Below are 45,804 nucleotides of genomic sequence, written 5' to 3' on the forward strand. Positions count from 1 at the left end.
CCGCGGGGCGCCCCGCGCCCCCCCCCCCCCCCGCGCGCGCGCGCCCCCCCCCCCCCCCCCGCGCCCCGGGCCCCCCCCCCCCCCCGCGCCCCGGCCCCCGGTTCGTCGGCCCCCGACGGGGACCGGACGGAGCTAGCCGGAGACCTTCTCGTCGAAGCGCTCCTGGTTGAGCCGCGCGCCCTCGGTGATGGCGACGGTGCGGGCCATGTCGGTGAGCTTCTTCTCCAGGGAGCGGAAGCGCAGGTAGGTGTTGAGCGCCAGGAAGGCCAGCGCCAGCACCATCATGTACAGCACCAGGTCGGTGCCGCGGCCGACGCCCAGCCGGTTCGCCACCCAGGTGACGTCGCCCGGACGCAGCACCGCGTAGATGTTCGCCAGCACGAACAGCACGAAGGCGATGCGCTTCCAGGCCCTGGTGTTGGTCCGGTCCCAGCGCCGGATGAAGATGAGCGCCGCCGTGCCGGAACCCAGCACCAGCACCAGTTGGATCCAGAAGTACTTCATCGCCGGCCACGCTCCCGGAGCGAGATGTCGAAGAGGATGTTGACGCCGTTGATCAGGGACTGGCCCTTGGCGCGCGAGTATTCGGTGTAGAGGATGTCCACGGGGACCTCCACGACGCGCAGCGAGGACTTCGCCAGCAGGCCGACGATCTCCGAGGCGTGGGCCATGCCGTTCATCGTGATGCGCAGCTGGGAGGCCGCCTCGCGGTTGATCACGCGCAGGCCGTTGTGCGAGTCGGTGAGCTTCAGCTTGCGGGCGGTCGGGCTGACGGCGGCCGCCGTGCGGAGCACCACGCGCTTGATCATCGGGACCTGCTCGGACTGCTCGATGAAGCGCGAGCCGAGGACGACGTCCGCGGTCCCGCCGCGCAGCACGGCGACCATCTTCTCGACGTCGGCCGTCTGGTGCTGGCCGTCGGCGTCGAAGGTGGCGAAGTACCGGGCGTCGGGCTGCTGCAGCGCGTAGGAGAGCCCGGTCTGCAGGGCGGCGCCCTGGCCGAGGTTGACCGGGTGGCGCACCAGGTGGGCGCCGGTGGTCAGGATGTGCTCGGCCGAGCCGTCGGTGCTCCCGTCGTCGACCACGACGATGTTCGGGAACGTCCTGCGGGCGTTCTCCACCACATCGGCGATCACCTGGCCTTCGTTGTAGGCGGGGATCACCAGCCAGACGTCGTCGTATTGGGACATGGTCGCTTCCTGGGCGCTGGGAGGGGCTTGCTGGAGGGTTCTCACGGGTCAGGCCCGGCGGCCGGCCACATGGCTCAGCATCGCCCCGACGCCCCGCAGGCCCGCCTTGCGGCCGGCCGCGGGGATCATGCTGAGCGCGTGCAGCCGGGACGAGACGAAGCGGCGGGAGATGGTGGCCGCCCGGTGCCAGCCGTGGGCGTCCAGCCGGTCCGCGGTCTCCCGGAAGAAGCGGCGGGCCTCCTCGAAGCGCTTGCCCGTGAAGGCGGTGACCGAGGACTCGCTGACCGCGTGCCGCCGGTAGCTGAAGCACACCTCGGGCACGACCGCCAGCGAGACGTCGGCGAGGAGCAGGTCGACGATGATCGCGAGGTCCTGGATGACGCCGAGGTCCGCCCGGAAACCGGTCGCCTGCATCTCCTTGGTGCGCCAGCACACGGACGGGAAGTACAGCCAGTCGCCGCGCATCAGGCTCATCGCGAGCGGCTCGCCGGACATCAGCAGCGGCCCCGGGTCCTTCGGCGCGTACAGCCGGCGCTTGACCGTGTCGGCGAGGCTGCCGACCGGGTTGCCGTCGGCGCCGATGACCAGCACGCCGGGCTGGACCATGCCGGCGTCCGGGAAGCGCTCCAGCGCGTCCCGGACCACCTTCAGGTAGTTGGGGTGCATCAGGTCGTCGCAGCCCATGAGTACGAGGTGGTCGTACTCGGCGAGCTGGACGCAGCGGTTGAAGTTGCCGCTGACGCCGAGGTTGGTCTCGTTGCGCAGGTACCGCACCCGCGGGTCCGCGAGGGACTCGAACCAGCCGGGGACGTCCGGCTCCTTGCCGTCGTCGACGACCGTGAGGCGCCAGTCGTCACCGTCCTGGGCCAGCACGCTGCGGACGGCGTCCTGCATCAGCCGGACGTCGCCGTAGTACGGCATCAGGATCTCGAAACGGGACATCGGGTACTAGACCTTGCCAATGAGCTCGGGCCGGCGGGCGGCGGCGCGGGTGGCGGGCTCGATGGCCTTCACGTTCGCGGGCATGCGGCGGATGAGGGCGAGCAGCAGCACCAGGCCGGCCCGGGCCAGGTAGATCGTCGCCTTGATCGGGGAGGCGGAGGGCGTGCCGGTGGTCCGCTCGCGCATCGCGACCGGGACCTGGCGGATGACGAAGCCGCAGCGGGCCGCGCCGACCATGCTCTCGATGGTGTCGCCCAGGTACTCGACCGGGTACCAGTGCGAGAAGAACTCGATCATGGGCTTGTTGCAGGCCTTGAAGCCCGAGGTGGTGTCGGTGAGCCGGGTCCTGGCGACCCGCGACAGCACCACCGAGAGCAGCTTCATCGCCCAGGAGCGCGGGCCGCGCACCTTGTACGAGCCCTCGCCGGCGAAGCGGGCGCCGATGACCAGGTCGGCCTCGTCGCGGAGCTTCTCCAGCAGTGCGGGCACGTAGGCCGGGTCGTGCTGGCCGTCGGCGTCGCACTGGATCGCCACGTCGTAGTCGTGCAGGTGCGCGTAGCGGTAGCCGAAGCGCATCGCGCCGCCGACACCGAGGTTGTACGGCAGCTGCGCGACCTTCGAGCCGTACGCGGCGGCGACCGCCGCGGTGCTGTCCGTCGAACCGTCGTCGACCACCAGGGTGTCCACGCCGGGGAGCTTCTGCTGGATCTCGCGGAGGATCTTCGGCAGGCCCTCGGCCTCGTTCCAGGCGGGGAGGATGATCAGAACCCGCTTGCCGTCGATCATGCCTTCACCTCGGGGTCGTTCACGTCGCTGCCGGAGCGGGCAATCGGGAAGTCGTGGTGCTCGGCGAGGTGGGCGCGCATCATCGCGACGTCCTCGGCCAGGGTGCGGGTCTCGGCCTCCAGCCGGCTCGTCTCCCAGCTGAGGTGCACGCAGACCAGCAGGACCAGCACGAAGCCGGCGAACAGGACGAGGCTGACCCCGGAGGCCACGCCGAGGCGGCGCGCGGTCGAGTCCAGCAGCCGGGGGAAGAAGCCCAGCGGGGCGATCACGACGCCGATGGCCAGCCAGAGGGCCGCGTACTTCTCCCGGAGCTGCTGACGACGCAGCAGCTCCAGGATCCACACGAGCACCAGCACGCCGGTGATCGAAGTCAGCACACTCAGCTGCACGATGGATCTCGCCTTTCACGCTTCGGTGAGGCATGGGGGTGAATGGAGCACATGCTAGGGATACCGGTACCGCGGGGCGTCTCCGGGGGGAGCCGTGACGACATCGTGATCAGCTCGCGGAGACCGAGTCGGCGGAGACGGCGACCGGTGACGAGTCCGCACCGGCGCCGCGCACGCTACCGTCGCCGCGCAGCGCCAGCAACATGATCACGAGCACCACCAGCGGACCGGCGGTGTAGGCGGCCTCCACCCGGACGGCGGGCGATCCCGGGAGGCAGGTCACCAGCAGCAGGGTCGCGGTGCCGAGCGCCCATCCGAGCAGCTGGCGACGGTGGTGGCCGCGGGCGATGACCGCCTGGCCGACGACCGTGGCGAGCAGGTAGGCGAGCGTGCCGACCGAGAGCCAGAGGAAGTCCACCGGACCGAGAGCATGCCGGTCCGCGTTGAACGCGATGTGAATCACCCATGGCCCCAGGACCACGGCGGGCACCCCGCCGAGGACACCGAGGGCCGCCACCATGCCGCAGGTCTTGGTCAGGAGCTTGCGGAAGCCCGCCCGGTCGCCGGTCGCCACGGCCGTCGACAGCCCCGACATCAGGGAGGCCTGCAGCGCGCCGAAGACGAACAGCGGGACCCGGCTGAGCACCATCGCGCCGGTGAACGCGCCGACCAGCACGGCCTGCGAGGGCGCCAGCACCTGGATGCTGAGCACCGCGGCGTTCGCGACGAACTGCGCCAGCAGGAACGAGACGGTCAGCATGCCCAGGCCGCTGCACAGCTCCCGCCAGCCGATGGTCGGCCCCGGAAGAGCGATCCGCAGCGTCCGCGGCAGGCTGACCAGCATGGCCAGCAGCGGGGAGACCGCCAGGATCAGGCTGTACGCGAGCGCGGAGTGCACGCCCGCCACCAGCAGACCGACCGAGAAGACGATCCGCAGGACGCCGTCCAGCCCGAGCTGCAGGCCGTACGCACCGAAGTGCCCGAGGCCGGCCAGCACGCCGCGGGTCAGGTAGCAGGCGGCCGGTCCGACGAACGCGGCGGCCAGCGCCACGACCAGGCTCCGGTCGCCGTGGAAGAACACGTCCGCGAGCTGCCGGGAGAACACCCCCAGCCCGACGAGCACCACCAGCAGCAGTCCGCCGGTCAGCACCGCCGCCTTGCGCAGCACCGGGGCCGCGCCCTCGCCGCGGGCGGTCCGGGCCGCGATCACCCGGGTCAGCTCCTGCTCGACCGGGAAGAACAGCCCGAGCGCGAAGGACATCGCCATCGTCCACAGGACGGAGACCTCGGCGAGCGACTCGCGGTCGAGCGCGTGCCCGGCCACCGCGAGGTGCGCGTACGAGGCCACCCCGAGGGTGACCGTCCCGACGCCGACCGCCAGCAGTCCCGGCGGCAGCGCGCGCGTCAGCCGGCCGAGCACGCCGCTCACCGCTCCGCCGCGGTGCGCAGCGCCCGGAAGGCCGGGCGCTCCAGGGCCTCGGCCAGCATGGCCCGCCACTCGGGCAGGGGCGCCAGCCCGGCGGCGGCCCAGCGGTCGTGGCCCAGCACGCTGAACGCGGGACGGACGGCCGGTCGGACGAACGCCTCCGAGGTGGTCGGGCGGATCCGCTCCGGGTCGAGCCCGCTCAGCGCGTAGGCCTCCCGGGCCAGCCCGCACCAGGTGGTCCGGCCGCTCGCGGTGCCGTGGTAGACCCCGGCCGGGGCCCGTCCGGCGAGCGCGGCCCGGCCGAGTTCGGCCAGGCGGCCGGCGAGCGCGTACGACCAGGTCGGCTGGCCGTGCTGGTCGTCGACCACGTCCAGAGTCTCCCGCTGGGCGGCCAGCTTGAGCATGGTGGCCACGAAGTTCGGGCCGTGCTCGCCGTACAGCCAGGCGGTCCGCACGACGTAGCCGTGCTCGGGGAGCAGTTCGGCGACGGCCCGCTCCCCCACCAGCTTGCTCCGGCCGTACGCGTTGACCGGCGCGGTCGGGGCGTCCTCCGGGCAGGGCTCGGTGGCGTCGCCCGGCAGGACGTAGTCGGTGGAGACGTGCAGCAGCCGGGCACCGGTCTTCGCGCACGCCGCGGCGAGGAGGCGCACACCGGTGCCGTTGACGGCGGTGGCGGCGTCCTCCTCGGTCTCCGCGGCGTCGACGTTCGTCCACGCGGCGCAGTTGACCACCACGTCGTGGCCCTCGACGGCGGCCAGCACGGCCGCGGCGTCGGTGATGTCGAGGTCCGCCCGGCGCAGCGCGGTGATCTCGGCGGTCGGGTCGGTGGCCAGCACCGACAGCAGGTCCTGCCCGAGCATCCCGGCCGCGCCGGTGACCAGCCAGCGCACCCGGCCGGCGGCGTTCGCGGTCACTTGGCCAGGGCCGCCTTCTGCTTCAGCGGCTCCCACCAGGCGCGGTTCTCGCGGTACCAGGCGATGGTCGCGGCGAGGCCGTCCGGGAAGGACACCTGCGGCTCGTAGCCGAGCTCCTCGCGGATCTTGCTGATGTCCAGGGAGTAGCGCAGGTCGTGGCCCTTGCGGTCCTCGACGTACTCGACCATGTCCCAGCCGGTGCCCGCGGCCTCCAGCAGCAGGCCGGTCAGCTCCTTGTTGGTGACCTCGGTGCCGCCGCCGATGTTGTAGACCTCGCCGGCGCGGCCGCCGCGCATGACCAGCTCGATACCCCGGCAGTGGTCCGCGACGTGCAGCCAGTCGCGGATGTTGCCACCGTTCCCGTACAGCGGCACCTTCTTGCCGTCGATCAGGTTGGTGGTGAACAGCGGGATGACCTTCTCCGGGAACTGGTAGTGCCCGTAGTTGTTGGAGCAGCGGGTCACCACGACGTCCATGCCGTGGGTGCGGTGGTACGCCAGCGCCAGCAGGTCGGAGCCGGCCTTGGAGGCCGAGTAGGGGGAGTTCGGGGCCAGCGGCCAGGTCTCGGTCCAGGAGCCTTCGCTGATGGAGCCGTAGACCTCGTCGGTGGAGACGTGGACGAAGCGGCCGACGCCGTGCTTGCGGGCGGAGTCGAGCAGGACCTGGGTGCCCAGGACGTTGGTCACGACGAACGGGCCCGCGCCGGCGATCGACCGGTCCACGTGCGACTCGGCGGCGAAGTGCACCACCACGTCGTGGCCCGGCATGACCTGGTCGACGGCGTCCGCGTCGCAGATGTCGCCCTGGACGAAGGCGTAGCCCTGGTGGTCTGCCACCGGGGCCAGGTTCTCCAGGACGCCCGAGTAGGTGAGCTTGTCGAAGACGGTTATCCGGGCGCTCTCATCCGCTCCGAGGAGCTGACGGACGAACTCCGAACCGATGAATCCGGCGCCGCCGGTCACGAGGATGCGCATAATGCGCGTAGTCTACCGTCGCCGATCGGCCCGCTCGAACGGCCCGGGACGGGGTGCCCGCAGCTCTCACTTAAGCTGCTCGCATGCGTGGAATCCTCCTGGCCGGCGGGACCGGCTCGCGCTTGTGGCCACTCACCCGGGCGGTCTCGAAGCAGCTGCTCCCCGTCTTCGACAAGCCGATGATCTACTACCCGCTATCCACCCTGGTGATGGCGGGCATCAGCGAGATCCTGATCATCACCACCCCCGCCGACCGCGAGCAGTTCGAGCGCCTGCTGGGCGACGGCTCGCAGCTCGGCCTCAAGCTGGAGTACGCCGTCCAGGAGAAGCCCGAGGGCATCGCCCAGGCCTTCGTGCTCGGCGCCGACTTCATCGGTGACGAGTCCGTCGCCCTCATCCTCGGCGACAACATCTTCCACGGCAGCGGCCTCGGCACGCGCCTGGCCGAGCACACCGACTCGGCCGGCGGCCGGGTCTTCGCCTACCCGGTGGCCGACCCGACCGCGTACGGCGTGGTCGAGTTCGACGAGAACGGCCAGGCGATCTCCATCGAGGAGAAGCCCGAGAAGCCCAAGTCGCGCTACGCCGTCCCCGGCCTCTACTTCTACGACAACCAGGTCGTGGAGATAGCCCGCGGCCTGAAGCCCAGCGCGCGCGGCGAGCTGGAGATCACCGCCGTCAACGACGCCTACCTGCGCAAGGGCGAGCTGAACGTCACGATCCTGGACCGCGGCACCGCCTGGCTGGACACCGGCACCTTCGTCTCGATGGTGCAGGCCTCGGAGTTCGTCCGGGTCATCGAGGAGCGCCAGGGCTTCAAGATCGGCTGCATCGAGGAGGCCGTCTGGCGGGCCGGCCTGATCGGGTCCGAGCAGCTGCGCGAACTCGCCGAACCGCTGCTGAAGAGCGGCTACGGACAGTACCTGCTGGCCCTGCTGGACGAGGAGGACGCCCGGTGAAGTTCCGCGAACTGAGCATCGAGGGTCTGGTCGAGATCACCCCGCAGCTGCACGGCGACCCGCGCGGGATGTTCACCGAGTGGTACCGCTTCGACCGGCTGGCCGAGGTCGTCGGCCACCCGCTGCGGCTGGCCCAGGCCAACCTGTCGGTGTCCTCCCGCGGCGTGGTCCGCGGCATCCACTTCGCCGACGTCCCGCCCGGCCAGGCCAAGTACGTGACCTGCGTGCGCGGCGCCGTGCTCGACGTCATCGTCGACCTGCGGGTCGGCTCGCCGACCTTCGGCCGTTGGGAGGGCGTCCGGCTGGACGACGAGGAGCGCCGCGCGGTCTACATCCCGGAGGGCCTCGGCCACGGCTTCTGCGCGCTGAGCGACGACGCCACGCTCTCGTACCTCTGCTCCGAGACGTACAACCCGACCGGCGAGCACTCCGTCCACCCGCTCGACCCCGACCTGGGCATCGAGTGGCCGGCCGAGCAGCCGCTGCTGTCGGCCCGGGACGAGGCCGCGCCGTCGCTGGCGGAGGCGATCTCCTCCGGCCTGCTGCCGAACTACGAGGCGTGCAAGGCGTTCACCGAGGGCCTGCGCACCCCATAGGACCGAGCCCGGTGGGACCGAGGTCCCGCCACCGGAACGCACGAAGGCCCGGCCGGAGGAATCCGGCCGGGCCTTCGTCGTGCGGTCAGTTGTCCCGGAACACCCAGTACTTGTAACCGAAGTAGTTGACCACCGAGAGGAGCACCAGCGCGACCGCGCGGGCCAGCAGGTAGAAGAGGCCCAGCTTCACCAGGCCGCCGACCAGCAGCACGGTGCCGACCCAGTTGCCGCCCGCCATCACCAGGTAGCGGACGGTCTGCTTGCCGACCGGCGAGGAGCTGTCGAAGGCCCAGATCCGGTTCAGCACGAAGTTCGTCGTGAAGCCCGCCAGCACCGCGACGAGGGTCGACGGGGCGAGCGGCAGGTCGAGCACCCCGTGCAGGACGTACAGCAGGCCCATGTCCACGGTCGTGCTGGTGACGCCGGCGGCCAGGAACCGCACCGCGCTATGGCCCAGGAGTCCGGCGATCCGGCCCTTCACGGTGGATCCGGACACTTCCGAGGGCGATTCCAGTTGAGTCACGGGGGAATCGTAAGTGCAACGCCCGGCGGCCACACAGCCGCCCGGGCAGGGCCGATTCGGCCACCCGTTATCTTGGTCGCGTGTCCTCATACTCCCCCGCCGTGACCTCTCCTCCCTCGCCCGCCGCGAGCGGATCCGGCCACGATTCCCGTGGTCCGGGCCACCTGCTGTTCCGGCGGACCTGGTGGACCGCGTTCATCGGGTTCTTCCTCGTCTGCGCCGGCTGGGCCCTCGCCTCGCCGTACGACGCGAGCCCGGACGAGCGGGAGCACATCATCCGCGCGGTCGGGGTGGCCCGGGGCGAGTTCGCACCCAAGCCGGAGGCGGCCGGCGGCGGCATCGGCGCCTTCCAGAACGTGCCGGCCTCGATCGTCCGGGACAACTGCTGGTGGTTCGACCCCACCAAGTCGGCGGCCTGCGCCAAGGCGCCCGGTGGTGAGGACCAGCACGTCGAGCGGGTGGGCACCAGGGCCGGCCGCTACAACCCGGTCTACTACGCGCTCGTCGGCTGGCCGATGGCCCTGTGGCCGAACTGGCTGGGCCTCACGCTGGCCCGGCTGGTCAGCGCGGGCCTGGTCGCGGCGCTGCTCGCCTCCGCCGCGCACAGCCTGGTCGCCTGGACCAGGCACCGGATCGCGGCGGCCGGTCTGCTGGTCGCGGTCACCCCGATCACCGCGCACCTGGCGGGCTCGATCAACCCCAACGGCATCGAGATCGCGGCCGGGGTGGCCCTGGTCGCCGCCCTGATCCCGACCCTGCTGGACCCGGAGCAGCCGCTGCGCCGCGCGGCCATGGTGCAGATCGGCATCGCCGGGTCGGTGCTCATGACGGTCCGCGCGCTCGGGCCGCTCTGGTGCGCGGCGATCTTCGGGATCATGCTGGTCCCGGCCAAGCGCGAGCGGCTGAAGCAGCTGCTGCGCTTCCGGCCGGCCTGGTGGACGGTCGGCGCCCTGGGTGCGGCCGGCGCCGCGGGGGCGCTGTGGACCGTGGTCATGAAGGCCTCCGAGCTGATGCCCGTCCAGGTGCCGCCCGGCATAACGGTGCCCAAGGCGCTGCGGCACGAGGTGATCGTGCGCTGGCCGGACTACTTCACCGAGGTGATCGGTGTGCCGTCCTGGCTCGACACGCACCTGCCCGCCACCGCCTACTACCTCTGGTACCTGGCGATCGGCTGCCTGGTGCTGCCGGCGCTCGCCTTCGGCGCGTGGAGCGACCGCTGGCGGGTGCTCGCCTTCTTCCTCGCCCCGTTCGCGGTGATCACGCTCTCGGACGCGATCTCGGCGCACAAGGTCGGCTTCGTCGGCCAGGGCCGGTACCTGCTGCCGGTCGCCGTCGGGGTGCCGCTGGTCGCGGCCTTCGTCCTCGGCCGCCGCGGCGTGCTCGAAGGGGCCCGGTCGGCCTCGCTGGTCCGCACGATCGCGCTGCTGGTGCTGCCGCTGCAGCTGGCGTTCCTGGGGTACACCATGATCCGCTGGCAGGCCGGCGTCGGCACCTCGGTGGACTACACCCCGCTGAACCCGCTGGCCGGCGCCTGGCACCCGCCGGCGGGCTCGGCGACCGCGCTGCTGACCGCGGCGGCCGGCTGCGTGGTGCTCGGGATCTGGGCGTGGACCAGCACCGGCAGCCGTGCCGGGGCCGAACCGGCGGAGCGGGCCACCGGGGTCAGCGCTTCCTGAAGACCCACAGTTTGAGGAGGACGAACCGGGCCACGGTGGCGAGACCGTTCGCCGCCACGAGCCCGGTCACCTCCACCGCACGGGACGCGTGCGGCACCGCCGCGCCGAGCAGCGCCAGGGCACCGCTGCTGAGGCCGAGCCCGATCAGGAACGCCACCAGGCCCTGCAGCTGGTGGCGCACCGCGCCGTCCGAGCCGGTGATGCCGAAGGTGAAGCGGCGGTTGGCCGCGGTGTTGGCCACCGCGCTGACGGCCAGCGCGACCAGGTTGGCCACCTGCGAGGAGGCGACCAGGCGCAGGGCGACGAACAGCGCCAGGTAGAAGAGGGTGCTCAGCACCCCGATGACCAGGAAGGACGGCAGCTGCCGCCGGACCGTTCGCGGGCCGGCGGCTTCTTCGTCCCGGCCGTCGTGCCCGTGCTGCCCGTGGTGCGCGCCGTGATCGTCGTGCTCGTCCCGGTCCGCGGAGAGGATCTCGTTCACTCGCCCGTACCGTACCGGTCCGGCTCCTCGGCCGAGTCGTAGCCGACGAAGTAGGCGGGCCGGGCCTGGACCGCCGAGTAGATCCGGCCGACGTACTCGCCGAGCAGTCCCACGCAGACCAGCTGGACGGCGCCGATGAACAGCATCCCTATGAACAGCGAGGACCAGCCCGGCACGGTGGAGCCGAGCGCGTACGCGATCGTGGTGTAGAGCGCCAGCGCGATGCAGACCAGGAAGCTGAACAGCCCGAGCCAGGTCGCCAGCCGCAGCGGGGCCGCGGAGAAGTTGGTGACGCTGTCCAGCGCCAGCCGGACCATCTTGGACAGCGGGTAGTGGGTGCTGCCCGCGACCCGCTCCTCGCGCACGTAGACCACTTCGCCGCTGGGGAAGCCCAGCCACGGCACCAGCAGCCGGTAGACCGGCTGGTGCTCGGGCATCGCCTTCAGCGCGTTCACGGCGGCCCGGCTGAGCAGCCGGAAGTCGCCGGCCTGGTTGGGCATCCGCTTGCCGACCAGCTTGCGCATCAGCCAGTAGTAGGCGCCGGCGGTGTGCCGCTTGAAGAAGGTGTCGGTGCCGCGGTCCCCGCGGACGCCGTAGACGATGTCGAGGCCCTGCTCGCGGGCGAGCTCCAGCATCTCGGGGATCTTCTCCGGCGGGTCCTGCAGGTCCGCGTCGATGGAGACGACGTAGTCGCCGAAGGCACGGTGGATGCCGGCGGTGAGGGCGGCCTGGTGGCCGGAGTTGCGGGCGAAGCGGACGATGCGGAACTCCGGCCAGTCCTGGCGGATCTTCTGCATCAGCACCGGGGTCGCGTCGGTGCTCCCGTCGTCGACGCCGACCACCTCGTAGGTGACGCCGAGCCCGTCGAGGATCGGCCGCAGCCGTTCCACGGTCAGCGGGAGCGCCTCCTGCTCGTTGTAGATCGGCATCACGACCGACAACAGCGGTGCCGTTGACATGCGTTGGTCCCACTTTCCGCGACGGCGGGGCTGGTTGGTGGCCCGACCATAACAGTCTGCGATGAGCGGCCCCTGAAAGGAGGCGCGCTCCGGTGAGTGCCCCGTGAGACGCCGAAGGGCCCCGCGCACCGTGCGGTGCGCGGGGCCCTTCGGACTCAGCCTGTACGGGGCAGGCAGGTCAGATCGTCAATTACTTGATGATCTTGGTGACCTGGCCGGCGCCGACGGTGCGGCCACCCTCACGGATGGCGAACTTCAGGCCCTCCTCCATGGCGATCGGCTGGATCAGCGCGACCGTCATGGCGGTGTTGTCGCCCGGCATGACCATCTCGGTGCCCTCGGGGAGGGTCACGACGCCGGTCACGTCCGTGGTACGGAAGTAGAACTGCGGGCGGTAGTTGTTGAAGAACGGGGTGTGGCGGCCACCCTCGTCCTTCGACAGGATGTAGGACTGGGCCTCGAAGTCGGTGTGCGGCGTGACCGAACCCGGCTTGATGATGACCTGGCCGCGCTCGACGTCCTCGCGCTTGATGCCACGGAGGAGCAGACCGACGTTCTCACCGGCCTGGCCCTCGTCGAGCAGCTTGCGGAACATCTCGATGCCGGTGACCGTGGTGGTGGTCTTGGTCTCCTTGATGCCGATGATGTCGACAGTCTCGTTGACCTTGAGGATGCCACGCTCGATACGACCGGTGACGACGGTGCCACGACCGGTGATCGTGAAGACGTCCTCGATCGGCATCAGGAACGGCTGGTCCACGGCGCGGGCCGGGGTCGGGATGCTCTCGTCGACCGCGTGCATGAGGCCGAGGAGCTTCTCGCCCCACTCCTTGTCGCCCTCCAGCGCCTTCAGCGCGGAGACGCGGACGACCGGCAGGTCGTCGCCCGGGAACTCGTACTCGGAGAGGAGCTCACGGACCTCGAGCTCGACGAGCTCCAGGATCTCCTCGTCGTCCACCATGTCGGCCTTGTTCAGGGCGACGACGATGTAGGGGACGCCGACCTGGCGGGCCAGGAGGACGTGCTCCTTGGTCTGCGGCATCGGGCCGTCGGTGGCGGCGACGACGAGGATCGCACCGTCCATCTGGGCCGCACCGGTGATCATGTTCTTGATGTAGTCCGCGTGACCCGGGCAGTCGACGTGGGCGTAGTGACGCGCCTCGGTCTGGTACTCGACGTGCGCGATCGAGATGGTGATACCGCGCTGCCGCTCCTCCGGCGCCTTGTCGATCTGGTCGAACGGCGTGAAGGGGTTGATCTCCGGGTACGCGTCGTGCAGCACCTTGGTGATGGCCGCGGTAAGGGTCGTCTTACCGTGGTCGATGTGACCGATGGTGCCGATGTTGACGTGGGGCTTCGTCCGCTCGAACTTCGCCTTCGCCACTGCAGTCCTCCTGAGGACAGATCCTGTACGCCGTGCTGACGTCAGTTGGTCTTGTATCGGGCTTGGTCCGTGATGCCGGAAGCACCTCGTACCGTCCCGCGGGTGGGGGCCGGAGGCCCCGGGAGGATCCGTCCGGATCCTCCCGGGTCGCCTCCTCATAGCCTAAGGGGTCGAAATCATCCCGAATGTCGGACTGATTCCGAGGCCGACAGAGCCGGACCTACTCGCCCTTGGACTTGGCGATGATCTCCTCAGCCACGGCCTTGGGGACCTCGGCGTACGAGTCGAACTGCATCGAGTAGCTGGCGCGACCAGAGGTCTTGCTGCGCAGGTCACCGACGTAGCCGAACATCTCGGAGAGGGGCACCAGCGCCGTGACGACGCGGGCACCGTGACGCTCGTCCATGGACCGGATCTGGCCACGGCGAGAGTTGATGTCGCCGATCACGTCGCCCATGTAGTCCTCGGGCGTGGTGACCTCGACGGCCATCATCGGCTCGAGAAGGACCGGCTTGGCCTTCTTCGCGCCTTCCTTGAAGGCCATCGAACCGGCGATCTTGAACGCGAGCTCGGAGGAGTCGACGTCGTGCGCCTGGCCGTCCAGCAGGCTCACGCGGACACCCTGCAGCGGGTAGCCGGCGAGGATGCCGAACTCCATGGCCTCCTGGCAACCGGCGTCGACCGACGGGATGTACTCCCGCGGAACGCGGCCACCGGTGACCTTGTTGACGAACTCGTAGCCCTCGGCCTGCTCGAGCGGCTCGATCGCGATCTGCACCTTGGCGAACTGACCGGAACCACCGGTCTGCTTCTTGTGGGTGTAGTCGATGCGCTCGACGGCCTGACGGATCGTCTCGCGGTACGCGACCTGCGGCTTGCCGACGTTGGCCTCGACCTTGAACTCACGCTTCATACGGTCGACCAGCACCTCGAGGTGCAGCTCGCCCATACCCGCGATGATGGTCTGGCCGGTCTCGTCGTCCGTGTTGACCTGGAAGGACGGGTCCTCCTCGGCGAGACGCTGGATGGCGACACCCAGCTTCTCCTGGTCACCCTTGGACTTGGGCTCGATCGCGACGCGGATGACCGGGGCCGGGAAGTCCATGGACTCCAGGATGACCGGCTGCTTCTCGTCGGAGAGCGTCTCACCGGTGGTGGTCTGCTTCAGGCCCATGACGGCGACGATGTCGCCGGCGCCCACCGACTCGATCTCCTCACGCTTGTTCGCGTGCATGCGGTAGATCTTGCCGATGCGCTCCTTCTTGCCCTTGACGGCGTTCAGCACCGAGGTGCCGGACTCCAGGCGACCGGAGTAGATCCGGACGAAGGTGAGCTTGCCCAGGTGCGGGTCGGACATGATCTTGAACGCCAGCGCGGACAGCGGCTCGTCGTCCGACGCCTTGCGGGAGATCTTGACCTCGGCGTCGTTGGGCTTGGTGCCCTCGACCGAGCCGATGTCCAGCGGCGACGGCAGGTACTTGACGACCGCGTCGAGCAGGGGCTGAACGCCCTTGTTCTTGAAGGCGGTACCGCAGAAGATCGGGGTGAAGTCCGAGTTCAGGGTGCCCTTGCGGATGACGTCCTGCAGCAGCTCGACCGGGATCTCGGCCTCTTCGAGGGCGAGCTCCATGATCTCGTCGCTGATGTTCGAGACGGTGTCGATCAGCTGGGTGCGGTACTCGTCCGCCTGCTCCTGCAGCTCGGCCGGGATGTCGACGATGTCGTACATCTCGCCCTTGGCGGCCTCGGCCGACCAGACCAGCGCCTTCATGCGGACCAGGTCGACGACGCCCTGGAAGTCCGCCTCGGCACCGATCGGGAGCTGCATGACCAGCGGGGTGGCGCCGAGGCGGTCCACGATGGTCTGCACGCAGAAGAAGAAGTTCGCGCCCGTGCGGTCCAGCTTGTTGATGAAGCAGATGCGCGGGACGCCGTAGCGGTCAGCCTGCCGCCACACGGTCTCGGACTGGGGCTCGACACCGGCGACACCGTCGAACACCGTCACCGCACCGTCGAGGACGCGCAGCGAACGCTCCACCTCGACGGTGAAGTCGACGTGACCCGGGGTGTCGATGATGTTGATGGTGTTGTCGACGTCGTCGACCGTCCAGTGACAGGTCGTCGCGGCCGACGTGATCGTGATGCCGCGCTCCTGCTCCTGCTCCATCCAGTCCATGGTGGCAGCGCCATCGTGGACCTCACCGATCTTGTACGAGACACCGGTGTAGAACAGGATCCGCTCGGTGGTGGTGGTCTTGCCCGCGTCGATGTGCGCCATGATCCCGATGTTGCGGACCCTGGCGAGGTCAAGGGAGGTTGCAGCCATGGTGGCTCGTTCTCTCTCTGTCTAGTGACGGGGTAGGGACTACCAGCGGTAGTGCGCGAAGGCCTTGTTGGACTCGGCCATCTTGTGGGTGTCCTCGCGACGCTTCACGGAAGCGCCCAGGCCGTTGCTGGCGTCGAGGATCTCGTTCATCAGGCGCTCGGTCATGGTCTTCTCGCGACGGGCGCGGGAGTAACCGACCATCCAGCGCAGCGCCAGGGTGCTGGCGCGGCCCGGACGGACCTCGACCGGAACCTGGTAGGTCGCGCCACCGACACGGCGGGACTTGACCTCGAGGGCCGGCTTGACGTTCTCCAGCGCACGCTTCAGCGCGACGACCGGGTCCGCGCCGGTCTTCTCACGAACGCCCTCGAGGGCGCCGTAGACGATCCGCTCGGCGGTGGAGCGCTTGCCGTGCAGCAGGATCTTGTTGACCAGCTGGGTGACGACCGGGGAGCCGTAAACCGGGTCGATGATGACCGGGCGCTTCGGGGCGGGGCCCTTACGAGGCATTCTTACTTCTCCTTCTTGGCGCCGTAGCGGCTGCGGGCCTGCTTGCGGTTCTTGACACCCTGGGTGTCGAGCGAACCGCGGATGATCTTGTAGCGGACACCAGGAAGGTCCTTCACACGACCACCGCGCACCAGCACGATGGAGTGCTCCTGCAGGTTGTGGCCCTCGCCCGGGATGTAAGCGGTGACCTCGATCCCGCTGGTGAGGCGCACACGGGCGACCTTACGAAGCGCCGAGTTCGGCTTCTTCGGGGTGGTCGTGTACACACGCGTGCAGACCCCACGGCGCTGCGGGGAGCCCTTCAGCGCGGGAGTCTTGTTCTTCTCGACCTTGTCCTGCCGGCCCTTTCGGACCAGCTGCTGGATCGTAGGCACCGTTTCTCCGTTTTCTGTGTGCCAAGGCTTGGTGGAACTAACCTGCGGTGTCTCCCTCGCACACGGCCCCGTGGTCGACCCACGCGGTCGGGTGTGTTGGGCTTTTTCCGGCACGGAATCCCATGGCTGATGTACAGCGACGGCGCTCTACGCGCGGGGCGCTGGAAAGCGCTCCGGCTCGGCGCGGCGACCGGTGTGCATGCACGCACAAGGACCCGGGGACACCCCAGGCACAAGGTCAGAGCGTACCTAGCGCATGGGGCGCGGTCAAAACAAATGCAACGCCGCAGGTCGCCGCCTTCGGCCGGGCGTCACGCGGGTGTCCCGCACGTGACCGCCCGGTGTCGGGCCGTCTCCACCCGCTCTACCACAGTCGCCGACCGGTCGCCACCGGAGCACCGGGCCGGGCCGACCGGCTCAGGCGATGCCCGCCAGGATCAGCAGGGTCCAGAACGCCGAGCCCATGTACCCGATGACCAGCCCGACGACCGCCGCCCAGTCGCCGTCCATGTTGCGCTGCCGGATCTGCGAGCGGGCGATGTGGCCGGTGACCACCGCCGGAAGGGACAGGCCGATCAGGCTGGAGAGCAGGGAGACCACCGCCAGCACGCTGGTGGGGCGGGCCGGCGGGGGCGCGGCGGGCAGGAAGGTGGCCGGAACCGGCGGGCCGGCCGGGGCGGGCGTCACCATCGGGCCGACGGGCAGGTCCGCCACCAGCGCGGCCAGCTGGCCGTAGGTCTGCGCGCCGGCCGCGGCCTCGTGCCGCTGCTCGTACTCCTGGACGGACAGCCGGCCCTCGGCGAACGCGGCCTTCAGCACGTCGACCGTGCGGTCGCGGTCCGCGTGGCCCGCCCGCATCGCGTCCTGCGGGGACGGGGCCGGGACCGCGGCCGGCTGCCAGCCGACGAGCGGCCGACGATCCGGGCCGTGGCCGTGGCCGTGGCCGTGCCGACCGGGCTCCCGGCCGTGGCCGTACTCGTGGCCGGGACCGGGTTCGCCCCACGGTTGAACGGACATCCGCCACCTCCCGGTACCGCGGCACCCCCGCGCACCCTCACTCGTCCTCATAGTGCAGGACGAACAGGCGAACTGAGTAGTTGCCAATTCGGCCCAGTAGCTGTCGGAACGGGAAATCCGAGCGGCGCGCCTCACCCGTTCGGCGGACAGGCTCAGGGGATCCTCAACTCGGGCGACAGCCCGTCCGGGCAGTGACACGCTGAAACCCGGGAGTCACGTCCACCACGAACCGAGAAGGCCGCATGCAGGCGTCAGCAGCACCGTCCTCCGACCACCCCGAACCAGGCGCCCCGTCCGCCGTCAGCATCCGCGGACTGTGGAAGCACTTCGGCACCCAGGCCGCCGTGGCCGGGCTGAACCTGGAGCTGCCGGCGGGCTCGTTCATCGGCCTGGTCGGCCCGAACGGCGCCGGGAAGACCACCACGCTCTCCATGGCCACCGGACTGCTCCGGCCCGACCAGGGCACCGTCCTGGTCCACGGGACCGACGTCTGGGCCGACCCGGTCGAGGTCAAGGCACGGATCGGCATCCTGCCCGAGGGCCTGCGCATGTTCGAGCGGCTCAGCGGGCGCGAACTGCTGCAGTACACCGGCCGGCTGCGCGGCCTGCCCGGCGCCGAGGTGGACCGCCGGGCCGAGGAACTGCTGGCCGTCCTGGACCTCGGCCGGGACGCCGACAAGCTGGTCGCCGACTACTCCACCGGTATGCGCAAGAAGATCGGGCTGGCCGCCGCGCTGCTGCACAACCCCGACGTGCTGTTCCTCGACGAGCCCTTCGAGGGCGTCGACCCGGTCTCCGCCCAGACCATCCGCGGCGTGCTCAAGCGGTACGCGGCGGCCGGCTCCACGGTCGTCTTCTCCAGCCACGTGATGGAACTGGTCGAGCAGCTCTGCGACTGGGTCGCGGTGGTCAACGCGGGCCGGGTGATCGCCCAGGGCCCGCTGGACTCGGTACGGGACGGGCGCAGCCTGCACGAGGCCTTCCTCGACCTGATCGGCGTCCGCGAGGACGACGGGCAGGCGCTCGGCTGGCTCGGCGGCGGCCGGGGCGGGGACGGTCCTGCCACGGGCGGCCCGGTCGCGGACGGCCCGGTCGCGGACGGCCCGGTCGCGGGCGGCCCGGTCGCGGGCGGCCCCGTCGCAGGCGGCCCGGTCGCGGGCGGCCCGGTCGGCGGCGGGCAGTTCGGGGGCGGGCAGTGAGTGCGGCCGCACCCCACGCGGTGCCGGACGGGCGGACGGTGGTCCGCGCCCTGGTGGCACTCAAGCTGCGGCTGCTGCGCAACGGGCTGCGGCGCAGCCCCGGCCGGACCGCCGTCTACGTGATCGGCGGCCTCCTCGGCCTGGCCTTCGCGAGCGGCATCGCCGTCGCCATGGCCGCGCTGAACGGGCGCTTCGCCGGTTCCGGGGACGCCGGAGTGATGCTGCTCGGCGTGCTGACCCTGGGCTGGGCCGCCCTGCCGCTGTTCCTGTTCTCCAGCGACGAGAGCGCCGACCCGACCCGGCTCACCATGCTGCCGCTGCGGCCCGGCCCGCTGCTGCGCGGCACGCTGCTGGCCGCGCTGATCGGGCCAGGACCGCTGACCAACCTGGTTCTGGTGACCGGCGCGGTGCTGGCCGGCGCGGGCGGCGGCGCCTCGGCCGCGGTCGCCGTGGTCGGCGTGCCGCTGGCGGTGCTCTGCCTGGTCACGCTCTCCCGGGCGGTCGCGGCCGGCAACGCCCGGATGCTGTCCAGCCGGCGCGGCAAGGACTTCGCGATCTTCGGCGGGCTGGCCTTCGCGCTGCTGATCCAGGCCGCCAACGTCGGTTCGCAGAGTGTCTTCGGCCGTCCCGGCCAGAACATCGACCTCAGCCCGCTGAAGCCGATCGCCTCCGTGCTGCGCTGGATCCCGCCGATCAGCGCGGCGGACGCCCCGCGCACCGCCGCCGAGGGCCGGTACGGGCTCGCGCTGCTGCAGCTCGCCGCGGCCCTCGTGCTGCTGGCACTGCTGCTGCGCTGGTGGCGCGGCAGCCTGCAGGAGCTGATGGTCACCGCCGACTCCTCCACCCTGGAGGTGGCCCGCGGGGTCCAGCGCTCGCGCGGCTGGTCCTTCCTGCCCGAGGGCAGGACCGGTGCGGTGATGCAGCGCCACCTGCGGTACGCCTGGCGCGAGCCGCGGGCCAAGGCCGCGCTGTTCACCAGCATCGGCATGACGGCGGTGGTCTGCCTGCTGTCGATGGTCCAGGGCTGGGCGAGCGTCTACCTGCTGGCGATGACCGGGATGTTCCTCGGGCTGCAGATGCTCAACCTGTTCGGCATGGACGGCTCGGCGTTCTGGATGGTCGCCGCCACCCTGCGCACCCCGGCCGACGCCCGGGACGAACTGCGCGGCCGGGCGTACGCGGTGCTGTCGTACGCGATCCCGGTCACGCTGGTGCTCGGGATCGCGCTGGCCGCCGTCACCGGCGGATGGGCCGAGCTGCCGTCCGCCCTCGGCCTCGCGTGCGCGCTGCTCGGCTGCGGAGTGGCGCTCGGCGCCATGTTCAGCGTGCTGGTGCCGTACACCATGCCGGCCGACAGCAACCCGATGCGCAACGCCGCCCCCGGCCAGGGCGGGCTGATCATGCTCAACTCGTTCGGCTCGATGTTCGGCGTCGCACTGCTCGCCCTGCCGGTGGGCGGCTACCTCGGCTGGGCGCTGCTCTCGGACGGACCGACCTGGCCGGTCCTGCTGATCGGCCCGCTCTACGGCGCCCTGGTCGCCGTCCTCGGCGTCCGGCTGGCGGCCACCCGGCTGCTGGAGCGCACCCCGGAGATCCTGGCCAAGGCCGTCGAGCGCTGAGCCGAACCGTGCCGCCCGGCGCCCGGTCCCGCCCCGGGGCCGGGCGCCGATGTCCGTGCCCTGCTCCTCCGCTCCCCCGCCGTCCGCCCCGGCCGTTCCCGGGCGCACCGGCCGTTCCCGGCCGCTCCGGTCCTCCCCGGGCGCTCCGGCATCATGGGCAGGAGGAACCGGGCCGTCGAGGAGAGCAGGGACACACCGTGGGCAAGCGCGCGCAGCAGGGCGGGGACGCCGGGCCGCTGCTGGAGCAGGCGGTGCGGTCGGTGCTGACGGCACCGGAGGAGGGGCTGGACCTGGCGCTGGACACCGGGGCGTCGCTGCTGGCCGCCTCGGCCGCGCAGTGGTCGGCGGTCAGCCGGGCGGTGCTGGGGTACGCGGACACCGCCGTCGGCCGCTGCTGGTCGGCCGGGTGGCGCCCGGCGGACCTGGTGCGGGTGGTGCGGCGCGAGCTGAAGCCCGTCCACCTGGCGCTCGCGGTGGACCTGATCGCCGCCGAGGACCGCCGCCACCCCGCGGCGGCGCTCGACCGGCGCTGGCGGGAGCAGCTGCGCGAGCTGGAGGCCGAGGTCTGGTGGCCCGCCGACGAGCAGTACCTCGGCGCCTTCGCCCACCGGCACCGGCTGGACCGCTTCGCGCTCGCCACCGCCGCCCTGGAGCTGCTGCGCACCTGGGGCCGGCTGCCGCCGATCGCCCCGGTCGGACCCGCTCCCGGGCAGGCGGGCAGGTCGCCGCACTCGGGAACGCCGCGCACCGGACCGCAGCACGCCGGAGCGGCGACCGGCGAGCCGCGGATGCTGGCCCGGATCCGGGCGCTGCTGGCGAAGGCCGAGTCCACCGAGTACCCGGAGGAGGCCGAGGCGCTGACCGCCAAGGCCCAGCAGCTGATGGCCCAGCACAGCATCGACGACGCGTTGCTGGCCGCGACCGGTGCCGACCGGGACACCCCGGCGGCCCTGCGGATCGGGGTGGACAACCCGTACGAGGGCCCCAAGACGATGCTGCTGGACGCCGTCGCGGTGGCCAACCGGTGCCGGGTGGTGTGGGCGAAGGAGTTCGGCTTCTGCACGGTGGTCGGGTTCGACGGCGACCTGGACGGCGTCGAACTGCTCTACACCTCGCTGCTGGTGCAGGCCACCCACGCGCTCAACAAGGCGGGCTCCCGCCGGGACTCGCGCAGCAAGGCGTTCCGGCAGTCCTTCCTGGTCGCCTACGCGGCGCGGATCCGCGAGCGGCTGACCGCCGCCACCGAGCGGACCACCAGTGCCGCCGCGGCCGGCCGGCACCTGCGCGAGGACGGCACCGAGGAGCAGCTGCTGCCGGACGAGCGGCTACTGCCCGCGCTCGCCGCCCGCTCGGAGGCGGTGGACGACGAGGTCGGCCGGCTGTTCCCGAAGCTGGTCTCCCAGCGGGTCCGGGTCAGCGACGGCGAGGGCTGGGCGGCCGGACGCGCCGCCGCCGACCGGGCCGCGCTGCACGGGCGCGCCGGGCAGATCCGCCGGTAGTGCCACCCGGAGACCTGATAGAAACTAATCCGCCACGAACCAAGGGGGATTCGACGTGACGGAGCCGGCTGCCGAGTCGGGGTACCGGGACCGGGTGCGCGGAGCGCTGCTCGGCGGAGCGATCGGCGATGCGCTGGGCTGGCCGGTGGAGTTCCAGCAGCTCCACCAGATCCAGGACCGGTACGGGCCGGCGGGTGTGACCGCGCTGCCGGCCGGACCGGGTCCGGTCGAGGTCACCGACGACACCCAGATGACGCTGTTCACCGCCGAGGGCCTGATCCGCGGCTTCGTCCGCGGCTGGACGGGCGGTGGCGGTTCGGTACCGGAGGCCGTCCACGGCGCCTACCGGCGCTGGCTGATGACGCAGTACCAGCCCGCGCCCGACACCGAGCCGCAGCCCCGCCCGTACGACGGCTGGCTGTTGCGCCAGCCGTTCCTGTACGCGCGGCGGGCGCCGGGCAACGCCTGTCTGAGCGGGGTGTCCGAGCACCCGGTGTTCGAGGCGCCGTCCGCGATCGGGCGGCCGGGGCCGGTCAACCCCGGGTCCAAGGGCTGCGGCACGGTGATGCGCTCGGCGCCGTTCGGGCTGGCCCGGCTGGGCGTCGAGCAGTCCTTCGGGCTGGCCGTGCAGTGCGCCCAGCTCACCCACGGGCACCCGACCGGCTACCTCGCGGCGGGCGCCTTCGCGGCGCTGGTCGAGCGGCTCGTGAACGGGACGGAGCCGTGGGCGGCGGTCGGCGAGACCGTGGAGCAGATCCGCGAGCTGCCCTCGTCCAAGGAGACCGTCCAGGCCCTGGCCCGGGCGGTGCGGATCGCCCAGGAGTCCGAGCCCGGGGCGGAGGCGGTGGAGCGGGTCGGGCTCGGCTGGACCGCCGAGGAGTGCCTGGCCATCGCGGTGCACTCGCTGCTGGCGGCCACCCTCGACCCCGACCCGGTGCGCACCGCGCTGCTGCTGTCGGTCAACCACTCCGGCGACAGCGACTCGACCGGCGCGGTCTGCGGCAACCTGGTCGGGGCCGCGTACGGTGCCTCGGCGCTGCCCCCCGAGTGGGCCGGGGCGGTCGAGGGGCGGGCCGAGCTGCGGCAGGTCGCGGGCGACCTGCTGGTGCTGTTCGGCAGCCGCGACCCGCTCCACCCGGGGCTCGGCGGGCGCTACCCGGCCTGGTGAGCCGCCCGGGTGCCGCCTCGGCGCCCGGCCGACCCGGGGGCCCTCCGCGCGGCACCCGGCCGGCCCGGTGACTACCGCGCCGCGGGGTCGGCGACCTGACCCAGGAACAGCGGCCGCCCGCCGTGGGTGTCCCTGATCAGGAACAGGAACGGCCGGTCGATGTGCAGCTGGGCGGTCTGGTCCTGGGCCGGCGCGGCCGCCGCGGCGACCCCGACGCCGCTGCCCGCGGCCGCGACCGTGCCGTCCTCGTCGACCTCGACGGTGGCCTTCTGCACCACGGTGCTGACGGCGAGCGGTTCCTTGGCGATGCCGCTGAGGTCGGCCCGGTCGAAGACCGCGTTCACGCCGAGCGAGCGCAGCGCCGGGGTGAGCTCGTTGGACGTGTCGAAGTGGAAGCGCGGAAGCTGCAGGTCGACGCGCCGCTCGGCGAGGGCACCGAGGATCCGGTCGAGCTGGGGCTGGTCCAGGCCCTTGTCGAAGGCCGCGAAGCCGCCCTGCGCGGGGACGATCAGATCCATCACCAACCCGCCGTCCGCGTAAGGGAGTTCGACGGCCTGCCAGGGTTCGCCGACGATCCCGCCGGAGCCCTCGGCGTACTTGAACTCGCCGGTCTGGCTCATCGAGGGGACGGCCGGGGCGGAGCCGTCCAGCCTGTGGAACGGGCGGTCGGCGGTCTGTGCGGGCTTGAACGCGGAGGCCCACTTGGCCTTGAGGTAGAGCGCGTCGGTGAGCACCAGCCGGGTGGCCGGGGTGATGGTGTTCGGGGCAAAGAGGTCCTTGATGCGGCCCTCGGTGGCCTTCTCCACGGCCGCGTTGACGCTCTTGCGCGAGCCGTCCGGGTCCTTGGCGAAGTCGACGGGGTGCACGCCGGTGTCGAAGGCGGCGGCCAGGGTGGCCAGGTAGTCCGGCTGCACCGGGAAGCCCTGCTGGGTCCAGAGGTCGTCGCTCTGGCGCAGGGTGAGTCCGCCGGCGGAGGGGGTCCCGCGGTTCAGCGCGCCGGTGGCGAGGGCGTACTGCTGCGGGGTGAGTTCGGTGTGCAGGGCCTTGGCGAGCTCGTCGGCGGTGGCGCCGCGGGCACCGGGCAGCAGCATGGCGAGCACGGTGGCCAGGCCGGACGGCGAGACGACGAGGTTGCGGCCGGCGGCGTCGGGCCGCGCGCTGAGGGTGTGCAGGAGGTCGAGGCCGAAGGCGTCGGTGGCGGTCGCGGTCGCGGCCACCTGGGCCGGGTCGGCCGCCGGGCGGCTCGCGGGCGCCGAGGCCCGGAGCTCCGCGGGCGCGGCGGCTCCCTTGCTGCCGCACCCGGCGAGCAGTGGTGCAGCGAGCGCGGCGGCGAGGAGCAGCGCCGCCGGACGACGGGGTGGACGACGGGTTCCGGTGCTGCGGTTCGTCATGGCCCTTCGACGCGCGACCCCGCGGACCGGTTCCCCGGCGCCCGGCGGACCGGTTCCCCGGCGCCCGCCGGCCGGCTGTCCCGCCCGTCCCCGCCCGCTTCCGCTCAGTCCCAGAGCGCTCCGAGCTCCAGCAGCTCGTCCCGGTGCTCGATCCGCTCCACCCACTCGGCGGGCCAGACCGTCTCGCCGTGGTGGGCGCCCGCGAAGGCGCCGGTCAGGCAGGCGAGGGAGTCGGAGTCGCCACTGGAGTAGGCGGCCCGGCGGACGGCGGCCACCGGGTCGTCCGGCAGCAGCAGGAAGCAGAGCAGGCCGGTGCCGAAGGCCTCCTCGGCGACCCAGCCCTCGCCGGTGGCCAGGCAGGGGTCGGCCTCCGGATCCGGGGCGGCGAGCGCGGCGTCCAGCTGGTCGAGCACCGCCAGGCAGTCGTCCCAGCCGCGGGCGATGACGGCCTGCGGCGAGGGGCCGTACCAGTGGGCGGCGAGGTCCCCGAGCCAGAACTCGTCGTACCGCTCCCGGCTCGCCAGCGCGTACGCCCGCAGCACCGCGGGCAGGTCGGCCGGCGGCAGGCCCTCGGCGAGCTTGCGGACGGCGTACGCGGTCAGGTCGCTGGCGGCGAGCGCGGTGGGGTGGCCGTGGGTGAGCGCGGACTGCAGCTGGGCGGCACCGGCGAGCTGTCGGGCGTCCAGTTCGCGGACCAGCCCGATCGGGGCGACCCGCATGTTGGCGCCGCAGCCCTTGGAGCCGACGTCGCTCGCCTGCTGCCAGCGGACCCCGTCGTGGCTCAGCCGTTCGCAGGAACGCAGGCAGGTCATGCCGGGGGCGCGGTTGTTCTCCGGGGAGCGCCACCAGTCGACGAACTCCTCGCGGACGGGCCGCTCCAGGCGCAGCGGGGTCAGCGGCCCGCGTGCCAGGGCGGTGCGCAGGCCTCGGCCGAGGGCCAGCGTCATCTGGGTGTCGTCGGTGACCAACGCCCTGGCGGGCAGCGGGAGCCGCCGCCAGTCCGGATGGTCGGCGGCGATCGCCTCGACGGTCCTGAACTCCGTCACCCGGCCGATCGCGTCCCCGATCGCCAGCCCCAGCAGTGCTCCTGTCGCCTTGCCCACGGCACTTCCCCCTGTTCCGTCGCCCCGTCAGACCTCGACCGGCAGTTCCTTGAGCCCTCGGATCACGTAGCCCGGGCTCCACTCGGGCTCGCGGACGAGCCGCAGGCCCGGGGCCCGGCGCAGCAGGGTGCCGTAGGACTCGGTGAGTTCCAGTCTGGCAAGCGGGGCGCCCAGACAGAAGTGGATTCCGGCGCCGAAGGTGACGTGCGGGTTGTCGGTGCGGCCGAGGTCGAGGCGGTCGGGGTCGGCGAAGCGCTCGGGGTCGCGGTTGGCGGAGCCGAAGAGCAGGGCGATCTCGGAGCCGCGCGGGATGGTGACGCCGCGGACCTCGATGTCGTCCAGGACCCAGCGTTCGAACATCTGCAGCGGGGTGTCCCAGCGCATCAGTTCCTCGATCGCGGTGGGTAGCAGCTCGTCCACCGAGCCGCGCAGCCGGGCGAGTTCACCGGGGTTGCGGAACAGCGCCCACCAGCCGTTGCCGGTGGTGTTGACGGTCGCCTCGTGGCCGGCGTTGAGCAGCAGCACGCAGGTGGAGACCATTTCCTGCTCGCTGAGCGCGTCGGAGCCCTCCTGGGCCCGGATGAGCGCGCTGATCAGGTCCTCGCCCGGTTCCGACCGGCGCTCGCGGATCAGGGCGCGCAGGTAGTCGGAGAACTCGGTGCTCGCGGCGACGGCCCGGCGGGCGGTCTCCTCGGTCGGGTTGAGTTCGAACATCCCGGTGATGTCGGCGGACCACGGCCGCAGCAGGTGCCGGTCGCCCTCCGGGACGCCGAGCATCTCGGCGATCACGGCGACCGGCAGCGGCTCGGCGACGGTGGCGATCAGGTCGCCGCCGCCGGCCGCGAGCAGGTCGTCGACCAGCTCGCCGGCCAGGCGCCGGACGGTCGGGCGCAGGCCCTCGACCATGCGCGGGGTGAAGGCCTTGGAGACCAGCCGGCGGATCCGGGTGTGGTCGGGCGCCTCCAGGTCGAGCAGGCCGTGGTCGTTCAGGGTGTGGAAGGGCTCGTGCGCCGGGTCGGGCTCGGGGCGGCCGAACTCCGCGTGGCTGAAGCGGTGGGTGTAGGTGCGGCCGAGCCGTCGGTCGCGCAGCAGCGCGCTGACGTCCTCGTGGCGTGAGACGAGCCACTGGTTCGTCGGCTCGAAGTACGTCACCGGCGCGTGGGCGCGCAGCTCGGCGTACGCGTCGTACGGGTGGGCCACGAACGCCGCCGACCAGGGGTCGAACTTCGCCGTCGTCGTCATCGGTCGATCACTCCAGGCCGTGAGGGGAAGCCGGAAGGATCATCGTACGCAGGCGGTCCGTCCGTGGATAAGACCCTTCCGGCCCTTGCCCGTTCCCCCGACCCCGGCCCCCGGCCCCGCCTCCTCGGCCCCCGGTCGCTCGGCCCGCTCGGCCCGCTCAGGCGCGCTCCGTCACCAGCCGCCGCACCAGCTCGGGCAGCGCCTCCGAGATCGGCTCCCGGATCACCTCGTCCGCCGCCTCGTCGTACGGCGTCGGCTCGGCGTTCAGGATGATCAGCCGCGCCCCGGTCTTCACCGCGTTGTACGGCAGCGCCGCCACCGGGAACACCTGCAGGCTGGTGCCGACCGCGACGAAGACGTCGCAGGCCCGCGCGATCGAGTCGGCCTGCCCGAGCACCTCCGGGTCCAGGTTCTCGCCGAACATCACCGTCCGCGGCTTGAGGATCCCCCCGCACTCCCGGCACGCCGGGTCCGGCTCGCCCGCCTCGACCCGCGCCAGCGCATCCGCCATCGAGCCGACCACCCGGCAGCGCAGGCACTGCACCTCCCGTGCGGTGCCGTGCAGTTCGAGCACCTTGCGGCCGCTCAGCCCGGCCGCCTGGTGCAGCCCGTCCACGTTCTGGGTGAGCACCCGCAGCGGCAGCCCGGAGCGCTCCAGGTCGACCAGCGCGCGGTGCCCGGCGTTCGGCTCTGCGGCCAGCGCGCCCGTCTCCAGCCGCATCCGCCAGGCCCGCCGCCGGATCTCCGGATCCTCCCGGTACGGCCCGATGGTGACCAGCTCCTGCGCCGACGGGTCCTTCTGCCACAACCCCTGCGGGCCGCGGTAGTCGGGGATGCCGGAATCGGTCGAGATGCCCGCGCCGGTGAGCACGGCGATCAGGGGTCGCTTCGCGTTCATGCCCGGACGCTACGGCCACGGGCCCTCCCCCGGCCACCGAAAATCCGGGTACGGCCGCGGGCACGACCGCCTCGTCCGGCGCGGGCCGGGGCCGCTGTTCACCCCGCTCGGGCCGGGCTGCCGTTCACCGCGCGCGGGCCGGGGTCGCCGTTCACCCCGCTCGGGCCGGGCCGCCGTTCACCCCGCTCGGGCCGGGCCGCCGTTCACCCCGCTCGGGCCGGGCTGCCGTTCACCGCGCGCGGGCCGGGGTCGCCGTTCATCCGGCGCGGGCCGGTGTTCCGGACGGGCCGAGCGGCGTCGCGCCGCGGTCAGACGAGCACCGGCCGCGGTGCGGACACCGGGCGGGCGAGCGGGGCCAGCGCGACCAGGTAGCAGGCGGCGGCGAGCGGGATGAGGGCCAGGTCGACCCCCGAGGCGAGGGTGCCGAGCAGCACCAGCACCGGGCTCCACCAGCGCAGCGTCCGGGAGCGGCCGACCGCGACGGCGGTCAGCAGCGCCAGCAGGCCGACGTAGAAGAGCAGCGGGCCGACCTGGTAGACGGCCGGCAGGACCCCGGGGACGCCCTGCACCCGGTCGAACAGCCGCGCCTGCTCGGCCTTGTCCGCCGCCGCGAGGCCGACGACCAGGTCGATCCCGATCTGCGCCAGCGAGCAGAGCAGCCCCACGAAGGCGGTCGCCGTCGCCGCCCCGGCCGCGATCCGCCCGGCCGTGCCGTGCGGGGCGAGCTTGCGGCGCAGGACGAGGAAGACGGGGGCGAAGAGGAGCAGTCCGGCGAACATCGCGGTGTGACCGGCCGTCCAGCCGAGGCCCGGCTCGCGGGAGCCCGGCACCAGGCGGATGCCGCCGTAGAGGGCCATCAGGGCGGGGGCTCCCACGACGGCGAGCGGGGTGACGCGGGTGAGGTCCGCGGTGCGGGCGGGCCGGGCGGCGCGACCGGTGCGGGTGGTTCGGGTGGCCTGGGCGGCGCGAGTGGCGTTCATCTGACGATCTCCAGTGGTGTGGGCCTGTCCGACACCCCAGAGCCTCCCGGTCCGGGCTCTCCTCGCGGATCGCCCGCACCGGCGAACTCCCGGCCTCCCCCGCACGAGGGAGCCCGCCGCCACGCGGGAGCCCGCACACCCCGAACCCCACGCCCCGAACCCCACGCCCCGAACCCGGGCCTCAGGACCCCCGCCCACAGGACCCCCGGCGCTCAGGACCCCCGCCCACAGGACCCCCGGCGCTCAGGACCCCCGCCCACAGGACCCCCGGCGCTCAGGACCCCCGGCCCTCAGGACTCCCCCACCACCACCGCGCCCGCCTCGTACGCGAACACCACCGCGTGCACCCGGTCCCGCAGCCCGAGCTTGCCCAGCACATTGCTGACGTGCGTCTTCACCGTGTGCTCGCTGACCACCAGCTCGGCCGCGATCTCGGCGTTGGACAGCCCGCGCGCGATCAGCCGCAGCGTCTCCTGCTCGCGCAGGGTCAGCTGCTCCAGCAGCTTGGACGGCGGACGCACCGCCCGCTCCGGCGCCCCCGGCCGCCGGGCGGCGAACTCGCCGATCAGCCGCCTGGTCACCGAGGGAGCGAGCAGCGCCTCCCCCGAGGCGACCATGCGCACCCCGTGCGCCAGGTCGTCCCGCCGGACGTCCTTCAGCAGGAAGCCACTGGCCCCCGCGTACAGCGCGTCGAAGACGTAGTCGTCGATGTCGAAGGTGGTCAGCATGATCACCTTGGTGGACGGGAACTCCGCGCACACCCGGCGGGCGGCCTCCAGCCCGTCCATCACCGGCATCCGGACGTCCAGCAGCAGCACGTCGGGGCCGTGCGCGCGGACCGCTTCCACCGCCTCGGCGCCGTCGGCCGCCTCGGCCACCACCTCGATGTCCGGCTGCGCGTCCAGGATCATCCCGAACCCGGCCCGCACCAGCTCCTGGTCGTCCGCGACGACCACCCGAATCGGCGTCATCCGCCCACCCCTTCCGCTCTTCCGCCCGCCTGCAGCGGCAGCCGGGCGCTCACCACGAAACCCCTTCCCTCCGGTCCCGGGCCGGCCTCGGCCCGCCCGCCGCAGGCCGCCGCCCGCTCGCGGATGCCGACCAGCCCGCGCCCGCCGGACCAGCCGACCACCGCACGGCCGGCCGTCGGCGGCACCCCGTGGCCGTTGTCGGAGACCACGACCTCCAGCACCTCCCCGGTCCGCCGGACCCGGACCGCCGCCCGGTCGGCCCCGGCGTGCTTGACCGTGTTGGTCAGCGCCTCCTGCACGATCCGGTACGCCGCAGCTTCCACATCGGCGGGCAACCCGCCCTTCCCGTCGGGGAGTTCGATCTCGACCCGCAGGCCGGCTCCGCGCACCCGCTCGGCCACGTCGGCGAGTTCGGCCAGCCGGGGCTGCGGCGCCAGCTGCCGGCCCGCCTCCGGATCCTTCAACACGCCGAGCACTCTCCGCAGTTGGACCATCGCGTCCCGGCCGGCGTCACCGATGGCGTCGAACGCGCGGATCGCCCGGTCCGGATCGCTGCGCACCACCACCGGCCCGGCCTCGGCCTGGATCACCATCAACGAGACGGCGTGCGCCAGGATGTCGTGCATCTCCCGGGCGATCCTGGCCCGCTCCTCCGCGACCGCCCGCGCCGCGTCGCTCGCCGCCCGCTCACCGGCTTCCCGGGCCCGCTCCGCCTGCACCCGGGCCAACTGCCGCTGGGCACGCACCAGCGAGCCGAAGACGAAGGTGCCGACGGAGGTGACGAGGCTGAACAGCGCGCCGTTCGGCGAGTGGGTGCCGAGGACGTTGCCGGCCACCACCACGGCCAGCACGCTCCACCGCATCCGGTCCGAGGAGCGCTCCGCCACCGTGTACAGGGCGATCACCCCGGACAGTGGCACCTGGGGGTTCGCCGAGTGCGCCACGACCGAGATCACCAGCGCCGGCGCCGTCGCCAGCAGCAGCACCGTCAGCGGTCCCCGGCGCCGCCAGGGCAGCGGCAGGGCGGTCGTCACCGCGAGCAGGTAGATCCACCACGGCCGGGCCGTCTCGTCCTGGGACACCGCCCACACCGCGACCCCGGCCGCGGCCACCGCCAGCAGCGGGTCCAGCACGTACGGCCCCAGCCCGGCCGGCCGGTTCGACCGGCCCGACGCACGCTCCACCCCGCTACCTCCCCCGTAGCCGGGGACACCGCCCCCGCGGAGAAGATCATGCCCTACCGGCAGGGCCTCCGGTACGGCCCGGTCAGGCACCGCTGACCGTCACGCCGCCGGTCTCCGCCCGAGCGGTGATGCTGCGCGCCGCCCCCTGCTGCGAGGGGATGCCCACGTCCACCCCGCCGACCGAGGCGTGCGCGTCCACCGCGTACGCCTCCCCGGTCGGCACCGTGACCCGCACGCCGCCGTTCGAGGTCGTCGCCTCCACCTTCGACGGCGCGGCCGCGAAATCGGCCCGCACCCCGCCGTTCACCGCGGTCAGCTTCGCCCGCGGGGAGGTCAGCCCGCTCGCCTCGACCCCGCCGTTCTTGACGTCCACGTCCACCTCGGCGGCCAGCCCGGTCAGCTTGATCCCGCCGTTGGTCTCCTTCACCCGCACCTTGGTCCCGGCCGGCACCTGCACGGTGTACCCGATCCCGCAGTGGTCGCAGTCGTACGTCAGCCGGAGCACGCCGTCCTTGACCTCGTGCGTGCTCTTCGGCGCGTCCCCCCGGTAGTTCTGGTTCTCGACGACGTGCACGGCGTCACCGCCGCCGTTCACCACCACACCGCCGTTCTCCCCCTCGACCACCAGCTCCCTGACCGGCTCCGCCACCCCGTAGCCGACCGTCCGGTGCTCCTGGTCGTCCCCGATCGGCAGACAGCCCGACATCCCGGCCAGCACCCCCGCCGTGATCGCCATCGCGCCCAGTACCCGCTTCATCCCCGGCCCCCTTCGCAAGCCCGTCATCCCGACACCGAGAACCCTCCCCCGCCCGCGCCCTCCCCCACCTCCCTCCCCGGAGCGGTTCCTGCCCCTCCCCCGCACGGGTGAGCCGCCGGCCCGCCGCCCGCGGCTCGGAACCCGCGGCCCCGCGGCCCCGCAGCCCGGAAACGCCGCAGGGCGGCCACCCCGTGAGGGGTGACCGCCCTGCGATCAGTGACCTGGGCCACTCCTGCCCGATGACGGGCGAGGAGGGGGACTCAGCCGGTGTACGGGCCGTAGTCGTAGTCGTCCAGCGGAACGGCCTGGCCGGAGCCGGCGCCGAAGGGCGACAGGTCGTAGTCGTCGTAGCCGACGGCCGAGTACATCGCGGCCTTGGCCTCTTCGGTCGGCTCGACCCGGATGTTGCGGTAGCGGGGCAGACCCGTACCGGCCGGGATGAGCTTACCGAGGATGACGTTCTCCTTGAGGCCCAGCAGCGGGTCCGACTTGGCGTGGATCGCCGCGTCGGTGAGGACCCGGGTCGTCTCCTGGAAGGAGGCGGCCGACAGCCAGGACTCGGTGGCCAGCGAGGCCTTGGTGATACCCATCAGCTGCGGACGGCCGGAGGCGGGGTGACCGCCCTCGGCGACCACACGACGGTTCTCGGTCTCGAAGCGGCCGCGCTCGACGAGCTCGCCCGGGAGCAGCTCGGCGTCGCCCGACTCGATGATCGTCACGCGGCGGAGCATCTGCCGGATGATGATCTCGATGTGCTTGTCGTGGATCGACACGCCCTGCGAGTTGTAGACCTTCTGGACCTCGGCGACCAGGTGGACCTGGACGGCACGCTGGCCCATGATGCGCAGGACGTCGTGCGGGTTGGTGGCACCCATGGTCAGCTTCTGGCCGACCTCGACCGCCTCGCCCTCGCTGACCAGCAGCTTCACACGCTTGGAGACCGGGTAGGCGATCTCGTCGCTGCCGTCGTCCGGGGTGATGACGATCTTGCGGGTCTTCTCGGTGTCCTCGATCCGCGCCCGGCCGGTGGCCTCCGAGATCGGGGCCACACCCTTGGGGGTACGGGCCTCGAAGAGCTCGACGACACGCGGCAGACCCTGGGTGATGTCGTCACCGGCCACACCACCGGTGTGGAAGGTACGCATCGTCAGCTGGGTACCGGGCTCACCGATGGACTGGGCGGCGATGATGCCGACCGCCTCACCGATGTCGACCAGCTTGCCGGTGGCCAGCGAACGCCCGTAGCACATGGCGCAGGTGCCGACGGCCGACTCACAGGTCAGGATCGAGCGGGTCTTGACCTCGCCGATGCCGTGGCGGATCAGCTCGTCGATCAGCACGTCACCGAGGTCGGTGTTCGCGGTGGCCAGCAGCTTGCCGTCGATGGTGATGTCTTCGGCGAGCATGCGGGCGTACACGCTGGTCTCGACGTCGTCGGCCTTGCGCAGCACGCCGTCCGCACCCACGGAGCCGATCGCCAGCTTCAGGCCGCGCTCGGTGCCGCAGTCCTCCTCGCGAATGATGACGTCCTGGGAGACGTCGACCAGACGACGGGTGAGGTAGCCGGAGTCGGCGGTACGGAGGGCGGTGTCGGCCAGACCCTTACGGGCACCGTGGGTGGAGATGAAGTACTCCAGCACGGTGAGACCCTCACGGAACGACGCCTTGATGGGTCGCGGGATGGTCTCGTTCTTGGCGTTCGACACCAGACCACGCATACCGGCGATCTGGCGCATCTGCATCATGTTTCCGCGAGCACCCGAGTCGACCATCATGAAGATGGGGTTCGTCTTCGGGAAGTTCACGTTCATGGCCTCGGCGACCTCGTTGGTCGCCTGGGTCCAGATGCCGATGAGCTCCTGCTTGCGCTCGTCGTTGGTGATCAGGCCGCGCTCGTACTGACGCTGGACCTTCTCCGCCTTCGCCTCGTAGCCCTCGAGGATCTGGGGCTTGTTCGGCGGGACGACGACGTCCGAGATCGAGACGGTGACGCCCGAGCGGGTCGACCAGTGGAAGCCGGCCGCCTTCAGGTTGTCCAGGGTCGCCGCGACGACGACCTTGGGGTAGCGCTCCGCCAGGTCGTTGACGATCGCGGAGAGCTGCTTCTTGCCCACCTCGTAGTCGACGAACGGGTAGTCCTCGGGCAGCAGCTCGTTGAAGAGCGCGCGGCCCAGGGTGGTGGTCAGGCGGAAGGGCTCGCCCTCGTACCAGGTCGGCTGGCCGTCCTCGTCCACCGGAGCGGCCCAGCCGCGCGGCGGGACGGTGCCGGCCGGCAGGCGCAGCTCGATCGGGGCCTGGACGTCCAGGTCGCGGGCGTCGAAGGCCATGATCGCCTCGGCGGTCGACGAGAAGGTGCGGCCGGCGCCCTTCACGTTGTCGCGGTCCGAGGTGAGGAAGAACAGGCCCAGCACCATGTCCTGGGTCGGCATGGTGACGGGGCGACCGTCGGCCGGCTTCAGGATGTTGTTCGAGGACAGCATCAGGATGCGGGCCTCGGCCTGCGCCTCCGCGGAGAGCGGCAGGTGGACGGCCATCTGGTCACCGTCGAAGTCCGCGTTGAACGCGGTGCAGACGAGCGGGTGGATCTGGATGGCCTTGCCCTCGACCAGCTGCGGCTCGAAGGCCTGGATGCCGAGGCGGTGCAGGGTGGGCGCACGGTTCAGCAGGACCGGGTGCTCGGCGATGACCTCTTCGAGGACGTCCCACACGACCGGACGGGCGCGCTCGACCATGCGCTTGGCCGACTTGATGTTCTGCGCGTGGTTCAGGTCGACCAGGCGCTTCATCACGAACGGCTTGAAGAGCTCCAGCGCCATGGCCTTCGGCAGACCGCACTGGTGCAGCTTGAGCTGCGGGCCGACGACGATGACCGAACGGGCCGAGTAGTCGACTCGCTTGCCGAGCAGGTTCTGACGGAAACGACCCTGCTTGCCCTTCAGCATGTCGCTGAGGGACTTCAGCGGGCGGTTGCCCGGGCCGGTGACCGGACGGCCGCGGCGGCCGTTGTCGAACAGCGCGTCGACGGCCTCCTGGAGCATGCGCTTCTCGTTGTTCACGATGATCTCGGGGGCACCGAGGTCGAGGAGGCGCTTCAGGCGGTTGTTGCGGTTGATCACGCGGCGGTACAGGTCGTTCAGGTCGGAGGTCGCGAAGCGGCCACCGTCCAGCTGCACCATCGGACGCAGGTCCGGCGGGATGACCGGGACGCAGTCCAACACCATGCCGTTGGGCTTGTTGGTGGTCTGCAGGAACGCGGAGACGACCTTGAGGCGCTTCAGCGCACGGGTCTTCTTCTGGCCCTTGCCGGTGCGGATGATCTCGCGCAGGCGCTCGGACTCCTCCGCCAGGTCGAAGTTCTCGAGGCGGTCCTTGAGGGCCGCCGCGCCCATCGAGCCGGAGAAGTAGGTGCCGAAGCGGTCGCGCAGCTCGCGGTAGAGCAGCTCGTCGCCCTCGAGGTCCTGGACCTTGAGGTTCTTGAAGCGGGCCCACACCTCGTCGAGGCGGTCGAGCTCGCGCTGCGCGCGGTCGCGCAGCTGCTTCATCTCGCGCTCGGCGCCCTCGCGCACCTTGCGGCGCACGTCGGCCTTGGCGCCCTCGGCCTCCAGCTCGGCCAGGTCGGTCTCGGCCTTCTTGGCACGGCCTTCGAGGTCGGAGTCGCGGCGGTTCTCGATCTGCTGGCGCTCGACCGAGACGTGCGCCTCCAGGGACGGCAGGTCGCGCTGGCGGCGCTCGTCGTCGACCCAGGTGATCATGTAGGCGGCGAAGTAGATGACCTTCTCGAGGTCCTTCGGCGCCAGGTCCAGCAGGTAGCCCAGACGGGACGGGACACCCTTGAAGTACCAGATGTGGGTGACCGGGGCGGCCAGCTCGATGTGGCCCATCCGCTCGCGGCGCACCTTGGCGCGGGTCACCTCGACGCCGCAGCGCTCACAGATGATGCCCTTGAAGCGGACGCGCTTGTACTTGCCGCAGTAGCACTCCCAGTCCCGGGTGGGGCCGAAGATCTTCTCGCAGAAGAGCCCGTCCTTTTCCGGCTTCAGGGTGCGGTAGTTGATGGTCTCCGGCTTCTTGACCTCGCCGTGCGACCACTGGCGGATGTCGTCGGCGGTGGCCAGGCCGATGCGGAGCTCGTCGAAGAAGTTGACGTCAAGCACTGGTCGTCAAGCCCTCTTTCGTAAGTCGAGAGTCGTTCATGTGGTCTGAGGGGGGCCTGGGGGCGGGCCGGCCGCGGTCGTGCGGCCGGCCCGGCCTCCGTCAGACCTCTTCGACGCTGCTCGGCTCGCGCCGGGACAGGTCGATGCCGAGCTCCTCGGCGGCGCGGAACACGTCCTCGTCGGAGTCCCGCATCTCGATGGACTGGCCGTCCGAGGACAGCACCTCCACGTTGAGGCAGAGCGACTGCATTTCCTTGATGAGGACCTTGAAGGACTCGGGAATGCCGGGCTCGGGGATGTTCTCGCCCTTGACGATGGCCTCGTAGACCTTCACGCGGCCGAGCACGTCGTCGGACTTGATGGTGAGCAGCTCCTGCAGCGCGTAGGCCGCGCCGTACGCCTCAAGGGCCCACACCTCCATCTCACCGAAGCGCTGACCACCGAACTGCGCCTTACCACCGAGCGGCTGCTGGGTGATCATCGAGTACGGACCGGTCGAACGGGCGTGCAGCTTGTCGTCGACCAGGTGGTGCAGCTTGAGGATGTACATGTAGCCGACCGAGACCGGCATCGGGAACGGCTCGCCGGAGCGGCCGTCGAACAGCCGGGCCTTGCCGGTGGAGTTCACCAGGCGCTCACCGTCACGGGTGAGGGTGGTGTTGTCCAGCAGGCCGGTGATCTCGTCCTCGCGGGCGCCGTCGAAGACCGGGGTGGCGAGGTTGGTGCCACCGTCGACCTGGTCGGCGCCGATCGCCTGCAGGCGCTGGGCCCACTCGTCGGCGAGGCCGGAGACGTCCCAGCCCTGCTTGGCGAGCCACCCGAGGTGGATCTCCAGGACCTGTCCCGGGTTCATTCGGGACGGGACGCCCAGCGGGTTGAGGATGATGTCGACCGGGGTGCCGTCCTCCAGGAACGGCATGTCCTCGACCGGCAGGATCTTGGAGATGACGCCCTTGTTGCCGTGACGGCCGGCGAGCTTGTCACCGTTGGTGATCTTGCGCTTCTGGGCCACGTAGACGCGGACCAGCTGGTTGACGCCCGGGGGCAGCTCGTCGCCCTCTTCGCGGTCGAAGACGCGGACGCCGATGACCTTGCCGGACTCACCGTGCGGCACCTTCAGCGAGGTGTCGCGGACCTCACGGGCCTTCTCACCGAAGATCGCGCGGAGCAGGCGCTCCTCGGGGGTCAGCTCGGTCTCGCCCTTCGGGGTGACCTTGCCGACCAGGATGTCGCCGGTGACGACGTCGGCGCCGATGCGGATGATGCCGCGCTCGTCGAGGTCGGCGAGGACCTCCTCGGAGACGTTCGGGATGTCCCGGGTGATCTCCTCGGGGCCGAGCTTGGTGTCACGGGCGTCGACCTCGTGCTCCTCGATGTGGATCGAGGAGAGGACGTCGTCCTGCACGAGGCGCTGCGACAGGATGATCGCGTCCTCGTAGTTGTGACCCTCCCACGACATGAACGCCACGAGCAGGTTCTTGCCGAGGGCCATCTCGCCCTCGTCGGTGCAGGGGCCGTCGGCCAGCACCTGGTTGACCTCGACCCGGGCGCCCTCGTCCACGAGCACCTTCTGGTTGAAGGCGGTGCCCTGGTTGGAGCGGGTGAACTTGGCGGCGCGGTACGTGGTGTACGTGCCGTCGTCGTTGGCCACGGTGACGTAGTCGGCCGAGACCTCCTGGACGACACCGGCCTTCTCGGCGGTGATGACGTCGGCGGCGTCGACGGCGCAGCGGTACTCCATGCCGGTGCCGACCAGCGGGGCCTCGCTCTTCAGCAGCGGCACCGCCTGACGCATCATGTTCGAGCCCATGAGCGCGCGGTTGGCGTCGTCGTGCTCGAGGAACGGGATCATGGCGGTCGCGACCGACACCATCTGGCGCGGCGAGACGTCCATGTAGTCGATCTCGGAGCCCGGGATGTAGTCGATCTCGCCGCCACGGCGGCGGACGAGGACACGCGGCTCGGCGAAGGTCAGCTCCGCCGTCAGCGGGGCGTTCGCCTGCGCGATGACGTAGCGGTCCTCCTCGTCGGCGGTCAGGTAGTCCACCTGCTCGGTGACCACACCGTCGACGACCTTGCGGTACGGGGTCTCGATGAAGCCGAAGGCGTTGACCCGGCCGTACGAGGCCAGCGACCCGATCAGACCGATGTTCGGGCCTTCGGGGGTCTCGATCGGACACATGCGGCCGTAGTGCGAGGGGTGCACGTCACGGACCTCGAAGCCGGCGCGCTCACGGGAGAGACCGCCGGGGCCGAGGGCGGACAGACGACGCTTGTGGGTCAGGCCCGACAGCGGGTTCGTCTGGTCCATGAACTGCGACAGCTGGCTGGTGCCGAAGAACTCCTTGATGGAGGCGACGACCGGCCGGATGTTGATCAGGGTCTGCGGCGTGATCGCCTCGACGTCCTGGGTGGTCATGCGCTCGCGCACGACGCGCTCCATACGGGCGAGACCCGTACGGACCTGGTTCTGGATGAGCTCGCCGACGTTGCGCAGGCGACGGTTGCCGAAGTGGTCGATGTCGTCGACCTCGACCACGATGTCGCGGCCCTCGCCGTCACGCCACTCGGTCTCGCCCGCGTGCAGCTTCACCAGGTACTTGATCGCACCGATGATGTCGGGCTCGGTGAGCACGCCGGAGTCCAGCGACTCGGCGTTGCCCAGCTTGCGGTTGACCTTGTAGCGGCCGACCTTCGCGAGGTCGTAGCGCTTCGGGTTGAAGTAGAGGTTCTCGAGCAGGGTCTGCGCGGCCTCACGCGTCGGCGGCTCGCCCGGACGCAGCTTGCGGTAGATGTCCAGCAGCGCGTCGTCCTGGCCCTGGGTGTGGTCCTTCTCCAGGGTGGCGCGCATCGACTCGTACTCGCCGAACTCCTCGAGAATCATCTCGTTGGTCCAGCCGAGCGCCTTGAGCAGCACGGTGACGGACTGCTTGCGCTTGCGGTCGATGCGGACGCCGACCATGTCGCGCTTGTCGATCTCCATCTCCAGCCAGGCACCACGCGAGGGGATGACCTTGCAGGAGTAGATGTCCTTGTCGGACACCTTGTCCAGGGTGGAGTCGAAGTACACACCCGGGGAGCGGACCAGCTGCGAGACGACGACACGCTCGGTGCCGTTGATCACGAACGTGCCCTTGTGGGTCATGAGCGGGAAGTCGCCCATGAAGACCGTCTGAGACTTGATCTCACCGGTCTCGTTGTTGGTGAACTCAGCCGTGACGAAGAGCGGGGCCGCGAACGTGAAGTCGCGGTCCTTGCACTCGTCAATGGAGTTCTTCGGCGGCTCGAAACGGTGGTCGCGGAAGGTCAGGGACATCGACCCGCTGAAGTCCTCGATCGGCGAGATCTCCTCGAAGATCTCCTCCAGACCGGACTTGGTGGGGACGTCCTGACCACTCTCCAGGGCCGCCTCGACCCGGGACTTCCAGGCCGCGTTGCCGAGCAGCCAGTCAAAGCTCTCGGTCTGCAGGGCCAGGAGGTTCGGGACCTCGAGGGGCTCCTTGATCTTCGCGAACGAGACGCGGAGCGGGGCGGTGGATGCGGCGGAATTGTTCGAGGCGTTGCGCGGCGCGGCCAAGAGGGGGGTCCTTCCGAGGGCTCGGAGCTCACTACGCGCGTACCAGCCGGGCCTGCTTGGGCTTGGTCCCGCCTCCATCGCCACCGGCCTCCGCCGGGGTCGAAACCCCAGGTCAGAGCCGCTTTGCGGAGGCGATGCCAGACCCCTTCAGGGCAACGCAAACTCCGGGCGACGAGTCACGGAGCAGCTAACAGGCAGCGCAAAGGGACAGTGTAGCCAAAGGCCACACTGCTGTCCAGCTCTGATTCGGAGACCGAATCGGAGACTCCTCCCGGTAGCCGGGGAGCGCGGACGCCCACCGGGTACTGCTCTAACTCACGTGGAGTCATTTCCCGCCGGAGCCACTGGTTATGCATCCAGCAGCGGACCAACCGGGCGGACTCGCGCCTTGAGAATCGCGCGCCGCGCCTGGTTCGTCAAGGGCCCGCCGACGGCGCGGGCCTCACCCCGTTCATCGGCCCGGACCCCTCCCGCGTTACAGAACCCGTGGTGGGGGCCACCCGACGACGGTGATCACCATACCTCTCGCCACCGACGGTGCCGAGTGCGCGATCGGCCACACCGGTGGAACGCGTCGACCCGGACGGCGGAACGCGGCCGGCGGCCGGCCCCGCCCCCGGGAACGCGAAAAGGCCGGGCCGACCACCCGCAAGGGTGATCGGCCCGGCCGCACGCCCCCTCAGAGGGGGCGCAAGATCACTTGACGGTGACCTTGGCGCCGGCACCCTCAAGGGCAGCCTTGGCCTTCTCGGCAACGTCCTTGGCAACCTTCTCCAGGACCTTGGCACCAGCGGTGTCAACGAGGTCCTTGGCCTCCTTCAGGCCGAGGGAGGTCAGGGTGCGCACCTCCTTGATGACCTGGATCTTCTTGTCGCCGGCACCGTCGAGGATGACGTCGAACTCGTCCTGCTCCTCAACGGCCTCGGCGGCCGGGCCGGCAGCACCGGCGGCGGCAACGGCGACCGGGGCGGCAGCGGTGACGTCGAACTTCTCCTCGAAGGCCTTCACGAAGGCAGCGAGCTCGATGAGGGTGAGCTCCTCGAACTGCGCGAGCAGCTCGTCCTGGGTCAGCTTCGCCATGATGGCGTCCTTCCACTAAATCGGCAGGTGGTGCCGGATGTACGGGTTGGGCGGGCACGGGCCCGCAGCGAGGCGTGAGCCTGCCGAATTACTCGGCGGCAGCGTCCTCGGCGGCGGGAGCCGGCGTACCGGCACCGCCCTGCTCGACCTTGTCGCGCAGCGCGTCCACAGTGCGGACGAGCTTCGACGGCAGGGCCTGGAAGAGCGCGGCAGCCTGGGACTGCTTGGCCTTCAGGGCACCCGCCAGCTTGGCGAGCAGCACCTCGCGGGACTCGAGGTCCGCGAGCTTCTTGATCTCATCGGCGGACAGCGCCTTACCGTCAAGGACACCGCCCTTGATGATGAGAGCGGGGTTCTCCTTGGCGAAGTCACGCAGAGCCTTCGCCGACTCCACCGGGTCACCGGTGACGAAGGCGACAGCCGTCGGACCGTTGAACAGGTCGTCGAGCTCCGTGATCCCGACCTCATTGGCCGCGATCTTGGTCAGCGTGTTCTTCACCACGGCGTACTCGGCGTTGTCGCCGAGCGAGCGACGCAGGGTCTTGACCTGCTTCACCGAGAGACCGCGGTACTCGGTCAGCAGCGCCGCAGAGGAGCCACGGAACTTGTCCGTGATCTCGGCGACGGCGGCAGCCTTGTCGGGCCTGGCCATAGGCTTACGCCTCCTTCCGTGATGTCGAATTCGGGCCGACCGCGAAAGTCGACCAATGTCGCCGCGGACCGACCGGACGGAAGGAAGCTCTTGCAGAAATGCAACGAGCCCCGGTGCGCAGGGGCACGGGGCTCGGAACGACCTCGACGGACACCCACGCGAACGCGGGACCCGGAAGTCGAAGCTCCAGACGCACCTGCGCGGGCTGCCTGCGACGAATCGCAGATCCTTCGGCCACCGACTCCCTTGCGGGGGCGCGGCGACAACCAGCGGTCTTTGGCTTCGGCCAGATTAGCCGGAGGCGTTCCCCAGGTGCAAATCACCCTCGGACGGACCGGCCCGGAACGGCCTCCCGGGCGGTTCCGGAGTGGTTCCGGAGCAGTTCCGGAGCGGTTCCGGAGCGGTTCCGGGGACGCCCTGCCGGGCCCGGCGGGGCTCGGCGGGCTCAGCGAGCCGGCGGCGGGACCGTCCGGACGCCGGTGTCGGCGGTGTCCGCCTCGGCCGGCGCCTGCGCCGAGAGCAGCGCCCCGGCGAGGTCGGTGTAGAGCACCGAGTCGTCCGCCCGGCCGCTGTCCCCGCTGCCGGTGCGCTGGAGCCGGACCAGCTGGTCCTTGTCGTTGAGCCAGAGGTCCACGGTGAGCGAGAGCGAGCCGCCGGGCGCGAGCGCGGCCCGCAGGCCGTCCCGTCGGGTCTGGCTCAGCTGGGTCTGGGCGGCCGCGTACTTCTCGGCGGTGGTGGTGACCCGGTAGTGCTCGACGGTCGAGTCCTCGTACTTCTCCTCGCCGACGAAGGCGGGGTCCACCCCGTCGGCGGTGGCCGCGGCCAGCGCCTCGACCGGGTTCAGCAGGTCGACCAGGCCGGCGTACGGGATCTCCTTGTGGCCGTCCGGGTCCGGCGGGACGGTGAAGCGCTCCCAGTGCTTACCGCCCTGGCGGGCCGCGGTGGCGGCGTCGCCGCCCTGGTAGGCGACGGTGTCCACGACGATCAGCTGTTCGGCGTCGGCCGGGGTGGAGCGCTTGATCTGCAGCGCCGTCTTGGGCGCCCAGAACAGCGGACCCGACCCGGCGTCCGCGCCGAGCCGGTAGCTGACCTTGGCGCGGCGGGCGGTCTGCATGGCCAGCTGGGCGGAGAGCAGCACCCCGTGCGGGGAGCGGTCGGTCGGCTTGGCCGGGCCGGTCGGAAGGGATCCGGTCGGCGAGACGCTGGTCGGGGTCGGACTGCCGGACGGCGTGGCGGTCGCGTCGTCCCCGCCGCCGCATCCGCTCAGCCCGCTCGCCAGCAGGGCGACGACGGCCACTGCCGCCAACCGCTGCCGTCCCGCCACGTCCGTTCCCTTCGTCGCCGGCCCCGTCCGGCGGCCGTCCTCGTCCGGCCACCATGCCACCCGTCCCCGGCCCGGCGGGTGGCGGCCCCCTGGTCGGATCGCGCGGACCCGGCCGGATCCACCGGTCGGCCGAGCGGGCCCGGTCACGGGCCCGGGCCGATCAGCCCGCGAGCAGCTTCAGCAGGTCGGCCTCGCTGCCGAGGTCGGTGGCGGCGGGCGCGGTGATCGCGGCGGCCTTGCCGAGGCCGGAGTACTTGACGGTGACGGCCTGCTTCGGGCCGTTCGCGTCGCCGTACTCCTGGTACTGGACGAGTTCCTGCTTGCCGTTCAGCCAGAAGTCGAAGGTGAGGGTCTTGCCGTCCTGCTCCAGCGTCTTCTGGACGACCTTGCGCTGCTCCTCGGGGAGCGCCGCCATCCCGGCCACCAGGGTGGCGGTGTCCTCGACCGCCTTCAGGTGGGTGGTCTGGGCGCCGTCCAGGGTCTCCTCGCCGACCTTGGACAGCTTGCCGCTCTGGGCCGCGACGGTGAGCAGGACGACCGGGTTCAGCATCTGGCCGGCCGCCCGGAAGCCGTCGCCGGCCTCGTTGCCGGCGGGCAGCTTGACCCAGTGCTTGCCGCCCAGGGCCGCGGCCGCGTCGTCCGTGCCGAGGTAGGCGTCCGGCCCGATCACCCGGATCTTGAGCTTCTTGCCGCCCATGTCGCCGACCAGGTCGACGGAGGCCTTGCCCGGCTCCTTCCAGTCGGCGTCGCCGGTGCCGCCGCCCTTGCTGTCGTCCGGGCTGACCATGCTGACCTTGCCGTTGCCGGCCTTCTGCATCACCAGCGCGGAGGCGGTCAGCGCCGCCTTCGGGTCCCCGGTCAGCGCCGCCGCGATGGGGTCGCCCCCCTTGGCGTCACCGCCCTTGGCGTCGTTGCCGCCCTTGCTGCCACCGCAGGCGGTGACCGCACCGAGCAGGACGGCCGTCGTCGCGACGACCGAAGCGAGGCGCACAGCGCGCATGGAGGTACCCCCGTGAGATCCGTAACAGCTTCACGGAAGAGCCGATTGTCAGCTCTTCCCAGGCATTGCCCAGCCGGACTCTAACGGATCGTCGGAGCCGCCACGCAGCGGATTCCGGGCCTCCGGTCAGCCTCCTGCGGCGGGTGTCGCGTCGTCCGTGCCGGAGGAGGGGACGTCGGTCGTGGTCACGGTGGTTCCGTCGCTCCCCCGGACCGTCTCGCGCAGCCGGAGCAACCGCTCGCCGGGTCCCACCCAGACGTCGAAGGCGATCGCCGTCACCCCGTGCTGCCGGTACCAGTCCACCGTCGCGGCACGCCGCTGCGGGCTCGACTCCGGGTCCGCAGCGAAGAACTCCTCCACCGGTGCGGAGCCCTGGTAGTGCGCCACGGTCGTGCCGGCCAGTTCCTCGGCGCCGAGCGAACCGAGTTTGACGCTCTGCGCGATCGCGTACGCGCGGCTGCCCGGGGCGGTGACCAGCGCGGTCGTCCAGCCGCCCGCGTAACCGTCCGGGGCCGGGCCGGCCGTCGGGTCCAGCGCCTCGGCGGTGGCCCGCTCGGCGTGCTTGGCCGCACCGCCCCCGTAGGACAGGTCGATGGCACCGTCCTTCATCACCAGCTGCCCGGTGCCCGCCTCGTCGGTGACGGTCAGCTCGGCCTCGTCCCGGGGGCCCCAGACCAGCGTGCCGCTCGCGGTGCGCCGACCGGCCGGGCCCTCCCGCACCACCTCGATCCGGGCACCGCCCGCGTCGTCCAGGGCCTGCGCGGCCGAGAGCACCACCTGCTTGGGCGGTACGGCCGCCGGGGAGCCGGGGGTACGGGTGGCCGGTGCGGCCAGCAGGCTGCAGCCGGAGCCGGCGCCGAGCAGCAGCAGGGCCGCCACCAGGGCGGCGGAGCGGGGGGCGGGCGGCACGGCACACTCCGTCGGTCACGGGTTCTCCACATGCTGACCGACAGAGCGTACGACGCTTCGGGCACTTGTTCCCATCCGTGCAGGTCCCGGTCCCCGCGACCGGCCCGGACCGCGGGCCCCGCGGCGGGAACGACGGCGGGCCCGCACCCCCGGTGAAGGGGGTACGGGCCCGCCGTACGGACTGCTCTAGAGCACTGGGGCTCAGACCGCGGCCGGGTCCTCCTCGGTGAGGAGGTTGCGGGTGCGGTTCGGGTCCACCAGGATGCCGGGGCCCATGGTGGTCGAGAACGCGGTCTTCTTGATGTAGCGGCCCTTGGCGGCGGACGGCTTGGCGCGGAGCACCTCGTCCAGCGCGGCGGCGTAGTTCTCGACCAGCTGCTCGTCGGTGAAGGAGGCCTTACCGATGATGAAGTGCAGGTTCGAGTGCTTGTCGACGCGGAACTCGATCTTGCCGCCCTTGATGTCGTTGACAGCCTTGGCGACGTCCGGGGTCACGGTGCCGGTCTTCGGGTTCGGCATCAGACCACGGGGACCGAGCACGCGGCCGAGGCGGCCGACCTTGCCCATGAGGTCCGGGGTGGCGACGACGGCGTCGAAGTCCAGCTTGCCCTTCGCGACCTCGTCGATCAGCTCGTCGGCACCGACGATGTCGGCACCCGCAGCACGCGCGGCCTCGGCACGCTCGCCGGTCGCGAAGACCAGGACCCGAGCGGTCTTACCGGTGCCGTGCGGGAGGATCACGGTGCTGCGGACCATCTGGTCGGCCTTGCGCGGGTCGACGCCCAGACGCATGGCGACCTCGACGGTGCCGTCGAACTTGGTGGTGCTGGTCGCCTTGGCGAGGCGGACGGCCTCGAGGGGGGCGTAAAGGCGCTCGCGGTCGACCTTGGCGTCCGCGGCCTTCAGAGCCTTGCTGCGCTTCACTGCTGCTCCTGAATGGTGATTGGAGTTGTGGTATTCACGGGCCTGCGCAGGCCCTACCACAGGGGACGAGAAGGTGATCAGCCCTCGACGGTGATGCCCATCGACCGGGCGGTGCCGGCGATGATCTTCTCCGCCGCGTCCAGGTCGTTGGCGTTCAGGTCGGGCATCTTCGTGGTGGCGATCTCGCGGACCTGGGCGCTGGTGAGCTTCGCGACCTTGGTCTTGTGCGGCTCGCTGGAGCCCTTCTCGATACCGGCGGCCTTCAGGATGAGGCGCGCGGCCGGCGGCGTCTTCGTGACGAAGGTGAAGGAACGGTCGTCGTAGACCGTGATCTCCACCGGCACGATCATGCCGCGCTGCGACTCGGTCGCAGCGTTGTAGGCCTTGCAGAACTCCATGATGTTGACGCCGTGCTGGCCCAGCGCGGGGCCGACCGGCGGCGCCGGGTTGGCCGCACCGGCGTTGATCTGGAGCTTGATAAGCCCCGTGACCTTCTTCTTCTTGGGAGGCATGTCTCTCCGGGTCCTTCCGAGAGGTGATTGCTGGTGCGTGCGGAACCGGGGCGACACCCGGCCGCCAGCACACACATCGAACCAGGCTAACGCGTCAGCGCCGCTGGACCAAAACGGATCCGGGGGGGGGGGCCCGGGCCCGGCCCCGGGCCGGAGAACCGAGCCAACATTGTTTTTGTTGTGGTGGTCTGGTTGTGAGGCCCGGGGGGGCCGCGCCGCTAACAAGAGCCCCGCC

General features: G+C 71.4%; 40 protein-coding genes. 7 read left to right on the forward strand and 33 right to left on the reverse strand.

What is annotated here, in order from left to right; genetic code table 11:
• Positions 1–132: 132 nt before the first annotated feature.
• The 8 genes from ACFV0O_RS15285 to rfbB form a co-directional block, all read right to left on the reverse strand.
• Positions 133–504, reverse strand: coding sequence for a DUF2304 domain-containing protein (locus tag ACFV0O_RS15285; protein WP_360254653.1), 372 nt, complete (start codon positions 502–504; stop codon positions 133–135).
• Positions 501–1,190 (reverse strand): glycosyltransferase family 2 protein, encoded by a 690-nt coding sequence (locus tag ACFV0O_RS15290; RefSeq protein WP_380341326.1) that lies wholly within the window; start codon positions 1,188–1,190, stop codon positions 501–503. The genes ACFV0O_RS15285 and ACFV0O_RS15290 overlap by 4 nt, the downstream gene beginning before the upstream one ends.
• Before the next feature lie 48 nt (positions 1,191–1,238).
• The gene (locus tag ACFV0O_RS15295; RefSeq protein ID WP_360254649.1) at positions 1,239–2,132 is read right to left on the reverse strand and encodes a glycosyltransferase family 2 protein; all 894 of its coding nucleotides are present in this window, start codon (positions 2,130–2,132) and stop codon (positions 1,239–1,241) included.
• A gap of 6 nt (positions 2,133–2,138) precedes the next feature.
• Complete coding sequence (locus ACFV0O_RS15300; protein WP_360254647.1) at positions 2,139–2,918, reverse strand: glycosyltransferase family 2 protein; 780 nt, start codon at positions 2,916–2,918, stop codon at positions 2,139–2,141.
• Positions 2,915–3,295, reverse strand: coding sequence for a DUF2304 domain-containing protein (locus ACFV0O_RS15305; protein ID WP_350519905.1), 381 nt, complete (start codon positions 3,293–3,295; stop codon positions 2,915–2,917). The genes ACFV0O_RS15300 and ACFV0O_RS15305 overlap by 4 nt, the downstream gene beginning before the upstream one ends.
• A 121-nt stretch (positions 3,296–3,416) precedes the next feature.
• Complete coding sequence (locus ACFV0O_RS15310; protein ID WP_360254643.1) at positions 3,417–4,736, reverse strand: hypothetical protein; 1,320 nt, start codon at positions 4,734–4,736, stop codon at positions 3,417–3,419.
• Positions 4,733–5,647 (reverse strand): dTDP-4-dehydrorhamnose reductase, encoded by a 915-nt coding sequence (gene rfbD, locus ACFV0O_RS15315; RefSeq protein ID WP_380341331.1) that lies wholly within the window; start codon positions 5,645–5,647, stop codon positions 4,733–4,735. Before rfbD ends, ACFV0O_RS15310 begins: the two co-directional genes overlap by 4 nt.
• Positions 5,644–6,621: a dTDP-glucose 4,6-dehydratase gene (rfbB, locus tag ACFV0O_RS15320; RefSeq protein ID WP_360254639.1), complete on the reverse strand. Its 978-nt coding sequence runs from the start codon at positions 6,619–6,621 to the stop codon at positions 5,644–5,646. Before rfbB ends, rfbD begins: the two co-directional genes overlap by 4 nt.
• Before the next feature lie 83 nt (positions 6,622–6,704).
• On the opposite strand from rfbB, the gene rfbA reads away from it, so the two are divergent.
• Positions 6,705–7,580, forward strand: a complete 876-nt coding sequence (gene rfbA, locus ACFV0O_RS15325; protein WP_360254637.1) for a glucose-1-phosphate thymidylyltransferase RfbA — start codon at positions 6,705–6,707, stop codon at positions 7,578–7,580.
• The gene (gene rfbC / locus ACFV0O_RS15330) at positions 7,577–8,176 is read left to right on the forward strand and encodes a dTDP-4-dehydrorhamnose 3,5-epimerase (protein ID WP_360254635.1); all 600 of its coding nucleotides are present in this window, start codon (positions 7,577–7,579) and stop codon (positions 8,174–8,176) included. The genes rfbA and rfbC overlap by 4 nt, the downstream gene beginning before the upstream one ends.
• Before the next feature lie 85 nt (positions 8,177–8,261).
• Here rfbC and ACFV0O_RS15335 read toward each other — a convergent pair whose 3' ends face one another.
• Positions 8,262–8,699, reverse strand: coding sequence for a GtrA family protein (locus ACFV0O_RS15335; RefSeq protein ID WP_360254633.1), 438 nt, complete (start codon positions 8,697–8,699; stop codon positions 8,262–8,264).
• Between the two features lie 101 nt (positions 8,700–8,800).
• Between ACFV0O_RS15335 and ACFV0O_RS15340 the strand changes: the two genes are divergently transcribed.
• A complete protein-coding gene (locus tag ACFV0O_RS15340) occupies positions 8,801–10,375 on the forward strand; it encodes a DUF2142 domain-containing protein (protein ID WP_380341335.1) in 1,575 nt (524 codons plus the stop codon).
• Here the strand turns inward: ACFV0O_RS15340 and ACFV0O_RS15345 are convergent.
• The 7 genes from ACFV0O_RS15345 to ACFV0O_RS15375 form a co-directional block, all read right to left on the reverse strand.
• Positions 10,362–10,856, reverse strand: a complete 495-nt coding sequence (locus ACFV0O_RS15345; RefSeq protein WP_360254629.1) for a GtrA family protein — start codon at positions 10,854–10,856, stop codon at positions 10,362–10,364. The two genes, ACFV0O_RS15340 and ACFV0O_RS15345, sit on opposite strands and share 14 nt — an antisense overlap.
• Positions 10,853–11,815 (reverse strand): glycosyltransferase family 2 protein, encoded by a 963-nt coding sequence (locus tag ACFV0O_RS15350; protein ID WP_380341337.1) that lies wholly within the window; start codon positions 11,813–11,815, stop codon positions 10,853–10,855. Before ACFV0O_RS15350 ends, ACFV0O_RS15345 begins: the two co-directional genes overlap by 4 nt.
• Before the next feature lie 190 nt (positions 11,816–12,005).
• Positions 12,006–13,199, reverse strand: coding sequence for an elongation factor Tu (tuf, locus tag ACFV0O_RS15355; RefSeq protein WP_031063092.1), 1,194 nt, complete (start codon positions 13,197–13,199; stop codon positions 12,006–12,008).
• A 220-nt stretch (positions 13,200–13,419) separates the two neighbouring features.
• Complete coding sequence (fusA, locus tag ACFV0O_RS15360) at positions 13,420–15,525, reverse strand: elongation factor G (RefSeq protein WP_360254625.1); 2,106 nt, start codon at positions 15,523–15,525, stop codon at positions 13,420–13,422.
• A 39-nt stretch (positions 15,526–15,564) separates the two neighbouring features.
• Positions 15,565–16,035: a 30S ribosomal protein S7 gene (gene rpsG / locus ACFV0O_RS15365; RefSeq protein ID WP_188306747.1), complete on the reverse strand. Its 471-nt coding sequence runs from the start codon at positions 16,033–16,035 to the stop codon at positions 15,565–15,567.
• Positions 16,036–16,037: 2 nt separating this feature from the next.
• Positions 16,038–16,409, reverse strand: a complete 372-nt coding sequence (gene rpsL, locus ACFV0O_RS15370) for a 30S ribosomal protein S12 (RefSeq protein ID WP_014144289.1) — start codon at positions 16,407–16,409, stop codon at positions 16,038–16,040.
• Between the two features lie 417 nt (positions 16,410–16,826).
• A complete protein-coding gene (locus tag ACFV0O_RS15375) occupies positions 16,827–17,426 on the reverse strand; it encodes a DUF1707 and DUF4190 domain-containing protein (RefSeq protein ID WP_380341340.1) in 600 nt (199 codons plus the stop codon).
• Between the two features lie 242 nt (positions 17,427–17,668).
• On the opposite strand from ACFV0O_RS15375, the gene ACFV0O_RS15380 reads away from it, so the two are divergent.
• The 4 genes from ACFV0O_RS15380 (at position 17,669) to ACFV0O_RS15395 (ending at position 22,911) form a co-directional block, all read left to right on the forward strand.
• On the forward strand, positions 17,669–18,625 hold the full coding sequence (locus ACFV0O_RS15380; RefSeq protein ID WP_380341342.1) for an ABC transporter ATP-binding protein: 957 nt from the start codon (positions 17,669–17,671) through the stop codon (positions 18,623–18,625).
• Positions 18,622–20,244, forward strand: a complete 1,623-nt coding sequence (locus ACFV0O_RS15385) for a transporter (RefSeq protein WP_380341345.1) — start codon at positions 18,622–18,624, stop codon at positions 20,242–20,244. Before ACFV0O_RS15380 ends, ACFV0O_RS15385 begins: the two co-directional genes overlap by 4 nt.
• Before the next feature lie 197 nt (positions 20,245–20,441).
• Positions 20,442–21,743 carry a DUF2786 domain-containing protein gene (locus ACFV0O_RS15390; RefSeq protein ID WP_380341348.1) on the forward strand — a complete coding sequence of 434 codons (1,302 nt, stop codon included), beginning with the start codon at positions 20,442–20,444 and terminating at the stop codon, positions 21,741–21,743.
• Positions 21,744–21,798: 55 nt separating this feature from the next.
• Positions 21,799–22,911 carry an ADP-ribosylglycohydrolase family protein gene (locus ACFV0O_RS15395; RefSeq protein WP_380341351.1) on the forward strand — a complete coding sequence of 371 codons (1,113 nt, stop codon included), beginning with the start codon at positions 21,799–21,801 and terminating at the stop codon, positions 22,909–22,911.
• A 71-nt stretch (positions 22,912–22,982) separates the two neighbouring features.
• On the opposite strand, the gene ACFV0O_RS15400 is transcribed toward ACFV0O_RS15395, so the two are convergent.
• The 17 genes from ACFV0O_RS15400 to rplK form a co-directional block, all read right to left on the reverse strand.
• Entirely contained in the window at positions 22,983–24,302 is a 1,320-nt protein-coding gene (locus tag ACFV0O_RS15400) for a serpin family protein (RefSeq protein ID WP_380341354.1), read from the reverse strand.
• Positions 24,303–24,406: 104 nt separating this feature from the next.
• Complete coding sequence (locus tag ACFV0O_RS15405; protein WP_380341356.1) at positions 24,407–25,405, reverse strand: ADP-ribosylglycohydrolase family protein; 999 nt, start codon at positions 25,403–25,405, stop codon at positions 24,407–24,409.
• Between the two features lie 27 nt (positions 25,406–25,432).
• Complete coding sequence (locus tag ACFV0O_RS15410) at positions 25,433–26,647, reverse strand: cytochrome P450 (protein ID WP_380341358.1); 1,215 nt, start codon at positions 26,645–26,647, stop codon at positions 25,433–25,435.
• A 157-nt stretch (positions 26,648–26,804) separates the two neighbouring features.
• Complete coding sequence (locus ACFV0O_RS15415; protein ID WP_380341361.1) at positions 26,805–27,545, reverse strand: NAD-dependent deacetylase; 741 nt, start codon at positions 27,543–27,545, stop codon at positions 26,805–26,807.
• Positions 27,546–27,853: 308 nt separating this feature from the next.
• Positions 27,854–28,525, reverse strand: coding sequence for a hypothetical protein (locus ACFV0O_RS15420; RefSeq protein ID WP_380341363.1), 672 nt, complete (start codon positions 28,523–28,525; stop codon positions 27,854–27,856).
• Between the two features lie 290 nt (positions 28,526–28,815).
• Positions 28,816–29,496, reverse strand: coding sequence for a response regulator transcription factor (locus ACFV0O_RS15425; protein ID WP_360254603.1), 681 nt, complete (start codon positions 29,494–29,496; stop codon positions 28,816–28,818).
• On the reverse strand, positions 29,493–30,680 hold the full coding sequence (locus tag ACFV0O_RS15430) for a sensor histidine kinase (RefSeq protein ID WP_380341366.1): 1,188 nt from the start codon (positions 30,678–30,680) through the stop codon (positions 29,493–29,495). The genes ACFV0O_RS15425 and ACFV0O_RS15430 overlap by 4 nt, the downstream gene beginning before the upstream one ends.
• Positions 30,681–30,762: 82 nt before the next feature.
• Positions 30,763–31,437 (reverse strand): DUF4097 family beta strand repeat-containing protein, encoded by a 675-nt coding sequence (locus ACFV0O_RS15435; protein ID WP_380341368.1) that lies wholly within the window; start codon positions 31,435–31,437, stop codon positions 30,763–30,765.
• 260 nt (positions 31,438–31,697) lie between these two features.
• Entirely contained in the window at positions 31,698–35,591 is a 3,894-nt protein-coding gene (locus tag ACFV0O_RS15440) for a DNA-directed RNA polymerase subunit beta' (RefSeq protein WP_360254597.1), read from the reverse strand.
• Between the two features lie 100 nt (positions 35,592–35,691).
• On the reverse strand, positions 35,692–39,168 hold the full coding sequence (gene rpoB / locus ACFV0O_RS15445) for a DNA-directed RNA polymerase subunit beta (protein ID WP_360254595.1): 3,477 nt from the start codon (positions 39,166–39,168) through the stop codon (positions 35,692–35,694).
• 696 nt (positions 39,169–39,864) lie between these two features.
• Positions 39,865–40,248 (reverse strand): 50S ribosomal protein L7/L12, encoded by a 384-nt coding sequence (rplL, locus tag ACFV0O_RS15450; RefSeq protein WP_189916036.1) that lies wholly within the window; start codon positions 40,246–40,248, stop codon positions 39,865–39,867.
• A gap of 88 nt (positions 40,249–40,336) precedes the next feature.
• Positions 40,337–40,900 carry a 50S ribosomal protein L10 gene (rplJ, locus tag ACFV0O_RS15455; RefSeq protein ID WP_045693068.1) on the reverse strand — a complete coding sequence of 188 codons (564 nt, stop codon included), beginning with the start codon at positions 40,898–40,900 and terminating at the stop codon, positions 40,337–40,339.
• Positions 40,901–41,345: 445 nt separating this feature from the next.
• On the reverse strand, positions 41,346–42,224 hold the full coding sequence (locus ACFV0O_RS15460; protein ID WP_380341373.1) for a hypothetical protein: 879 nt from the start codon (positions 42,222–42,224) through the stop codon (positions 41,346–41,348).
• 160 nt (positions 42,225–42,384) lie between these two features.
• A complete protein-coding gene (locus ACFV0O_RS15465; RefSeq protein ID WP_380341375.1) occupies positions 42,385–43,224 on the reverse strand; it encodes a hypothetical protein in 840 nt (279 codons plus the stop codon).
• 126 nt (positions 43,225–43,350) lie between these two features.
• On the reverse strand, positions 43,351–44,133 hold the full coding sequence (locus ACFV0O_RS15470; RefSeq protein ID WP_380341378.1) for a hypothetical protein: 783 nt from the start codon (positions 44,131–44,133) through the stop codon (positions 43,351–43,353).
• Positions 44,134–44,334: 201 nt separating this feature from the next.
• A complete protein-coding gene (gene rplA / locus ACFV0O_RS15475; protein ID WP_360254585.1) occupies positions 44,335–45,057 on the reverse strand; it encodes a 50S ribosomal protein L1 in 723 nt (240 codons plus the stop codon).
• 77 nt (positions 45,058–45,134) lie between these two features.
• Complete coding sequence (gene rplK, locus ACFV0O_RS15480) at positions 45,135–45,569, reverse strand: 50S ribosomal protein L11 (protein ID WP_360254583.1); 435 nt, start codon at positions 45,567–45,569, stop codon at positions 45,135–45,137.
• Positions 45,570–45,804 lie beyond the last annotated feature (235 nt).

Origin of the sequence: Kitasatospora sp. NPDC059577, from assembly GCF_042735475.1 — a bacterium.
Lineage (GTDB): Bacteria > Actinomycetota > Actinomycetes > Streptomycetales > Streptomycetaceae > Kitasatospora.

Coding starts and splice junctions, on each gene's coding strand:
- ACFV0O_RS15285 (WP_360254653.1), bottom strand. CDS start 504: ATGAAGTACTTCTGGATCCAACTGGTGCTGGTGCTGGGTTCCGGCACG.
- ACFV0O_RS15290 (WP_380341326.1), bottom strand. CDS start 1,190: ATGTCCCAATACGACGACGTCTGGCTGGTGATCCCCGCCTACAACGAA.
- ACFV0O_RS15295 (WP_360254649.1), bottom strand. CDS start 2,132: ATGTCCCGTTTCGAGATCCTGATGCCGTACTACGGCGACGTCCGGCTG.
- ACFV0O_RS15300 (WP_360254647.1), bottom strand. CDS start 2,918: ATGATCGACGGCAAGCGGGTTCTGATCATCCTCCCCGCCTGGAACGAG.
- rfbB (WP_360254639.1), bottom strand. CDS start 6,621: ATGCGCATCCTCGTGACCGGCGGCGCCGGATTCATCGGTTCGGAGTTC.
- rfbA (WP_360254637.1), top strand. CDS start 6,705: ATGCGTGGAATCCTCCTGGCCGGCGGGACCGGCTCGCGCTTGTGGCCA.
- ACFV0O_RS15350 (WP_380341337.1), bottom strand. CDS start 11,815: ATGTCAACGGCACCGCTGTTGTCGGTCGTGATGCCGATCTACAACGAG.
- fusA (WP_360254625.1), bottom strand. CDS start 15,525: ATGGCTGCAACCTCCCTTGACCTCGCCAGGGTCCGCAACATCGGGATC.
- rpsG (WP_188306747.1), bottom strand. CDS start 16,035: ATGCCTCGTAAGGGCCCCGCCCCGAAGCGCCCGGTCATCATCGACCCG.
- ACFV0O_RS15375 (WP_380341340.1), bottom strand. CDS start 17,426: ATGTCCGTTCAACCGTGGGGCGAACCCGGTCCCGGCCACGAGTACGGC.
- ACFV0O_RS15380 (WP_380341342.1), top strand. CDS start 17,669: ATGCAGGCGTCAGCAGCACCGTCCTCCGACCACCCCGAACCAGGCGCC.
- ACFV0O_RS15400 (WP_380341354.1), bottom strand. CDS start 24,302: ATGACGAACCGCAGCACCGGAACCCGTCGTCCACCCCGTCGTCCGGCG.
- ACFV0O_RS15410 (WP_380341358.1), bottom strand. CDS start 26,647: ATGACGACGACGGCGAAGTTCGACCCCTGGTCGGCGGCGTTCGTGGCC.
- ACFV0O_RS15415 (WP_380341361.1), bottom strand. CDS start 27,545: ATGAACGCGAAGCGACCCCTGATCGCCGTGCTCACCGGCGCGGGCATC.
- ACFV0O_RS15420 (WP_380341363.1), bottom strand. CDS start 28,525: ATGAACGCCACTCGCGCCGCCCAGGCCACCCGAACCACCCGCACCGGT.
- ACFV0O_RS15425 (WP_360254603.1), bottom strand. CDS start 29,496: ATGACGCCGATTCGGGTGGTCGTCGCGGACGACCAGGAGCTGGTGCGG.
- ACFV0O_RS15435 (WP_380341368.1), bottom strand. CDS start 31,437: ATGAAGCGGGTACTGGGCGCGATGGCGATCACGGCGGGGGTGCTGGCC.
- rplL (WP_189916036.1), bottom strand. CDS start 40,248: ATGGCGAAGCTGACCCAGGACGAGCTGCTCGCGCAGTTCGAGGAGCTC.
- rplJ (WP_045693068.1), bottom strand. CDS start 40,900: ATGGCCAGGCCCGACAAGGCTGCCGCCGTCGCCGAGATCACGGACAAG.
- ACFV0O_RS15465 (WP_380341375.1), bottom strand. CDS start 43,224: ATGCGCGCTGTGCGCCTCGCTTCGGTCGTCGCGACGACGGCCGTCCTG.
- rplK (WP_360254583.1), bottom strand. CDS start 45,569: ATGCCTCCCAAGAAGAAGAAGGTCACGGGGCTTATCAAGCTCCAGATC.